Annotated in this window: 50 protein-coding genes and 2 tRNA genes (1 of these 52 cut by a window edge); 36 read left to right on the top strand and 16 right to left on the bottom strand. The window is 70.3% G+C overall.

The genetic code is table 11. The features are described 5' to 3' along the window. The 9 genes from J7E87_RS00260 to J7E87_RS00220 all read left to right on the top strand — a co-directional run. Positions 1–1,224, top strand: the 3' portion of a protein-coding gene (locus J7E87_RS00260; protein WP_215088857.1) for a biotin carboxylase N-terminal domain-containing protein. 723 nt of this gene lie to the left of the window's left edge; the window shows 1,224 of its 1,947 coding nt (coding positions 724–1,947); its start codon lies beyond the left edge, outside the window; it ends in the stop codon at positions 1,222–1,224. Continuing rightward, the gene (locus tag J7E87_RS00255; protein ID WP_251016763.1) at positions 1,221–2,162 is read left to right on the top strand and encodes a hydroxymethylglutaryl-CoA lyase; all 942 of its coding nucleotides are present in this window, start codon (positions 1,221–1,223) and stop codon (positions 2,160–2,162) included. Before J7E87_RS00260 ends, J7E87_RS00255 begins: the two co-directional genes overlap by 4 nt. Before the next feature lie 2 nt (positions 2,163–2,164). Continuing rightward, positions 2,165–3,325, top strand: coding sequence for an acyl-CoA dehydrogenase family protein (locus J7E87_RS00250; RefSeq protein ID WP_215088856.1), 1,161 nt, complete (start codon positions 2,165–2,167; stop codon positions 3,323–3,325). A 200-nt stretch (positions 3,326–3,525) separates the two neighbouring features. Continuing rightward, positions 3,526–4,554 carry an ABC transporter substrate-binding protein gene (locus J7E87_RS00245; protein ID WP_215088855.1) on the top strand — a complete coding sequence of 343 codons (1,029 nt, stop codon included), beginning with the start codon at positions 3,526–3,528 and terminating at the stop codon, positions 4,552–4,554. Between the two features lie 2 nt (positions 4,555–4,556). Beyond that, complete coding sequence (locus J7E87_RS00240) at positions 4,557–5,435, top strand: siderophore-interacting protein (RefSeq protein ID WP_215088854.1); 879 nt, start codon at positions 4,557–4,559, stop codon at positions 5,433–5,435. 197 nt (positions 5,436–5,632) lie between these two features. Next, positions 5,633–7,135, top strand: coding sequence for an aspartate aminotransferase family protein (locus tag J7E87_RS00235; protein WP_215088853.1), 1,503 nt, complete (start codon positions 5,633–5,635; stop codon positions 7,133–7,135). Continuing rightward, complete coding sequence (locus tag J7E87_RS00230; RefSeq protein ID WP_215088852.1) at positions 7,119–8,384, top strand: lysine N(6)-hydroxylase/L-ornithine N(5)-oxygenase family protein; 1,266 nt, start codon at positions 7,119–7,121, stop codon at positions 8,382–8,384. Before J7E87_RS00235 ends, J7E87_RS00230 begins: the two co-directional genes overlap by 17 nt. Next, positions 8,381–8,938: a GNAT family N-acetyltransferase gene (locus tag J7E87_RS00225; protein ID WP_215088851.1), complete on the top strand. Its 558-nt coding sequence runs from the start codon at positions 8,381–8,383 to the stop codon at positions 8,936–8,938. The genes J7E87_RS00230 and J7E87_RS00225 overlap by 4 nt, the downstream gene beginning before the upstream one ends. Continuing rightward, positions 8,935–10,716: an IucA/IucC family siderophore biosynthesis protein gene (locus J7E87_RS00220; RefSeq protein WP_215088850.1), complete on the top strand. Its 1,782-nt coding sequence runs from the start codon at positions 8,935–8,937 to the stop codon at positions 10,714–10,716. Before J7E87_RS00225 ends, J7E87_RS00220 begins: the two co-directional genes overlap by 4 nt. Positions 10,717–10,980: 264 nt before the next feature. Here the strand turns inward: J7E87_RS00220 and J7E87_RS00215 are convergent, their stop codons facing one another. Further along, on the bottom strand, positions 10,981–12,585 hold the full coding sequence (locus tag J7E87_RS00215) for a beta-N-acetylhexosaminidase (protein ID WP_215088849.1): 1,605 nt from the start codon (positions 12,583–12,585) through the stop codon (positions 10,981–10,983). 205 nt (positions 12,586–12,790) lie between these two features. On the opposite strand from J7E87_RS00215, the gene J7E87_RS00210 reads away from it, so the two are divergent. From J7E87_RS00210 to glmS, 3 genes are all read left to right on the top strand, one after another. Then, positions 12,791–13,750, top strand: a complete 960-nt coding sequence (locus J7E87_RS00210) for a DUF4429 domain-containing protein (RefSeq protein WP_215088848.1) — start codon at positions 12,791–12,793, stop codon at positions 13,748–13,750. Between the two features lie 66 nt (positions 13,751–13,816). After that, positions 13,817–14,095 (top strand): hypothetical protein, encoded by a 279-nt coding sequence (locus J7E87_RS00205; protein ID WP_215088939.1) that lies wholly within the window; start codon positions 13,817–13,819, stop codon positions 14,093–14,095. A 90-nt stretch (positions 14,096–14,185) separates the two neighbouring features. Further along, a complete protein-coding gene (gene glmS / locus J7E87_RS00200; protein WP_215088847.1) occupies positions 14,186–16,003 on the top strand; it encodes a glutamine--fructose-6-phosphate transaminase (isomerizing) in 1,818 nt (605 codons plus the stop codon). 129 nt (positions 16,004–16,132) lie between these two features. On the opposite strand, the gene J7E87_RS00195 is transcribed toward glmS, so the two are convergent. Beyond that, positions 16,133–16,708 (bottom strand): acetate uptake transporter, encoded by a 576-nt coding sequence (locus J7E87_RS00195; protein ID WP_215088846.1) that lies wholly within the window; start codon positions 16,706–16,708, stop codon positions 16,133–16,135. A 227-nt stretch (positions 16,709–16,935) separates the two neighbouring features. Further along, positions 16,936–17,457: a universal stress protein gene (locus J7E87_RS00190; protein WP_215088845.1), complete on the bottom strand. Its 522-nt coding sequence runs from the start codon at positions 17,455–17,457 to the stop codon at positions 16,936–16,938. Positions 17,458–17,831: 374 nt separating this feature from the next. Between J7E87_RS00190 and J7E87_RS00185 the strand changes: the two genes are divergently transcribed. The 4 genes from J7E87_RS00185 (at position 17,832) to J7E87_RS00170 (ending at position 20,582) form a co-directional block, all read left to right on the top strand. Next, positions 17,832–18,200, top strand: coding sequence for a hypothetical protein (locus J7E87_RS00185; protein ID WP_374195104.1), 369 nt, complete (start codon positions 17,832–17,834; stop codon positions 18,198–18,200). Positions 18,201–18,586: 386 nt separating this feature from the next. After that, positions 18,587–19,804 (top strand): GlxA family transcriptional regulator, encoded by a 1,218-nt coding sequence (locus tag J7E87_RS00180; protein WP_215088844.1) that lies wholly within the window; start codon positions 18,587–18,589, stop codon positions 19,802–19,804. Positions 19,805–19,814: 10 nt separating this feature from the next. Then, on the top strand, positions 19,815–20,417 hold the full coding sequence (gene orn / locus J7E87_RS00175; RefSeq protein WP_215088843.1) for an oligoribonuclease: 603 nt from the start codon (positions 19,815–19,817) through the stop codon (positions 20,415–20,417). Between the two features lie 92 nt (positions 20,418–20,509). Then, positions 20,510–20,582: transfer RNA gene (locus J7E87_RS00170), tRNA-His, on the top strand. Between the two features lie 71 nt (positions 20,583–20,653). Here J7E87_RS00170 and J7E87_RS00165 read toward each other — a convergent pair. Further along, complete coding sequence (locus tag J7E87_RS00165; protein ID WP_215088842.1) at positions 20,654–21,703, bottom strand: LacI family DNA-binding transcriptional regulator; 1,050 nt, start codon at positions 21,701–21,703, stop codon at positions 20,654–20,656. A 225-nt stretch (positions 21,704–21,928) separates the two neighbouring features. On the opposite strand from J7E87_RS00165, the gene J7E87_RS00160 reads away from it, so the two are divergent. From J7E87_RS00160 to J7E87_RS00145, 4 genes are all read left to right on the top strand, one after another. Continuing rightward, positions 21,929–23,242, top strand: coding sequence for an extracellular solute-binding protein (locus J7E87_RS00160; RefSeq protein ID WP_215088841.1), 1,314 nt, complete (start codon positions 21,929–21,931; stop codon positions 23,240–23,242). Positions 23,243–23,247: 5 nt separating this feature from the next. Then, positions 23,248–24,252 carry a carbohydrate ABC transporter permease gene (locus tag J7E87_RS00155; protein ID WP_215088840.1) on the top strand — a complete coding sequence of 335 codons (1,005 nt, stop codon included), beginning with the start codon at positions 23,248–23,250 and terminating at the stop codon, positions 24,250–24,252. 9 nt (positions 24,253–24,261) lie between these two features. Then, positions 24,262–25,107 carry a carbohydrate ABC transporter permease gene (locus tag J7E87_RS00150; RefSeq protein ID WP_215088839.1) on the top strand — a complete coding sequence of 282 codons (846 nt, stop codon included), beginning with the start codon at positions 24,262–24,264 and terminating at the stop codon, positions 25,105–25,107. A gap of 61 nt (positions 25,108–25,168) precedes the next feature. Next, entirely contained in the window at positions 25,169–26,581 is a 1,413-nt protein-coding gene (locus J7E87_RS00145) for a GH1 family beta-glucosidase (RefSeq protein WP_215088838.1), read from the top strand. 98 nt (positions 26,582–26,679) lie between these two features. Here J7E87_RS00145 and J7E87_RS00140 read toward each other — a convergent pair whose 3' ends face one another. The 3 genes from J7E87_RS00140 to J7E87_RS00130 form a co-directional block, all read right to left on the bottom strand. Next, positions 26,680–28,164, bottom strand: a complete 1,485-nt coding sequence (locus J7E87_RS00140; RefSeq protein ID WP_215088837.1) for a cellulose binding domain-containing protein — start codon at positions 28,162–28,164, stop codon at positions 26,680–26,682. Positions 28,165–28,345: 181 nt separating this feature from the next. Beyond that, positions 28,346–29,746 (bottom strand): HAMP domain-containing sensor histidine kinase, encoded by a 1,401-nt coding sequence (locus J7E87_RS00135; RefSeq protein WP_215088836.1) that lies wholly within the window; start codon positions 29,744–29,746, stop codon positions 28,346–28,348. A 64-nt stretch (positions 29,747–29,810) separates the two neighbouring features. Further along, a complete protein-coding gene (locus J7E87_RS00130) occupies positions 29,811–30,509 on the bottom strand; it encodes a response regulator transcription factor (protein ID WP_215088835.1) in 699 nt (232 codons plus the stop codon). 69 nt (positions 30,510–30,578) lie between these two features. Between J7E87_RS00130 and J7E87_RS00125 the strand changes: the two genes are divergently transcribed. Next, a complete protein-coding gene (locus tag J7E87_RS00125) occupies positions 30,579–31,124 on the top strand; it encodes a hypothetical protein (RefSeq protein ID WP_215088834.1) in 546 nt (181 codons plus the stop codon). Positions 31,125–31,181: 57 nt separating this feature from the next. On the opposite strand, the gene J7E87_RS00120 is transcribed toward J7E87_RS00125, so the two are convergent. Continuing rightward, complete coding sequence (locus J7E87_RS00120; RefSeq protein WP_215088833.1) at positions 31,182–32,057, bottom strand: spermidine synthase; 876 nt, start codon at positions 32,055–32,057, stop codon at positions 31,182–31,184. A 47-nt stretch (positions 32,058–32,104) separates the two neighbouring features. Further along, positions 32,105–32,581, bottom strand: coding sequence for a hypothetical protein (locus J7E87_RS00115; RefSeq protein ID WP_215088937.1), 477 nt, complete (start codon positions 32,579–32,581; stop codon positions 32,105–32,107). A gap of 240 nt (positions 32,582–32,821) precedes the next feature. On the opposite strand from J7E87_RS00115, the gene J7E87_RS00110 reads away from it, so the two are divergent. Next, a complete protein-coding gene (locus tag J7E87_RS00110; protein WP_215088832.1) occupies positions 32,822–34,219 on the top strand; it encodes a tetratricopeptide repeat protein in 1,398 nt (465 codons plus the stop codon). A 315-nt stretch (positions 34,220–34,534) separates the two neighbouring features. Here J7E87_RS00110 and J7E87_RS00105 read toward each other — a convergent pair whose 3' ends face one another. After that, positions 34,535–35,131 carry a histidine phosphatase family protein gene (locus J7E87_RS00105; protein ID WP_215088831.1) on the bottom strand — a complete coding sequence of 199 codons (597 nt, stop codon included), beginning with the start codon at positions 35,129–35,131 and terminating at the stop codon, positions 34,535–34,537. Positions 35,132–35,316: 185 nt separating this feature from the next. Here J7E87_RS00105 and J7E87_RS00100 point away from each other — a divergent pair, with 185 nt between their 5' ends. The 7 genes from J7E87_RS00100 (at position 35,317) to J7E87_RS00070 (ending at position 41,853) form a co-directional block, all read left to right on the top strand. Continuing rightward, positions 35,317–36,195, top strand: a complete 879-nt coding sequence (locus J7E87_RS00100) for a phosphatase PAP2 family protein (protein WP_215088830.1) — start codon at positions 35,317–35,319, stop codon at positions 36,193–36,195. Beyond that, complete coding sequence (locus J7E87_RS00095; RefSeq protein WP_215088829.1) at positions 36,125–37,258, top strand: hypothetical protein; 1,134 nt, start codon at positions 36,125–36,127, stop codon at positions 37,256–37,258. Before J7E87_RS00100 ends, J7E87_RS00095 begins: the two co-directional genes overlap by 71 nt. Further along, positions 37,249–38,862: a hypothetical protein gene (locus tag J7E87_RS00090; protein WP_215088828.1), complete on the top strand. Its 1,614-nt coding sequence runs from the start codon at positions 37,249–37,251 to the stop codon at positions 38,860–38,862. Before J7E87_RS00095 ends, J7E87_RS00090 begins: the two co-directional genes overlap by 10 nt. Before the next feature lie 130 nt (positions 38,863–38,992). Continuing rightward, the gene (locus J7E87_RS00085; protein ID WP_215088827.1) at positions 38,993–40,330 is read left to right on the top strand and encodes an AAA family ATPase; all 1,338 of its coding nucleotides are present in this window, start codon (positions 38,993–38,995) and stop codon (positions 40,328–40,330) included. A 168-nt stretch (positions 40,331–40,498) separates the two neighbouring features. Further along, a complete protein-coding gene (locus tag J7E87_RS00080; RefSeq protein WP_215088826.1) occupies positions 40,499–40,837 on the top strand; it encodes a hypothetical protein in 339 nt (112 codons plus the stop codon). A 292-nt stretch (positions 40,838–41,129) separates the two neighbouring features. After that, the gene (locus tag J7E87_RS00075; protein ID WP_215088825.1) at positions 41,130–41,789 is read left to right on the top strand and encodes a bifunctional DNA primase/polymerase; all 660 of its coding nucleotides are present in this window, start codon (positions 41,130–41,132) and stop codon (positions 41,787–41,789) included. After that, positions 41,780–41,853: transfer RNA gene (locus tag J7E87_RS00070), tRNA-Lys, on the top strand. The genes J7E87_RS00075 and J7E87_RS00070 overlap by 10 nt, the downstream gene beginning before the upstream one ends. 139 nt (positions 41,854–41,992) lie before the next feature. Here the strand turns inward: J7E87_RS00070 and J7E87_RS00065 are convergent. Further along, a complete protein-coding gene (locus J7E87_RS00065) occupies positions 41,993–43,249 on the bottom strand; it encodes a M6 family metalloprotease domain-containing protein (protein WP_215088936.1) in 1,257 nt (418 codons plus the stop codon). 388 nt (positions 43,250–43,637) lie between these two features. Between J7E87_RS00065 and J7E87_RS00060 the strand changes: the two genes are divergently transcribed. After that, positions 43,638–45,452 (top strand): bifunctional diguanylate cyclase/phosphodiesterase, encoded by a 1,815-nt coding sequence (locus J7E87_RS00060; RefSeq protein ID WP_215088824.1) that lies wholly within the window; start codon positions 43,638–43,640, stop codon positions 45,450–45,452. Between the two features lie 99 nt (positions 45,453–45,551). Here the strand turns inward: J7E87_RS00060 and J7E87_RS00055 are convergent, their stop codons facing one another. The 4 genes from J7E87_RS00055 to J7E87_RS00040 all read right to left on the bottom strand — a co-directional run bounded on the left by J7E87_RS00055 (position 45,552) and on the right by J7E87_RS00040 (position 50,254). Then, positions 45,552–47,258, bottom strand: a complete 1,707-nt coding sequence (locus J7E87_RS00055) for a glycosyl hydrolase family 18 protein (RefSeq protein ID WP_215088823.1) — start codon at positions 47,256–47,258, stop codon at positions 45,552–45,554. A 291-nt stretch (positions 47,259–47,549) separates the two neighbouring features. Further along, entirely contained in the window at positions 47,550–48,623 is a 1,074-nt protein-coding gene (locus J7E87_RS00050) for an LLM class flavin-dependent oxidoreductase (protein WP_308312788.1), read from the bottom strand. Positions 48,624–48,710: 87 nt separating this feature from the next. After that, positions 48,711–49,436, bottom strand: coding sequence for an aspartate/glutamate racemase family protein (locus tag J7E87_RS00045; RefSeq protein ID WP_215088821.1), 726 nt, complete (start codon positions 49,434–49,436; stop codon positions 48,711–48,713). Then, positions 49,433–50,254 (bottom strand): decarboxylase, encoded by an 822-nt coding sequence (locus J7E87_RS00040; protein WP_215088820.1) that lies wholly within the window; start codon positions 50,252–50,254, stop codon positions 49,433–49,435. Before J7E87_RS00040 ends, J7E87_RS00045 begins: the two co-directional genes overlap by 4 nt. 128 nt (positions 50,255–50,382) lie before the next feature. Between J7E87_RS00040 and J7E87_RS00035 the strand changes: the two genes are divergently transcribed. Together J7E87_RS00035 and J7E87_RS00030 are read left to right on the top strand one after the other, a co-directional pair. Beyond that, a complete protein-coding gene (locus tag J7E87_RS00035; RefSeq protein WP_215088819.1) occupies positions 50,383–51,336 on the top strand; it encodes a D-2-hydroxyacid dehydrogenase in 954 nt (317 codons plus the stop codon). Beyond that, positions 51,329–52,735 carry an amidase gene (locus J7E87_RS00030; RefSeq protein ID WP_215088935.1) on the top strand — a complete coding sequence of 469 codons (1,407 nt, stop codon included), beginning with the start codon at positions 51,329–51,331 and terminating at the stop codon, positions 52,733–52,735. The genes J7E87_RS00035 and J7E87_RS00030 overlap by 8 nt, the downstream gene beginning before the upstream one ends. 90 nt (positions 52,736–52,825) lie before the next feature. On the opposite strand, the gene J7E87_RS00025 is transcribed toward J7E87_RS00030, so the two are convergent. Next, positions 52,826–53,329, bottom strand: a complete 504-nt coding sequence (locus J7E87_RS00025) for a DUF3830 family protein (RefSeq protein ID WP_215088818.1) — start codon at positions 53,327–53,329, stop codon at positions 52,826–52,828. A 42-nt stretch (positions 53,330–53,371) separates the two neighbouring features. Here J7E87_RS00025 and ehuB point away from each other — a divergent pair, with 42 nt between their 5' ends. From ehuB to ehuA, 4 genes are read left to right on the top strand one after another with little or no spacing between them, the layout of a single operon-like run. Further along, the gene (gene ehuB / locus J7E87_RS00020; RefSeq protein ID WP_215088817.1) at positions 53,372–54,253 is read left to right on the top strand and encodes an ectoine/hydroxyectoine ABC transporter substrate-binding protein EhuB; all 882 of its coding nucleotides are present in this window, start codon (positions 53,372–53,374) and stop codon (positions 54,251–54,253) included. Further along, positions 54,250–54,990: an ectoine/hydroxyectoine ABC transporter permease subunit EhuC gene (gene ehuC / locus J7E87_RS00015; RefSeq protein WP_215088816.1), complete on the top strand. Its 741-nt coding sequence runs from the start codon at positions 54,250–54,252 to the stop codon at positions 54,988–54,990. Before ehuB ends, ehuC begins: the two co-directional genes overlap by 4 nt. After that, complete coding sequence (ehuD, locus tag J7E87_RS00010; protein WP_215088815.1) at positions 54,987–55,637, top strand: ectoine/hydroxyectoine ABC transporter permease subunit EhuD; 651 nt, start codon at positions 54,987–54,989, stop codon at positions 55,635–55,637. Before ehuC ends, ehuD begins: the two co-directional genes overlap by 4 nt. Then, positions 55,627–56,403 (top strand): ectoine/hydroxyectoine ABC transporter ATP-binding protein EhuA, encoded by a 777-nt coding sequence (gene ehuA, locus J7E87_RS00005; protein ID WP_215088814.1) that lies wholly within the window; start codon positions 55,627–55,629, stop codon positions 56,401–56,403. The genes ehuD and ehuA overlap by 11 nt, the downstream gene beginning before the upstream one ends. Positions 56,404–56,710 lie beyond the last annotated feature (307 nt).

The following is a 56,710-nucleotide window of genomic DNA, read 5'->3' as shown; positions in this document are numbered from 1 at the left end:
GCGCCGAGCGTCCTGCTCGACCCGCAGACCCGTGCCGCGATGGGCGAGGCGGCCGTGCAGGCGGCGCGTTCGTGCGGCTACCGGGGCGCGGGCACGGTGGAGTTCATCGTCCCGGGCAACGACCCCTCCTCGTACTTCTTCATGGAGATGAACACCCGCCTCCAGGTCGAGCACCCGGTGACGGAGCTCGTCACCGGCCTGGACCTGGTGGAGTGGCAGCTCCGGGTCGCGGCCGGCGAACAACTGCCGTTCGCCCAGCGGGACATCACCTTCACCGGCCATGCGATCGAGGCCCGTATCTGCGCGGAGGACCCGTCCCGCGGCTTCCTGCCCTCGGGCGGCACAGTGCTCGCCCTGCACGAGCCGCAGGGCGACGCGGTGCGCACCGACTCCGGCCTCAGCGAGGGCACGGAGGTCGGCAGTCTGTACGACCCGATGCTGTCGAAGGTCATCGCCCACGGCCCGGACCGCGCGACGGCCCTGCGCCGCCTGCGCGCGGCCCTCGCCGACACGGTCACCCTCGGCGTCCCGACGAACGCGGGCTTCCTGCGCCGCCTGCTGGCCCACCCCTCGGTCGTCTCGGGCGACCTGGACACGGGCCTGGTGGAGCGCGAGGCGGACGGGCTGGTCCCGTCCGGAATCCCGGACGAGGTGTACGAGGCCGCGGCCGCGGTCCGGCTCGCCGAGCTGACTCCGCAGCCGGGCACGGGCTGGAGCGACCCCTTCTCCGTGCCGAGCGGCTGGCGCATGGGCGGGCGGCCTGCCCCCATCACCCACTGGTTCCGGGTAGCCGGACTCGAACCCGTGACGTACGAGGTACGGGACCGCAGCAGCCACCGTGTCAAGGCGGAACGGGTGTCGGTCACCCTCGACGGCGTGGTCCACACCTTCTGGCGGGCCGGCGACTGGCTCGGCCGGGACGGTGACTCCTGGCACGTCCAGGACCACGACCCGGTAGCCGCCTCGCTCACCGGCGCCGCGCATGCCGGGGCCGACACACTGGCCGCGCCCATGCCCGGGACGGTCACGGTCGTCAAGGTCGCCGTCGGGGACGAGGTCGCCGCCGGCCAGAGTCTGCTGGTCGTCGAGGCGATGAAGATGGAGCACGTCATCTCCGCCCCGCACGCCGGCACCGTCACCGAGCTCGATGTGACCGCGGGCTCCACCGTCGCCATGGACCAGGTGCTGGCCGTGGTCACCCCGCACGAGGAGGACGAGCGATGACCGGCCGGCTGCCGATGCAGTTCCCGTCGCAGGACCTGCCGCCCCGGGTGCGCATCCACGAAGTGGGCCCGCGCGACGGTCTGCAGAACGAGAAGACGGTCGTACCGACCGAGATCAAGGCCGAGTTCATCCACCGACTGGCCGACGCGGGACTGTCCACCGTCGAGGCGACCAGCTTCGTGCGCCCCGACTGGGTGCCCCAACTGGCCGACGCCGAGCAGCTGTTCCCCCTCCTCGGCGACATCGCGGGCGTCGGCCTGCCCGTCCTCGTGCCGAACGCCCGCGGGCTCGAGCGTGCCGTCGCCCTCGGCGCGCGCCGTATCGCCGTGTTCGGCAGCGCGACCGAGACCTTCGCGAAGCGCAACCTCAACCGCACGATCGACGAGTCGCTCGCCATGTTCGAGCCGGTCGTCGCCAAGGCCCGCGCCGACAAGATCCATGTGCGCGGCTATCTCTCGATGTGCTTCGGCGACCCGTGGGAGGGGCCCGTCCCCGTCCACCAGGTCGTCCAGGTCGCCAAGCGGCTCATGGACCTCGGCTGCGACGAGCTGAGCCTGGGCGACACCATCGGCGTGGCCACGCCCGGCCATGTGCAGAGCCTGCTCGCCGAGCTCAACGAGGAGGGCGTGCCCACCTCCGCGATCGGCGTGCACTTCCACGACACGTACGGGCAGGCCCTCTCCAACACCCTCGCCGCGCTGCAGCACGGTGTGACCACCGTGGACGCCTCGGCGGGCGGCCTCGGCGGCTGCCCGTACGCGAAGAGCGCGACCGGAAATCTCGCCACCGAGGACCTCGTGTGGATGCTCGACGGCCTCGGCATCGAAACCGGGGTCGACCTCGGCCGGCTCACCGCCACCAGCGCCTGGCTGGCCGGACACCTGGGGCGACCGAGCCCCTCCCGCACTGTTCGCGCCCTCTCCCACAAGGAGTCGTAGCAATGTCGCTCGACCACCGGCTCTCCGCCGAACACGAGGAACTCCGCCGCACCGTCGAGGCGTTCGCGCACGACGTCGTGGCCCCCAAGATCGGCGACTTCTACGAGCGCCATGAGTTCCCGTACGAAATCGTCCGCGAGATGGGCCGCATGGGCCTGTTCGGACTGCCCTTCCCCGAGGAGTACGGCGGCATGGGCGGCGACTATCTCGCCCTCGGCATCGCCCTCGAGGAGCTGGCGCGCGTCGACTCGTCCGTCGCCATCACACTCGAGGCCGGCGTCTCGCTCGGCGCGATGCCGGTCTACCGCTTCGGCACGGAGGAGCAGAGGCGGGAGTGGCTGCCGCGGCTCTGCTCGGGCGAGCTGCTCGGCGCGTTCGGGCTGACCGAGCCCGGCGCCGGCTCGGACGCGGGTGGCACGAGGACCACGGCCGTCCGGGACGGCGACGAGTGGGTCATCAACGGCTCCAAGTGCTTCATCACCAACTCCGGCACGGACATCACCGGTCTGGTGACGGTCACGGCGGTCACCGGCCGCACATCCGACGGCAAGCCGCTGATCTCCTCGATCATCGTCCCGTCCGGCACTCCCGGCTTCACGGTCGCCGCGCCCTACTCCAAGGTCGGGTGGAACGCCTCGGACACGCGCGAGCTCTCCTTCGACGGCGTCCGGGTGCCGCTCGCCAATCTGCTCGGCGAAGAGGGCCGCGGATACGCCCAGTTCCTGCGGATCCTCGACGAGGGCCGCATCGCCATCTCGGCGCTGGCGACCGGACTCGCACAGGGCTGTGTGGACGAGTCCGTGAAGTACGCCAAGGAGCGGCACGCCTTCGGCCGGCCGATCGGCGACAACCAGGCGATCCAGTTCAAGATCGCCGACATGGAAATGCGGGCGCACATGGCCCGGGTCGGCTGGCGGGACGCGGCCTCGCGTCTCGTCCAGGGCGAGCCGTTCAAGAAGGAGGCGGCGCTCGCCAAGCTGTACTCGTCGACCGTCGCCGTCGACAACGCCCGCGAAGCCACCCAGATCCATGGCGGCTACGGCTTCATGAACGAGTACCCGGTGGCCAGGATGTGGCGGGACTCCAAGATCCTGGAGATCGGCGAGGGCACGAGTGAGGTTCAACGGATGCTGATCGCACGGGAATTGGGCCTGTCAGGCTGATGCGCGTGTGAGCGGGGGGCGGCCTGGAAAGGGTCGCCCCCCTGTCGGCGTTCGGGCCCGGTTCCGGGCCGGCCGCGCGCCGTCTCCGACCCCGGCGTCCGCTTCGGGCAGGCACCCTCTGGACAGAAGCTAAGGTTAGGCTAACCTACCTTTCGAACTGCCCAGTGGCCGAACCGGCACGGACGAAAGCGGACACCATCATGCCCAACGCCCGCCCTTCCCATCTCACCCGCCGCGGCCTGCTCGCCGCGGGCGGCGCCCTCGGAATCGGCGCCGCGATCGCCGCCTGCGGCAAGAGCGACGACAAGGGCGGCTCGGGCAAGGCCGCCGAGAAGTCCGGCCCGTGGAAGTTCCGGGACGACCGCGGCACGACGGTCGAGCTGAAGTCCCTCCCGAAGAACATCGTCGCCTTCACCGGCACCGCCGCCGCCCTTCATGACTACGGCGTGGAGGTCAAGGGCGTCTTCGGCCCGACCAGGACCAAGGACGGCAAGCCCGACGTCCAGGCCGGCGACCTCGACATCAGCAAGGTCAAGATCGTCGGCAATGTCTACGGCGAGTTCAACATCGAGCAGTACGCGGCCCTCGCCCCCGAGCTGCTGATCACCAACATGTGGGCCAAGGACGACCCCTGGTACGTCCCGCCGCAGTCCAAGGACAAGATCATGAAGCTGGCCCCCAGCGTTCTGCTGTGGGCGGCCGAGACCACGATGGCCAAGGCCCTGCAGCGTCACGCCGAGCTCGCCGAGTCGCTCGGCGGCGACGTCAGGGGCAACAAGAAGAGCGCCGACGCCAAGGCCCGCTTCGAGAAGGCCGCGGCCCGGCTGCGATCGGCCGCCAAGGCCAAGCCGGACATCAAGATCCTGATCGGCTCCGGCAGCCAGGACCTCTTCTACGTCTCCGTTCCGAAGACGTCCGCCGACACCCTGTACTTCCAGGAGCTGGGCGTGAAGTTCGTGGAGCCGAAGCCGAACGCGCAGGGCTTCTTCGAGGAGCTCAGCTGGGAGAACGCGGGCAAGTACGGCGCCGACATCATCATCCTGGACAACCGCACCGGGACCCTGCAGCCCGACTCCCTGACCAAGAAGCCGACCTGGGGCAAGCTGCCCGCCGTCAAGGCCGGACAGGTCATCCCCCGCGTCACCGAGCCGATTTACTCCTACGACAAGTGCACGCCGATCCTCGAGGACCTGGCCAAGGCCATCGAGACCGCGAAGAAGGTCGCCTGACCATGACGACGACGGCCGAGACCGCCCCGTTCCGCTTCTTCGACCTGCAGGTTGTACGGATCAGGCGGCTCGGCCCGTCCATGGTCCGCGTCACTTTCGGGGGCGAGGACCTGAAGGGCTTCGCTTCCGGAGGGCGCGATCAGTCCCTGTCGCTGTTCCTGCCGCACCCCGGCCAGGAGGCACCGGTCGTGCCCGTCGGCGCCGGTGACGGCAGCGCGATATTCGCCGCGTGGCGGGCTCTGCCCGAGGACGTACGGGCCGTAATGCGCTCGTACACCGTGCGGGAGCAGCGCCAACTGCCGGGCGAGGCGGGCGAGGTGGACATCGACTTCGCACTGCACGAGGACGGCGGTCCCGCCTGCCGCTGGGCGGGCGGGGCCGCGCCCGGACACCGCGTGATGGTGCTCGGCCCGGCCGTCGCCGACAACACCGCGGTGCGCTGCCGGCCGCCACAGGACACCGACTGGGTGCTGATCTGGGGCGACGAGACGGCGCTGCCCGCCGCGGCGGCGATCCTTCAGTGGCTGCCGGCCGGAATGAAGGCCCGGGTCTGGCTGGAGGTGCCGCACACCGAGGACCGCCAGGACCTCAAGACCGCGGCGGACGCCCGGATCACGTGGCTGGTACGGGAGGAGGGCGCGCCGTCCTCCCTGGAGGCGGTCAGCGCGGCGGAGTTGCCCGAGGGCACTGGGTACGCCTGGATCGCGGGCGAGTCGAGCAGCGTGAAGGCCCTGCGCCGCCATCTGGTGCGCGAGCGCGAACTCGACCGCAGGCGCGTCACGTTCGTCGGCTACTGGCGGCGCGGGGTGAGCGAGGACGGCCTCCGCGAGCAGGCCGAGTCCGGTGTTGAGGACGAGGCAGTCGACACCGCGGAGGCCTAGGCCGCTGAGGTCACCGCCGCGTGAACAGGACCATGTGCAGGCCCAGCTGAATGGGCAAAAGCAGTCGCGCTCCGAGGGGGCGAGGGACAGCTGGCATTGAAAGTTAGGTTAGGCTAACCTAACTTCACCATCGCTCCCTCGCCCCCTTCTCCTGTCCCGAGGGCCGACCAAGTCCCCATACCCGGGAGGACATTGCCATGCGCTCGCACCTGCTCAATGACGTAACGGCGGAGAGCTACCGGCGCTCCGTGACCGAAGGAGTCGAGCGGGTGGCGAACCGACTCGCCACAACCCGGCGGCCGTTCACCGGCGTGAGCGCCGATGAGCTCGCCCCGGTGATCTCCGCGATCGACCTCGACCAGCCGCTGGGCAACGCCTCCGCCGCCCTCGACGAGCTGGAGAGCGTCTATCTGCGGGACGCCGTCTACTTCCACCACCCCCGCTATCTCGGCCACCTCAACTGCCCGGTCGTCATCCCGGCCGTCCTCGGCGAGGCTGTGCTCTCGGCGGTCAACTCCTCGCTCGACACCTGGGACCAGAGCGCCGGCGGCACCCTCATCGAGCGCCGCCTCATCGACTGGACCGCGCGCCGGATCGGCCTCGGCCCCGCGGCCGACGGTGTCTTCACCAGCGGCGGCACCCAGTCCAACCTGCAGGCGCTGCTGCTCGCCCGCGAGGAGGCCAAGACCGCGGATCTCGCGAAGCTGCGGATCTTCACCTCGGAGTGCAGCCACTTCAGCGTGCAGAAGTCCGCGACGCTGCTGGGTCTTGGCCGCGAAGCCGTCGTCCCGATCCCCGTCGACCGCGACAAGCGGATGCAGACGGTCGCTCTCGCCGCCGAGCTGGCGCGCCGCACCCGTGAGGGCCTGGTCCCCATGGCCGTCGTCGCGACCGCGGGCACCACCGACTTCGGTTCCATCGATCCGCTTCCCGAGATCGCCGAGTTGGCCGGGCAGTACGGAGCCTGGATGCATGTGGACGCGGCGTACGGCTGCGGACTACTGGCCTCCGCCACCCGCCGCCATCTCCTCGACGGCATCGAGCACGCCGACTCGGTCACCGTGGACTATCACAAGTCCTTCTTCCAGCCGGTGAGTTCGTCCGCGGTGCTGGTACGGGACGGGGCCACGCTGAGCCACGCCACGTACCACGCGGACTACCTCAACCCCCGGCCCACCGTCGAGGTGGGAGCGCTCCCCCCGGCTGCACCGGGGGGAGCGCCGCCCGTGCCCGGAGGGCTGAGGTCGAGCATGCCCAACCAGGTCGACAAATCCCTCCAGACCACCCGCCGCTTCGACGCGCTGAAGCTGTGGATGACGCTGCGCGTGATGGGCGCGGACGGCGTAGGCCAGCTCTTCGACGAGGTCTGCGACCTGGCAGCGGCAGGCTGGCAGCTGCTCGCCGCCGACCCGCGCTACGACGTGGTCGTCCAGCCGCAGCTGTCGACGCTGGTCTACCGCTACATCCCCGACGCCGTCACCAGCCCCATCGAGATCGACCGGGCCAACCTCTACGCCCGCAAGGCGCTGTTCGCGTCCGGCGAGGCCGTGGTCGCCGGGACGAAGGTCGGCGGCCGCCAGTACCTGAAGTTCACCCTGCTCAACCCCGAGACGACGACCGATGACATCGCCGCCGTACTCGATCTGATCGCCGGCCACGCAGAGCAGTACCTGGGAGAGAACCTTGTCCACGCGTCCTGAGCCCCTTGATTTCATCGGTATCGGGCTCGGGCCCTTCAATCTCGGCCTCGCCTGCCTGACCGAGCCGATCGACGAGCTGAACGGCCTCTTCCTGGAGTCCAAGCCGGACTTCGAGTGGCACTCGGGAATGTTCCTTGAGGGCGCGCACCTCCAGACGCCGTTCCTGTCGGACCTGGTCACCCTCGCCGACCCCACCTCCCCCTACTCCTTCCTCAACTATCTGAAGGAGTCGGGACGGCTGTACTCCTTCTACATCCGCGAGAACTTCTATCCGCTGCGGACCGAGTACAACGACTACTGCCGCTGGGCCGCCGCCAAACTGACCTCCGTCCGCTTCAGCACCAGGGTGACGCGCGTCGAGTACGAGAGTGAGCTGTACGTCGTCCACACCGCCGGCGGCGAGCGGTTCCGCGCCCGCCGCGTCGTCCTGGGCACCGGCACCCCGCCGTACATACCCGAGTCCTGCCAGGGGCTGGGCGGCGACTTCCTGCACAACTCGCGCTACCTCGAACACAAGGAGGCGCTGCAGCGAAAGGAGTCGATCACCCTCATCGGCAGCGGGCAGAGCGCCGCGGAGATCTACTACGACCTGCTCAGCGAGATCGACGTCCACGGCTACCGGCTCAACTGGGTCACGCGCTCGCCACGGTTCTTCCCGCTGGAGTACACCAAGCTGACGCTGGAGATGACCTCGCCGGAGTACATCGACTACTTCCACGCGCTGCCGGAGGCCACCCGCTGCCGGCTGGAGTCACAGCAGAAAGGCCTGTTCAAGGGCATCGACGGGGATCTCATCAACGAGATCTTCGACCTGCTCTACCAGAAGAACCTCGGGGGCCCCGTCCCGACCAGACTGCTCACCAACTCGGCGCTCGTAGGAGCCAGTCACGAGAACGGCGCCTACACACTCGGACTGCGCCAGGAGGAGCAGGGCAAGGACTTCGAGCTGCGTACGGAGGGCCTGATCCTGGCCACCGGCTACAAGTACGCCGAGCCGCGGTTCCTGAAGCCGGTCGCCGACCGGATCCGCCGGGACGGGCAGGGCCGCTTCGACATCGCCCGCAACTACAGCATCGACACGGCCGGACACGAGATCTTCCTGCAGAACGCGGGCGTGCACACGCACTCGATCACCTCGCCCGATCTGGGCATGGGCGCGTACCGCAACGCCTACATCATCGGCGAGCTGCTGGGGTCCGAGTACTACCCCGTCGAAAAGTCCATCGCGTTCCAGGAGTTCTCGGCATGACATTCACCGTCCGTCCCCTCGACCCTTCCCCTGACTTCCTCGGGGAGACCCTTCTCTCCGACTGCGAGCTGGTGCACGGCTGGGTCACTCACCCCAAGTCCGCCTTCTGGCTGATGCAGGACGCGAAACTGCAGGACGTCGAGCGCGAGTACATGGCGATAGCCGCGCACGAACACCACGACGCCTTCATAGGTCTCAAGGACGACAAGCCCGTCTTCCTGATGGAGCGCTACGACCCGGCGCATGTGGAGTTGGCGGGGCTGTACGAAGCCGAGCCCGGCGATGTCGGCATGCACTTTCTGGTCGCGCCGACCGACACCCCCGTGCACGGTTTCACCCGAGCCGTGATCACCGCGGTGATGGAGACGCTGTTCGCGGACCCGGCCACCCGGCGCGTCGTGGTGGAACCGGACGTACGGAACAAGGCCGTGCACGCGCTCAACGGGACCGTCGGCTTCGAGGTCGTCGAGAGGATCGAGAAGCCGGAGAAAGACGCGTACCTGAGTGTCTGTACGCGGGAACAGTTCATGGCCGCGCGGGGAGCCATCCGATGAGCCTGACCGACGCCGTATCCCATCTGACGCCCGACCGGTGGGAGCAGGCAAACCGGCTCCTCCTGCGCAAGGCGCTCGCGGAGTTCTCCCACGAGCGGCTGCTGGCCCCCGAGTCCCTCGGAGAGGACAGCTACCGCGTCCTGAGCGACGACTCCGCCACCGAGTACCGCTTCACCGCGCGCCGGTTCGCCCTCGACCACTGGCAGGTCTTCGCCGACTCCATCACCCGGCACCGGGACGGCCACGAGCAGCCGCTGGACGCGCTCGACTTCTTCATCGAGCTGCGCGGCTCGCTCGGCCTGAGCGAGACGATCCTGCCGGTCTACCTGGAGGAGATCTCCTCCACCCTCTCCGGCACGGCGTACAAACTCACCAAGAAGCCGGTGACCTCCGCCGAACTGGCCGCGGCCGGCTTCCAGGCCATCGAGACGGGCATGACCGAGGGCCACCCCTGCTTCGTCGCCAACAACGGCCGGCTCGGCTTCGGCGTGCACGAATATCTCTCGTACGCCCCCGAGACGGGCAGCGAGGTCCGTCTGATCTGGCTCGCCGCCCGGCGCGACCGCGCCACCTTCACCGCGGGCGCGGGACTCGACTACGAGTCGCTGGTCCGCGACGAGCTCGGCGAAGCGGCCCTCGCTCGCTTCGGCGGGCAGCTGAACGCCCTCGGCCTCGATCTCGCCGACTACTTCCTGCTGCCCGTCCACCCCTGGCAGTGGTGGAACAAGCTCTCCGTCACCTTCGCCGCCGAGATCGCCCGGCAGCGACTGGTGTGCCTGGGCCCGGGCGACGACGACTATCTCGCGCAGCAGTCGATCCGCACCTTCTTCAATACGAGCGTCCCGGCCAGGCACTACGTCAAAACCGCGCTGTCCGTCCTCAACATGGGCTTCATGCGCGGCCTTTCGGCCGCGTACATGGAGGCGACGCCCGCGATCAACGACTGGCTCGCGGGCCTGATCGACAGCGACGACGTCTTCGAGGCGGCCCGCTTCTCGATCATCCGGGAGCGGGCGGCGATCGGCTACCACCACCGCCAGTACGAGCGGGCGACCGACCGCTACTCGCCGTACCGCAAAATGCTGGCCGCGCTGTGGCGCGAGAGCCCGGTGCCCCAGCTGGCGGACGGCGAGCGGCTGGCCACGATGGCGTCGCTGCTCCATGTGGACCACGACGGCGCGTCGTTCGCGGGCGCGCTGATCGACGAGTCGGGCCTGGCCCCCGCGGAGTGGCTGCGCCGCTATCTGGACGCGTATCTCACCCCCGTACTGCACAGCTTCTACAAGTACGACCTGGTCTTCATGCCGCACGGCGAGAACGTCATCCTGGTCATCGGCGAGGACGGCACGGTCCAGCGGGCGATCTTCAAGGACATCGCCGAGGAGATCGCGGTGATGGACCCGGACGCGGTGCTGCCGCCGGCCGTCGAGCGCATCCGCGCGGATGTGCCCGACGAGATGAAGCTGCTCTCCGTCTTCACGGACGTCTTCGACTGCTTCTTCCGCTTCCTGGCGGCGACGCTGGTCACGGAGGCGCGACTGGACGAGGAGACGTTCTGGCGGACGATCGCGGAGTGCGTCGCGGAGTACCAGGAGTCGGTGCCGCATCTGGCGGACAAGTTCAGCCAGTACGACATGTTCGCGGACGAGTTCGCGCTGTCCTGCCTGAACCGGCTGCAGCTGCGCAACAACGAGCAGATGGTGGACCTGGCGGACCCGTCCGGGGCGCTCCAGCTGATGGGCGCCCTGGAGAACCCGATCGCGCGGTTCGCCCACTGACGGGGCCGGGAGTCTTCCCCTACCCGCCCTCCCCCTACGGCCTGGCGGCCGTGAGAGGTACCCCCATCCCGCACCGGGGCTTCGCCCCGGACCCCGCACGGCCTTCGGCCGTGTCCTCAATCTCCCCCGGACTTCGTCCGGGGGACCCCCAACGGGCTCCAGTGGAGCCCCGCCGCGATTGAGGCGTGGGGGTCCCCCAACGCCCGCCAGGGCGTAGGGGGAGGGTCCGGGGCGCAGCCCCAGCGGACGGCTCCGCCCCGCGCCTCAGCCCGACGGCCAGGGCACCTGCGGCGACCGGTAGTAGTCGATCCCGAGCGCCGACATCCTCGGGCCCTGCGCAGCCAGACGCACCCGGTACTGCTCCCAGTCATGCGTGGACGCCGGCGACCAGCCCAGCTCCGCCACCCCCACCACCCGCGGGAAGGCCATGAACTCGATGTGGTCGCTGGTCGAGATCGTCTCCGACCACAGCGGCGCCTCGACCCCGGCCACGGCCGACGCCGGCGCGCCCGGCAGATACGCCCCCGGGTCCCAGTCGTAGGACCGCCGCACCTCCACATAGCCGGCCCAGGCCAGCCCCAGCGGGGTGTCCTTGTTGTACTTCATATCGAGGTAGATCCGGTCCGCGGGCGACAGAATCAGTCCGGTGCCGTTCTGCGCGGCCTTCGCGACCTGTGCCTTCTCCGCGGCGCTGGTGCCGTCCAGACCCCAGTACTGGGCGAGCGCCCCCTTCGCCGGGGTCGCGCCGGTCAGCTGGTGCCAGCCGACCACCGTCTTCCCGTACTTCGCGACCATCGGCTGCACCTTGTCCATGAACGCCACATAGTCCGCGTGGCTCGTGGAGTGCGCCTCGTCGCCGCCGATGTGGAGGTACTTGCCGGGGGTGAGCGCGGCCAGCTCGCGGATGACGTCGTCCACGAAGTCGTACGTCACGGGCTTCGGCACACACAGGGAGCTGAAACCGACCTCCGTCCCGGTGTAGAGGGGCGGGGCGACGCCGGAGCAGTTCAGCTCGGCGTACGAGGCGAGGGCGGCGTTGGTGTGCCCCGGCATGTCGATCTCGGGGACGACCTCCAGATAGCGCGAGGCCGCGTGGCCGAGGATCTCCTTGTACTGGGCCTTGGTGTAGTGGCCGCCGGGGCCGCCGCCGACCTGGGTCGAGCCGCCGTAGGTCGCCAGGCGTGGCCAGGAGTCGACGGCGATCCGCCAGCCCTGGTCGTCGGAGAGATGCAGATGCAGTTTGTTGATCTTGTAGAGCGCCAACTGATCGATGTAGCGCTTGACTTGTTCGACGGTGAAGAAGTGCCGGGAGACGTCGAGCATCGCGCCCCGGTAGCCGTAGCGCGGGCTGTCGGTGATCGTGCCGCCCGCGACCTTCCACGGGCCGCTCTGCCGGGTGTCCTTCTCCACCGATGCGGGCAGCAGCTGGCGCAGCGTCTGCACGGCGTGGAAGAGCCCGGCGGGCTTGCGGGCGGTGAGGGTGAGCGCGCCACGTGTGGATTCGAGCCGGTAGCCCTCGTCGCCCAGGGAGCGGTCCCCGGAGCTCAGCCGCAGCCGGATGCCGCCGGGGCCGCGGTCGTCGGTGAGGGGCAGGGCGTAGCCGGTCGACGGCCTCAGCAGTTGGGCGAGATAGGTGCCGATCCGGCGGGTCTCGCGGGAGTCGTCGACCCGGATCGGGGTCCATGGGGTGAGGGTGTACGCGGACCCGCCGGGGCTTACGGAAGCGGGCGCGGGGACGATCTGGCCGAGCGGCCGGATCTCGGGGGTGGCGGGGGCGGGGGCCGGGCCGGCGCCGATTCCGGCGAGGCCCGCGGCCGCGACAAGCAGCAGCGAGCCGAACAGACGGGGGAACGTTCTGGGCTGTCTCACAGGCTGGGTCCCTTCGACGGGGCGTCACAACTGTGGTGCTGAGCAACCGAACGGCAGTCATCATGCGTACCGCGAGCCCCAACTCCGGTCAAGGTGTAGACCACTTACCCGCCGTGCAGATGCTGTGCCGTCCCGGATGGCGCAGACCTCGCCAACTTCCCCTGGGCGAGCCCCCGTACGAGGTCGCCGGTGCGAGAATCCAGGCATGGCGGAAATCATCCAGAAGGACGGCACCTGGGCTTTCGACGGGGACACGGTGCGCATCGTGCCCGGCAGTGACAAGAGCGTGAGCCTGCTGCGCCGGACCCTCGGCGAGATCGCCGTACCGCTGGGGGCCCTCGCCGGGATCTCCTTCGAACCGGGCAAGAAGTCCGGACGGCTGCGGCTGCGCCTGCGCGACGGCGCCGACCCGCTCCTGCAGATCACCGGCGGCAAGCTGGAGGACAGCTCCGACCCCTACCGGCTGACCGTGGACAGCGACCGCACCGCCGTCGACGAGTACTTCGTCGACGAGGTGCGCAACGCGCTGCTGCTCGAGCAGGTGGAGACCGGCCCGGTCGACAGCTATCTGCTGCCCGGCCCCGCGCTGCCGATCACCGTGGGCGCCGGCGACGGCACCGCCGGCTTCGACGGAGAGCGGATCCGGCTGGAGTGGAACTGGAAGACCGAGGAGTCCAAGACCTCCGGGGGCACGCGCACTCTCGCGGTCGAGGACGTGGAGTCGGTTGAGTGGCTGCCGTCGGCCGGGCTGGAGAACGGCTACCTCCGCTTCGCCGTGTCCAAGGCCCCGACCAAGGCTCCGCCCAAGTACGACCCGCACGCCGTGGAGCTGTGGGGCTTCCGCAAGGACCCGCTGATGGCGCTGGTCGGGGCCGCTGTGGTGGCCCGTATGCCGCATCCGTACGCCCCCGCTCCCGCCCCCGCCGACCGTCCCGCCCGGATCGAGCCCGCCGGCGCCGCGCCCGTCCCCGTCTCCGCGCCCGTCCCCGCTCCCGCTCCCGCTCCCGCTCCCGCTCCCGCTCCCGCTCCCGCTCCCGCTCCCGGCGCAGACGATCACGACGCGCTGCTGCGCCGACTACGCGAGCTGGGCGAGCTGCATCAGGCCGGGATACTGACGGCCGAGGAGTTCACCACCGCGAAACAGGCTGTACTGAAGCGAATGTGACCATTGGCTGCCCGTGATCGGGCAGGATTCTTGCAATTGCGACAGGTAACCCCGCAATATCTACGGGTGCTCGACCGCCGCCCCTCGTCACACGACGATCTCATCGACCATCTGGTGCGCAGCACCGCGCTCCAGCGCGGTGAGGCGGCCAGGGTGATTCTCGACGTGCTGGCGTACTTCGACGAGAAGACCGACGAATTCGTCCGCCGTCGCCACCGCGAGCTGCAGTCCGGTGGCCTGGCGAACGCGGAGATCTTCGAGCGGATCGCGGCCGAACTGCCGCACCGCGCCGTGGCGCCGCCGGAGCTCTCGCTCCGCCAGCTGCGCCGCATCGTCTACGGCTGACCGGCCGACCGGTTCGATCGGCCAACGGCCAACCGGCCAGGAGGCCAGGCGGGCGAGCACACACCTGATCTATGGAGGGGTAAGAACTCTATGTGTGGAATTGTCGGATACATCGGCAAGCGTGATGTGGCACCGCTGCTGCTCGAAGGCCTGCAGCGGCTGGAGTACCGGGGATACGACTCCGCGGGCATCGTGATCACGAGCCCCAAGGCCGCCGGACTCAAGATGGTCAAGGCCAAGGGCCGCGTCCGTGACCTGGAGGCCCGCGTCCCCAAGCGCTTCGCCGGCACCACCGGCATCGCCCACACCCGCTGGGCCACCCACGGCGCCCCCAGCGACGAGAACGCCCACCCCCACCTCGACCCCGAGAACAAGGTCGCGATCGTCCACAACGGCATCATCGACAACGCCTCGGAACTGCGCGCCAAGCTCGTCGCCGACGGCGTCGTCTTCGCCTCCGAGACGGACACCGAGGTGCTCACCCACCTCATCGCCCGCTCCCAGGCCGAGACCCTGGAGGAGAAGGTCCGCCAGGCGCTGAAGGTGATCGAGGGCACATACGGCATCGCCGTCATGCACGCCGACTTCAACGACCGCATCGTCGTGGCCCGCAACGGCTCCCCGGTCGTCCTCGGCATCGGCGAGAAGGAGATGTTCGTCGCATCCGACGTCGCCGCGCTGGTCGCCCACACCCGTCAGATCGTCACCCTCGACGACGGCGAGATGGCCACCCTCAAGGCCGACGACTTCCGTACGTACACCACCGAGGGTTCGCGCACGACGGCTACGCCGACCACCGTGGAGTGGGAGGCCGAGTCGTACGACATGGGCGGCCACGACACGTACATGCACAAGGAGATCTCCGAGCAGGCCGACGCCGTGGACCGCGTGCTGCGCGGCCGTATCGACGACCGGTTCTCCACCGTGCACCTGGGCGGCCTGAACCTGGACGCCCGCGAGGCGCGCGGCATCCGCCGGGTGAAGATCCTCGGCTGCGGCACCTCGTACCACGCGGGCATGATCGGCGCCGGTCTCATCGAGTCGCTTGCCCGCATCCCCGCGGATGCCGAGCCGGCCTCGGAGTTCCGCTACCGCAATCCGGTCGTGGACCCCGACACCCTCTACATCGCGGTCTCCCAGTCGGGTGAGACCTACGACGTACTCGCCGCCGTCCAGGAGCTCAAGCGCAAGGGCGCGCGCGTCCTCGGCGTGGTGAACGTGGTCGGCTCGGCGATCGCCCGCGAGGCCGACGGCGGCACGTATGTGCACGCGGGCCCCGAGGTCTGCGTCGTCTCCACCAAGTGCTTCACCAACACCGTGGTCGCCTTCGCGCTGCTCGCCCTGCATCTGGGCCGGATCCGCGACCTCTCGGTCTCCGAAGGCAAGCGGATCATCGAGGGCCTGCGCAAGCTGCCCGCGCAGATCACCGAGATCCTCGAGAACGAGGCCGAGATCAAGAAGCTGGCGGAGGAGTACGCGGGCGCCAAGTCGATGATGTTCATCGGCCGGGTACGCGGCTACCCGGTGGCGCTCGAGGCCTCTTTGAAGCTCAAGGAGATCTCCTACATCCACGCGGAGGCCTACCCGGCCTCCGAGCTCAAGCACGGCCCGCTGGCCCTGATCGAGCCGGCGCTGCCGACGGTCGCGATCGTCCCGGACGACGAGCTGCTGGAGAAGAACCGCGCGGCCCTGGAAGAGATCAAGGCCCGCAGCGGCAGGATCCTCGCGGTCGCGCACCGCGAGCAGGAGAAGGCCGACCACACGATCATCGTGCCGAAGAACGAGAACGAGCTGGACCCGATCCTGATGGGCATCCCGCTCCAGCTCTTCGCGTACCACACCGCGCTGGCCATGGGCCGGGACATCGACAAGCCGCGCAACCTGGCGAAGTCCGTCACGGTCGAGTAGTTCGGCCCGTACGGCCTTTACGGCCCGTACAGACAGGGGCGGTCCCCCCGCGCATTGCCACCTTTGCGCGCGCAGGGGGACCGCCCTTTCGTCAGCCGGCGCAGCCCAACACGCCGGCCTGTGGCTGCCTCAGCCGGTGGCCGTCACTCCACGGCCGGCAGCACGTCCGGAGAAGGTCGGCCACTTGGCGAGGGCGGCCGTCGCGCCGTACCAGGCGGCGAGACCCGCGACCGCACCGATCCAGCCGCCCGCCTTGGCGAGGCCGTCGTTCTCGGCGAACGACGCTATGCCGAGCAGCAGCAGCGTGACGAACAGCAGCCCGTACACGCCCTGTCCGAACAGTCCGCTGCCCGCGGACGCCACTGTCAGGGTCAGTGCGAGCAGCGCCCAGAGCAGCAGGAAGAGGCCTGCCGCCTCTCCGGTGACTTCTGCGCCGACGCCGGTTCCCCAGGTGAACCAGAAGGCGCCGAGGCCCGAGAACGCCGTGCCCGTACCGGCGTTGCCCGCGCGGAATTCGAGCAGCCCGGCGATGAACAGTGCGACGCCGCCGACCCAGGTCGCGAGACCGGCAGCGTCTGCCGCATTCACGTTGTCGATCACGCCGGTGTTGCCAACTCCGAACGCCAGCAGGGTCAGTCCGAGTGCGAGGTGGCCGAGAGTCTGTGTAGATGAAGTAACGCTTCCCGCAGAGACTTCGTTGTCCACGGCGGGCTCCCTTCGTGTCCTGTGCAGTTGTGCTGCTTCCCAGCGACCGGTATGTACCCTTCACAAGCGCACAATCCACCTGTACGGACGGGTAGTTTCCCTGCAAATGAAGGGAGTTGACGCTGCCTCACCTGGGCTGACGCCGGGATTGCGGGATGGACACGACAAGGCGTACGACGGGTTATGACGATCAGTGACGAGCGGACTACAGCACGTTACGGGATCACTTACGGGATCACGACGACCGGACGCTGGGCGCGCCGCGCGAGCCGCCCGGCCACCGAGCCGAAGATGCGTCCGACGATGCCGTGCGTCGAGCCGACCACGATCGCGTCGGCCGAATACTCCCGGCCGACCTCTTCCAGCTCATGACAGATGTCGCCGCCGCGCTCGACCAGGATCCAGGGCACCTCGGTGAGATAGTCCGCGCAGGCCAACTCCAGGCCGAGCACCTCAGTACGGTGATCGGGGACGTCCACGAAGACGGGGGGCTCGCAGCCCGCCCAGACCGTGGTCGGCAGCCGGTTGGCGACGTGGACGATGATCAGGCCGGAGCCGGATCGCCTGGCCATGCCGATGGCGTACGCGAGCGCCCGCTCACTGGAGGTGGAGCCGTCGAAGCCGACGACGACTCCGTGCCGGAACGCTGGATCGCAGGAATGACATGTCTCTTCCGCCGCTTGGAGGTCCGACAGGGGGTCGGCTACCTGCTTGCGGTCCGCGGGTTCAGGAATTTCGTGACCGGCCATCGGTGTCTCGGCGAAGAAGGCCCTCTTGCGAGGGATCGTCTCAGGGAGGGTGCGTCGGTTGGCATCGCGGCGGAGTAGTGTCCGGGAATCATCTTCCCTGGCGCATACCCCAAGGGTACGGCGACACTCCTCTCATGCCCAGAGCTGCTGCCCCTACGCGGCTTCCAGGGAGCATGCCCGAGCCCGCCCCGGATGGCAATGCCGCTTGGTGTGTACAGCGGTCTGCGCCTCGGCCGTCCGCCGGCCCTCCAGCAGCAGTCCACCGGCCCTCCAGTGATCCGGCCACCGATCCGCCCGTTGACGTCCGCGCCAGTGACCGGAAGGCTCCGCTCCTCGTTGCACCTCGGTCACCCCGCCGCCTCCAGGGAGCCTTTGTGCCCGCACGCCCGTCCGCCCCGGCCCCCGACCCCTCCCCGGCCCCGCAGCACGGACAGCGCGTCGAGGCCGCCCCGCGCCCCTCGTCCGACTCGGCGAGCGACGTGGTGCGCTGGGCGGCGTTCAGCTGCGTGGTCGTCCCTGTCGTGCTGGTCGTGTACGGGACGTCGGTCGGCGGGGCGGCCGCCGCTGCCCTCGGCCTCGCCGCCGTGACGGCCGCCTGCCGGGTACTGCTGCGCCGGTCCGAGCGCCGTGCGCCTCGCGGCCGGGCCGCCGAGTCGGCGCAGCCCCGCGGCCGTCGCGCGCGGACCGTTCCCGGGGCGCGCCGCGGCGGTCGGCACGGAGCGGGAAGTGCGCCCGGCGACTGACGGGTTCACACACCCGCACCCGTATATTTTCAGCCAACTTCCCGCCACTGGCCCCTCGTTGGCGAAATGGCCTGCCAACCCCCTTGCCACCAGGGAAGAAAGGACCATTCGTGGCGCTCGCACCCTACGTGGACGGGCCATGCGTGCGAGGCGCACTTCCCTGCGGAGCCCCCGAGTGGAACGCTTCGTGATCGAATGCTTCGCGCCAAGTTGCCTTGTCGACATAGCGGGGCATGCCGAACTTGTCACGTCGGCGCCACGGGACACAGTAGATTCGATCATGAGTATCGAAGGCTCGGGACTCGTGCGAAACCGAGGGGAAACGTGCAGGAGCGAAAGGCCCGAAACGAACGGGGAGACGCGAACACCGAGGGGGGCTTAGCGTCATGAGTCAGGACTCCGCCGTACCGGAGGCAGCACGGAAGCTCTCCGGGCGCCGGCGCCGGGAAGTCGTCGCGGTGCTGCTGTTCAGCGGCGGCCCAATCTTTGAAAGTTCCATCCCGCTCTCGGTGTTCGGAATTGACCGTCAGGACGCCGGAGTTCCCCGCTACCGACTGCTCGTCTGCGGTGGCGAGGAAGGCCCGCTGCGGACCACCGGCGGGCTCGAACTGACCACGCCGTACGGCCTGGAGGCCATCGGCAGAGCGGGCACCGTCGTCGTACCGGCCTGGCGGTCGATCACCTCACCGCCACCGCCCGAGGCGCTCGACGCGCTGCGCCGGGCGCATGAGGAGGGGGCCCGGATCGTCGGGCTGTGCACCGGCGCGTTCGTGCTCGCCGCGGCCGGGCTGCTGGACGGCCGCCCGGCCACCACCCACTGGATGTACGCGCCGACTCTGGCCAAGCGGTATCCGTCCGTCCATGTCGATCCGCGCGAGCTGTTCGTCGACGACGGCGATGTGCTCACCTCCGCGGGGACGGCGGCCGGAATCGACCTCTGCCTCCACATCGTGCGCACCGACCACGGCACCGAGGCAGCCGGGGCGCTGGCCCGCAGGCTGGTCGTGCCGCCGCGCCGCAGTGGCGGACAGGAGCGTTATCTGGACAGGTCTTTACCAGAGGAAATCGGGTCGGACCCGCTGGCCGAGGTCGTCTCCTGGGCGCTGGAGCATCTCCATGAACAGTTCGACGTGGAGACGCTGGCGGCCCGGGCGTACATGAGCCGGCGTACCTTCGACCGGCGATTCCGGTCGCTGACCGGCAGCGCGCCGCTGCAGTGGCTGATCACCCAGCGAGTGCTGCAGGCCCAGCGGCTGCTCGAGACCTCCGACTACTCGGTCGACGAGGTCGCGGGCCGCTGCGGCTTCCGCTCGCCGGTGGCGCTGCGTGGCCACTTCCGGCGTCAGCTGGGCTCGTCCCCGGCCGCGTACCGGGCCGCCTACCGGGTCCGTCGGCCACAGAGCGACTCCGCCCCGCCCGCGGTGGTGGAGGCGGTCGTCCCGGCACAGGCCACCGCCCAGGCCAGGCGTGCCGCCGCGGCGGCGGGACCCTCGGGCCCCGCGGCCACCTCGGCCGCGCCACCGGAGTTGGGAAAGCCTCCGTCGGACGCGTACGCGACAGGTCACGGCCGCCCGAGCCTGCCCGGCCAGCGGAGCGCGCCATAAGGTAGGACGCATGAACGATCGCATGGTGTGGATCGACTGCGAGATGACCGGGCTCTCGTTGACGGACGACGCACTAATCGAGGTGGCCGCACTGGTCACCGACTCGGAACTGAACGTGCTCGGCGAAGGGGTGGACATCGTGATCCGCCCGCCGGACGCGGCGCTGGAGACGATGCCCGAGGTGGTGCGGCAGATGCACACCGCCTCGGGCCTCCTCGACGAGCTGGCGGGCGGCACCACGCTCGCCGTCGCCGAGGAGCAGGTTCTGGCGTACGTACGCCAGCACGTGAAGGAGCCCGGCAGGGCCCCGCTGTGCGGAAACTCGGTCGGCACCGACCGCGGCTTCCTCCTGCGCGACATGCCGACGCTGGAGGACTATCTCCACTACCGGATCGTCGATGTCTCCTCGGTCAAGGAACTGGCCCGCCGCTGGTACCCGCGGGCTTACTTCAACAGTCCGGAGAAGAGCGGCAACCACCGGGCACTGGCTGACATCCGTGAATCCATCGCGGAGCTGCGCTACTACCGCGAGGCGGTCTTCGTGCCGCAGCCGGGACCCGACTCCGAGACCGCGAAGGCGATCGCGGCGAAGCACATCCTGCCCGCCCAGTAGCCGCCGCGCCGAGGGGGTTGAAACCCGGGCGCAAGCACCCTCCCCGACCCTGTACACTTTTCCTCGGCCGGTCGGGAGAAGGACCGGTCGTGGTGGGTATAGCTCAGATGGTAGAGCACCTGGTTGTGGTCCAGGATGTCGCGGGTTCGAGTCCCGTTACTCACCCTGACGATCAAGGGCCCCGGTTTTCGGACCGGGGCCCTTGATTCATTTCCGCATTCTTTCCGCCCATCCCCCTACGACGACTCGCGTACGACCAGCTCCGTCGGGAGCACGATCTGCGGCCGCTCGCCCGTGCGCCCCTCAATTTCCTGAAGCAGCACCTCGGCCATCGTGCGGCCCATCTCCTCGATCGGCTGGCGCACGCTGGTCAGCGCGGGGTCCATATGGCGGGCCACCGCCGAGTCGTCGAAGCCGACCAGGGCCACATCGTCCGGGATCCGGCGGCCGGCCTCCCGCAGCACCTGGCGGGCGCCCGCCGCCATCACGTCGGACGCCGCGAAGACCGCGTCCAGCTCCGGGCAGCGCCCGAGCAGCTCCCGCATCGCGCGGCGGCCGCCCTCCTCCGTGAAGTCGGCGGGGGCCGTCAGCCGGGCGTCAGGAGGCAGACCCGCCGCCGCGAGGGCGGCGCGGTAGCCGTCCAGGCGGCACTGGGCGCCGTACACATCCAGGCGTCCGGTGATCGTCGCTATCGCGCGACGGCCGCGGGCCGCGAGATGCGCGACGGCGCTGCGGGCGCCCTCGAAGTTGTCGGAGTCGACCGCGGCGAGTGTCTCGGCGGCCGACCTGCGGCCGCTGATCACAGCCGGTATCGAGAGGTCCTCCAGCATGTCGGGGATCGAGTCGTCGGCATGCACGGAGACCAGCAGCACGCCGTCGACGCGGTGGGCCGCCAGATACTGCCCGAGCCTGCGGCGCTCGCGGTCGCTGCCCGCCAGAGTCAGCAGCAGCTGCATGTCCGTCTCGGCGAGCGCGGCGCCGACACCGCGCACCATGTCGGAGAAGTACGGCTCGGCGAAGAACCGGTCCTCGGGCTCCGGGACGACGAGGGCGATCGCGTCGGTGCGGTTGGCGGCGAGCGCGCGGGCCGCGCGGTTGGGTACGTATCCGAGTTCGGCGACTGCGGCCTCGACGACGGCGCGCGTGCGATCGCTGACCCGCGGCGAACCGTTGATCACGCGGGAGACGGTGCCGCGTCCGACGCCGGCGCGTGCGGCGACCTCTTCGAGGGTGGGTCTGCCCGTGCCCCGCCCTCCGCTGCGCGTACGGATTGTCCGAGACACCATGACCGCCTCCCCAGGCTTACCCGTCCGAGAACATAACCTGCCGGGTGCCTTGACACCCCTTCCGAGAGCCGCGACCCTTCAACACATCACACATGGGAGCGCTCCCACAGCACCTGACTCATACATTACCCGCACGTTCCCCGCCCGAGCCGCAAAGCATCAAGGGCACTGCGCTGCACACCAGTTGGCCGGGGGGGCGGCACGTCAGGGCACAAGGAGGACGCGATGCGCAGGGCAGTAATCCTCGCGGTCGTCGCCGCGCTCGGCGCCGGGCTGCTGGCCGGCTGTGCCGAGGACAGCGGCGAACCCGCCGGCGGTGCGTCGAAGGGCGGCGGTGGGGGCAAGGGCAGGACCACGCTCACGGTTGGAGTCTTCGGCGCCTTCGGTCTGAAAGAGGCCGGCCTCTACGACGAGTACATGAAGCTCCACAAGAACATCGAGATCAAGCAGACCTCGATCGAGCGGAACGAGAACTACTACCCGCAGTTGCTGACGCACCTGGGCAGCGGCAGCGGTCTTGCCGACATCCAGGCCGTCGAGGTCAACAACATCGCCGAGATAACCGCGACGCAGGCGGGCAAACTGGTCGACCTGGGCAAGACCGAGGGGGTCCAGAAGGACGCCTTCCTGCCCTGGAAATGGGCGCAGGCCACCACCAAGGACGGCCGGACGATCGGGCTCGGCACCGACGTCGGCCCGCAGGGCATCTGCTACCGCAAGGACCTCTTCGCCAAGGCCGGGCTGCCCACCGACCGGGAGGCGGTCGGCAAGTTGTGGGCGGGCGACTGGAACAAGTACCTCGACGCGGGCAAGCAGTTCAAGACGAAGGCGCCCAAGGGCACGGCGTTCGTGGACTCCGCGTCCGGAGTGATGGCGGCGATCACCGGCAGTAACGCGAACCGCTTCTACGGCACGGACGGCAAGATCGTCTACAAGACCAACCCGGCCGTGAAGGAAGCCTGGGACATCGCGGCCCGGTTCGCGACGGAGGGTCTGACCGGCAAGCTCCAGCAGTTCACGCCGGCCTGGGACCAGGGCTACGCGAACGGCACCTTCGCCACCGTCTCCTGCCCGGCCTGGATGCTCGGCTACATCCAGGACAAGGGCGGGGCCGAAGGCAAGGACAAGTGGGATGTGGCCGCGGCCCCCAGGCCCAGCAACTGGGGCGGCTCCTTCCTGACCGTCCCCGAGGCGGGCAAGAACAAGGACGAGGCGGCGAAGCTCGCGGCCTGGCTGACCGCGCCCGCGCAGCAGGCGAAGCTCTTCACCGAGCGCGGGAGCTTCCCGAGCGCCAAGGCCGCGTATTCCCTGCCCGAAGTCTCCGGCGCCAAGCACGACTACTTCGCGGGCGCGCCCATCGGGCAGATCTTCTCGAGGGCCGCCGAGGGAGTGCCGGTCCAGATCATCGGGCCGAAGGACCTGATCATCGCGCAGAACCTGGCGGACGTCGGCATGCTCCAGGTCGACCAGAAGGGCCGGTCCTCCCAGCAGGGGTGGGACGCGGCGGTGAAGGCGATCGACAACGCGCTGGACCAGTGACCGGTATGGCAAGTGACGCACCGGCCGCCGCGCCCTCCAAGGGGGAGGAGGGCGCGGCACCGCGCGGCCAGGCCGACGGAGTGGCCGACGGTCGCCGGCGGGCACGGCGCAGCCGCCGCTACCGGCTGGACGTCAAGTGGAGTCCGTACGCCTTTGTGGCGCCGTTCTTCGTGTTCTTCCTGGCCTTTGGGCTCTTTCCGCTGCTCTACACCGGCTGGGCGTCGCTGCACCGGGTGGAGCTGACCGCGCCCACCGACATGGAGTGGGTGGGGCTGCGCAACTTCTCCCGCCTGCTCGAGGACGAGTTCTTCTGGAACGCTCTGAAGAACACCGTCACCATCGGCCTGATCTCCACGGTGCCGCAGTTGCTCATCGCGCTGGGCATCGCGCATCTGCTGAACTACCGGCTGCGCGGCTCGATGTTTTTCCGGGTGGTCGCGCTGACTCCGTACGCCACCTCGGTGGCCGCCGCGACCCTCGTCTTCGTGCTCCTCTTCGGTCGCGACTACGGAATGATCAACTGGGCGCTCGGACTGGCCGGCATCGACAACATCGACTGGCAGAACGGCGAATGGACCTCGCAGCTGGCGGTCTCCACGATCGTGATCTGGCGGTGGACGGGGTACAACGCGCTCATCTATCTGGCCGCTATGCAGGCCATCCCGCACGATCTGTACGAGTCGGCCGCGCTCGACGGGGCCTCGCGCCTGCAGCAGTTCATCCATGTCACCGTCCCTTCGCTGCGGCCCACGATCCTGTTCACCTGTGTGGTCTCGACGATCGGCGCGACCCAACTGTTCGGCGAGCCACTGCTGTTCAACGGCGGCGCGGGCGCGACCGGCGGCGCCGACCATCAGTTCCAGACGCTCGGGCTCTATCTGTACGAGCAGGGCTGGGTGAACCTCCACCTCGGGCGGGCGTCGGCGATCGCCTGGGCGATGTTCCTGATCCTGCTGGTGATCGGCGCGGTGAACTGGCTACTCGCCCGCCGGCTGAGCAAGAGCGCATAGGGGGATGACATGTTGAGCGCCAAACGTGCCGGACGTCAGCTGCACGGCGGCCGGATCACCTATGCCGTACTGATCGTGTTCACGGCCGGTTCCCTCTTTCCGCTGGTGTGGACGGCAGTCGCCGCCTCCCGCAACAGCTCCCGGCTCGCGCAGACTCCCCCGCCCTTCTGGTTCGGCAGCAATCTCTTCAAGAATCTCGAGATCGCCTGGACCGACGCCAATATGGGCACCGCCCTGCTCAACACCACGATCGTCGCCGGGTCGATCGCGGCCGGGACGGTGCTCTTCTCGACGCTCGCCGGCTTCGCCTTCGCCAAACTCCGCTTCCGCTTCAAGAACCTCCTGCTCCTGCTGGTGATCGGCACGATGATGGTGCCGCCGCAGCTCAGCGTCGTACCGCTGTACATGCTGATCGCCGAGCTGTCCTGGACCGACCAGCTGCAGTCCGTCATCCTGCCCACCCTGGTCAGCGCCTTCGGGGTGTTCTTCATGCGGCAGTACCTGATCGAGGCACTGCCCACCGAGCTGATCGAGGCGGCGCGGGTGGACGGCGGGAGCAGCTGGCGCGTGGTGTGGCACGTCGTCTTCCCCGCGGCGCGGCCCGCGATGGCGGTGCTGGGGATGCTGACCTTCGTGCTGGCGTGGAACGACTTCTTCTGGCCGATCATCGCGCTGACCCAGAACGGCAACCCCACCGTGCAGGTGGCACTGACCGGGCTCGGCCGCGGCTACATCCCCGACCAGTCGGTGATCATGGCGGGCGCGCTGCTCGGCACCCTGCCGCTGCTGATCGCCTTTGTCGTCTTCGGCAGGCACATCGTCGGCGGCATCATGCAGGGCGCGGTCAAGGGCTGACGCCTCCTCATGTTCCTGTAACCGACGCATATGTTCCTACGCACTTGTTGGGAGCTCACCCATGTCCATGACCTTTCCGCCGGCCTTCCTGTGGGGCACCGCGACCGCCGCGTACCAGATCGAGGGAGCGGTACGGGAGGGCGGCCGCACACCGTCGATCTGGGACACCTTCAGCCATACGCCCGGCAAGGTGGAGGGCGGTGACACCGGTGACACGGCGGTCGACCACTTCCACCGCCGCGCCGAGGACGTCGCGCTGATGGCGGGCCTCGGCGTCGGTGCGTACCGCTTTTCCGTCTCCTGGTCCCGGGTGCAGCCCACCGGCCGCGGCCCCGCCGTCCAGCGCGGCCTCGACTTCTACCGCGGCCTCGTCGACGATCTGCTCGACCACGGCATCCGTCCGGTGCTCACCCTCTATCACTGGGATCTGCCCCAGGAGCTGGAGACGGCGGGCGGCTGGCCCGAGCGGGACACCGCGCACCGCTTCGCCGACTACGCCCGTATCGTCGCCGAGGCGCTGGGCGACCGCGTGGATATGTGGACCACCCTCAACGAGCCCTGGTGCAGCGCCTTTCTCGGGTACGGCTCCGGAGTCCACGCGCCCGGCCGCACCGACCCGGTCGCCGCGCTGCGCGCCGCCCACCACCTCAACCTCGGCCACGGCCTGGCCGCCCAGGCGCTGCGCTCCGCTCTCCCCGCGGGCGCCCAGCTCTCCGTCAGCCTCAACCCGAGTGTGGTCAGAGCGAGCAGCCAGAGCCCCGCGGACCTGGACGCGCGCCGCCGTATCGACGCGCTCGCGAACCGCATCTTCGCGGACCCGATGCTCAAGGGCACATATCCGCGAGACCTCTTCGCGGACACCGGGGCCCTGACCGACTGGTCGTTCGTCCACGGCGACGATCTGGCCGTCATCAAACACCCCCTGGACTGGCTCGGACTGAATTACTACGCACCTTCAGTTGTATCGGCCTCCACTGACAATCGCCCCGAGCGCAACGACGGCCACGGCGCGAGCGAGCACTCGCCCTGGCCGGGCGCGGACTCGGTCTCCTTCCACCAGCCGCCGGGCGAGCGCACCGAGATGGGCTGGTCCGTCGACCCGACCGGTCTTCACAACCTGCTGCTGCACTACACCCGCGAGGCCCCCGGCCTGCCGCTGATGATCACCGAGAACGGCGCGGCGTACGTCGACAAGCCCGCGGCAGACGGTTCGGTCCACGACCCCGACCGCATCCGCTATCTGCACGGCCATCTCTCGGCCGTTCACCGGGCGATCGCCGACGGCGCCGATGTGCGCGGGTACTTCCTCTGGTCCCTGATGGACAACTTCGAGTGGTCCTACGGCAACGGCAAGCGTTTCGGCGCGGTGTACGTGGACTACGAGACGCTGGCCCGTACGCCCAAGTCGAGTGCGCACTGGTACGCGGCGCTGGCCCGGTCCGGGACGCTCCCGGAGCCGTCCCTCCCTCAGTGAATCATCCGCAGGTTACTCATCCGCAGAAAAGCGCGTCCCGGCCGGGTGGGGGGCAGTCCGGCCGGGACGCGCCGCGGGAGGTGGCGGCCTGGTGAGAGCTACTTGTAGGCGGCGAACGCCTTCGTGAAGGCCAGCGGCTCCTGGAGGATGGAGCTGCACGTGGCGTCGGCGGCCGGCTTCTCGCCGCCCGGGCACTGCTTGTCGCGCGTCGAGGACCACATGGCCAGCCAGCCCAGGTTCTTGGACTTGGCGAAGTCGACCAGCTGCGTGGCGTCGTCGACCTTGAAGATCTCGGTCACGACGTCGTTGACGCCGATCATCGGGGTGACCGCGACGGCCTTCCAGGCGGCCGCGTCGGACAGCCCGAGCACGCCCTTGATCTGGGCCTGGGTGGCGGTCGCCGCCTGAATGGCGTACTGGCCCATGTCACCGCTGTAGGCCGGTCCGTAGTCCATCGCCATGATGTTGACCGCGGCGACCTTCACGCCGTTCTTCTTGGCGTCGGCGATCAGATCCACGCCGGGCTGGGTCAGCCCCTCGGGCATGACGGGCAGCGTGAAGGAGACGTCGAGGCCCGGGTGGGACTTCTGGAGCTGCGCGATCGCCTGCGAGCGGCGGGAGTTGGCGGCGGTGTCCGGCAGGGCCGCGCCCTCGATGTCGAAGTCGACCTTGGTGAGCTTGTACTCGTCGATGACCTTGCCGTACGCCTTCGCGAGGTCGTCGGCGGAGGAACAGTTCAGCGCCAGCTCGTGGCCGGCCGCGCCGCCGAAGGAGACCCGGACGTCGCCGCCCTTGGCGCGCAGCGCGCCTATCTGGGCCGCCACCTTGTCGCTGCCGAGGTCGGTGACGCCGCCCCAGAGCGGGGCGCAGCTGCCGCCGGAGGTGATGAAGGCGAGGTTGAACTCCTTGACCCCGGTCCTGGTTGCGGTGTCCAGCAGGTCGTATGCCGGGTAGAGCGAGGTGTCGATGTACGGCGCGAAGCCCGCGCCGGCGCCCGTACCGCCGCCCGGCGTCTCGGTGGGGGTGGGCGCCGGGGTCGGCTTCTGCGTGGGCGTGGCGCTCGGCGTCTTGGTCGGCGCGGGGCCCGGGGTCTTGGTGGGGGTGGGCTGCTCGGTGGGGCGACCGCTCGGCTGCGGCGTCGCGCCCTCGTCGACGGAGCACTTGGCCGTGTTGATGAGACAGGAGGTCGGGTCGCCGGCCCTGCCGCCGGCGGAGGTGACGAAGCCGACGGTCACCGACTTGCCGGGGGCGAGCACCTTGTTCCAGCTCGCGGGCTTCACGGTGACGTGCTGCCCCTTCGCGGTGTGCTCGCCGTTCCACAGCGAGCCGATCGTGGTCCCCTCGGGCAGATCGAACTCGAGCGTCCAGTCCGACTGCGCCTTGTCGGTGGAATTGGTGATGACGTACTGGCCGGTGTAACCACCCGTCCAGGAACTCGTCTTGGTGTACGCGGCGCCTACGGACGCGGCCTGCGCGGTGCCCGTGAGGGCGAACGCCGCGCCGCCGATGACGGCGGCGGCGACGACCGCGCCGACCGCCTTGGTCTTCGCGCTCGCCCTGCGCCGGTGCGTACTGCTGCCCATTGCGTGCCTGCCTCTGCGTTACGGGGGGTGGGGGTGTGGCAGCACGCTAGCGGCCCGGAACCGGACAAATAACCGGTTCCGGGCGGGGGTTGAGCATTTTATGACGCCCTTAAGGAGGGCATCGGAACGGATTAATGGTCGAGACCAGCAGACGGACTCGCCGGCCACCGGAGGCCCCCGGTCACCTCACCAGGCGGAGGCCCCTGCGGCGTCTGTCCGTCCCGCGGTGGCCGCGCCGCCGCTCCTCCCGCACGCCCTCGCGCGAGTCGAGCCCGATCCAGATGCGTACCTCGGTGCCGCCGAGCACCGAGCTGCCGATCCGCACGTCCCCGCCCGTCGACTCCGCCACCCGGCGCACTATGTCCAGGCCGAGACCCGTCGAGCCGTCCCTGCCGCCGCTGTTGCCACGCGCCATGGCCGCCTCCGGGTCGGTGATCCCGGGGCCGGCGTCAGAGACCAGCACGATGACCGCGTCCTCGCTGTTGTGGACGTCGACCGAGAAGGCCGTGCCCTCCGGGGTGTGCCGGAAGACATTGCCGAGCAACGCGTCGAGCGCGGCGGCCAGTTCGGGGCGCGCGACCGGGATGCGTACGGGACGGCCGACGCCCGCGACCCGCACCTTGCGGCCCTCGTCCTCCGCCAGTGCCGACCAGAAGTCCATCCGCTCCCGGACGACCTCGGAGGCGTCGCATCCCGCGCCGGGGCCTGTCGCCGCGGTCTGCGGCTTGGCCTCGCGCGCCGTGCGGATGATCGTGTCGACCTCGCACTCCAGCTGCTCGACCGCGGCCCTGGTCTGGTCGGCGGCGGGTCCCTCGCCGAGCGAGGCGGCGTTGAGGCGCAGCACCGTGAGCGGCGTACGCAGCCGGTGCGACAGGTCGGCGGCCAGCTCGCGCTCATTGGCGAGGAGCTGGACCACCTGGTCGGCCATGGAGTTGAAGGCGATCGCGGCGGACCTCAGTTCGGGCGGCCCCTCCTCGGGGACGCGCGCCCCGAGCCTGCCCTCGCCCAGGTCGTGCGCGGCGCCCGCGAGGCGCTGGGCGGGCTGCACCATGCGGATGCCGAGCCGGTCGGCGACCGCGACCGAGCCGACGATCAGCGCGATGCCGACACCGGCGAGCACCAGCCAGGCGGTGTCCACGCCGTTGGAGACCTCGCCCTCCGGCACAAACACCTCGACGACGGCGATCTGTCCGGTGCTGATCGCGGTGGGCTGGAGCAGCGCGGAGCCGCCGGTCACCTCGGTGATGGAGGCGCGGCCGAGCCGCTGCGTGGTCACCAGGTCCTTCTGGGTGGCCCGGCGGGTGCCGATGTCCACCGGCGCTACGCCCGGCTCGCCGGAGGCGGGTATGTGCACGGCCATCCGACCGGCCGCTCCGGCCTGGGTGGACAGCACCGCCCGCTCCAGCGAATCGCGGTCGGCGGTGATGGAGAGGGTGGGGCCGATGGCGGCGGCCTGCCGCTCGGCGTTGGAGAAGGCCCGGTCCCTGGCCATCTCCTTGATGACAAGCCCGAGGGGGATCGCGAAGGCGATCACGACCATGGCGGTGACCGCCAGCGAGACCTTGACCAGCGCCCATCTCATGGCATGAGTCCGTTCATGGCATGTGTCGATTCATGGTCCATGTCCGTTCATCACCCGTGTCCGTTCATCGCATGTGTCCGTTCGGCGGCTCCAGCTTCACGCCGACGCCGCGGAGGGTGTGCAGATAGCGGGGCCTGGCCGCCGTTTCGCCCAACTTCCGTCGCAGCCAGGACAGATGGACGTCGATGGTCTGGTCGTCGCCGTAACTGAGCTGCCAGACCTCGGCGAGCAGCTCCTTGCGCGGTACGACAACGCCGGGGCGCCCGGCCAGGAACGCCAGCAGGTCGAACTCCCGCCGGGTCAGGTCGAGTGCCGCCCCGTCCAGCTCGGCCTGGCGGCGCAACGGATCGATGGAGAGCCCGCCGACCTGGAGGACGCCCGAGGGCGGGGCGTCCCCGGCGGCGCGCGAGCGGCGCAGCACGGCCGCCATCCGCGCGGACAGGTGCTCCACCGAGAAGGGCTTGATGAGGTAGTCGTCGGCGCCGTCGTTGAGCAGCCTTACGATCTCCGCCTCGTCGTCCCGCGCGGTCGCGATGATCACTGGTACGTCGGTGATTCCGCGCAGCATCTTCAGCGCCTCGGCCCCGTCCAGATCGGGGAGGCCGAGATCCAGGATGACCAAGTCGAAACGGAAATGAGCCACTTCGCGCAGCGCCTCGAGGGCTGTGCCGACGCTCCGTACGGTGTGGGAGGCCTCGGTCAAGTGCCGTATGAGGGCGGAGCGTACGAACTGGTCGTCCTCGACCACGAGCACACTTGCCATGGGCGGCACCGTACGCCATACGCGGGACGCCGGTCCCCGTAGGGACAGTTGTGGGGCGCGTGGTGCAGTATGGCCCGGATGCATCGAGGACTGGTACATGCCATGGCATGGTCGCTGTCCACCGGCGCCGCGGTCACGCTGTCCTGGTGGGGCGTCCACACTGTCATGTCCGGGACCGCCTACGACCGGCCCCGCGCGCTGCCCATCACCGCGGGCGGCGCCACCACGCAGGGTGCGAAGCCGCAGGCATCATCCACGCAGCGGGCGCCGAGCCCGACGCCGTCGAAGCCGGCCGCTTCCGGCAAGAGCGGTGCGCCGTCGGCCACTCCACCTGCCGGAAAGCCGAGCAAGACCGAGCCGCCGGCGCCGCCCGCCCCGGCGGAGCCGACGCCCGGGAACGTGAAGGGCTACACGGTCGACGGTGGCCGGGTCGTCTTCGACATCGGCGAGTCGTCGGCGGAGCTGGCCTCGGCGACGCCGCACGCCGGCTGGCAGATGCAGGTCTGGAAGCAGCCCACGTGGATCCGGGTGACCTTCACCAAGGACGGCCGTGAGGTCTCGGTCTTCTGCACCTGGAACGGCCACCCTCCGATGGTCGAGTTCGACGAGCGCTGACGATCAGGACCGTCCGGAGCGGCGACAGACCCGCCGTCGGCAGGATCCGCCATCGCGCTAACGGAACGTCGCGGACGGCGGTACGGGTGAGGGCTTCGCGCTCGCGTCGGTGACCACGGCCGCGCCGCCCGTGAAGTCGGTGAGCGCCCTGCCGTGTTCGACCCGGCCGGGGTGCGGGTCGCTCGCGACGCGGCGGGTCAGCTCGGCGACGGGCAGCGGAACGTCGGACGCGACCAGCACCGCATTGCCGAAGCGGCGTCCGCGCAGCACCGTCGGGTCGGCGGCGAGCGCGAGTTCGGGGAAGACCGCGGCGGCGGTGGCGACCTGGGCGCGCAGATGGGCGAGCGGGGGGCCGTCGGCGAGGTTCGCGGCGTACAGCCCACCCGGCCTCAGGACCCTGCGCACCTCGGCGAGGAATTCTGTGCTGGTCAGATGCGCGGGGGTGCGGGCTCCGCTGAAGACGTCGGCGATCAGGAGGTCCGCCCAGCCGTCCGGGACCTTGCCGAGCCCGGCGCGGGCGTCGGCAGACCGGACGCGTATCCGGGCTCCGGGGTCCAACGGGAGCTGCTTACGGACCAGTTGGACCAGCATGGCGTCCAACTCGACGATCTGCTGGGTGGAACGGGGGCGGGTGGCCGCGATGTAGCGGGCGAGAGTGAAGGCCCCGCCGCCGAGATGCACGACCTGGAGGGGGCGGCCCGGCGGGGCGGCGAGATCGGCGACATGGCCGAGGCGTCGCTGGTACTCGAAGGAGAGATGGACCGGATCGTCGAGGTCGACATGGGACTGCGGGGCGCCGTCGAGGAGCAGCGTCCAGCCGCGCGGGCGCTCGCGGTCGGGTATCAGCTCGGCGAGCCCGCCGTCGACCTGCTCGACGACGGGTTCGGGACTGCCTGCCCCGCCGGTACGGCTGCGCCGCTTGCTCTTTGCCACGAGCCCATTATCGGCTCGGTGAGGACGGGCGGCTCAGCGACCCGGTCTCAGCAACAGTTGTCGGCGGCCTCGATGAGGCGGGCCGCCTCGCCGAGCGCCTCGCGCAGCACCACCGGGTCGGTGACCGGGTCGGCGTCGCCCGGCGGCAGCAGCCAGCCGGTGCGGCTGCCGGTGCCGACGCCGGTGCCGGTGCCACTGCCGGTGAGCGGGGGTTCGGCAGGGATCCGCAGACCGCGTCCCGACGTCTGCGTACAGGCGCTTCCCGGCACGTCCCAGCCGTCCGCGGTGCCGGGCGGCACCAGGAAGCCGAGGGTGTCGCGGGCGCCGTCGTGGAGCACCGGGCCGACGGCCGGTGCGGCGCCACGGCGCAGGATGTCGACGGCCTCGAGCCCCTGCCGGGCGGGGACGGTCACCAGGTCGCACGGCTCGGCGTCGTCACCGGGCGGTGCGCTGCTGTCCGGAGTTGGCCTGTGCTGAGCAGTCGTCGCAGTCGTACGTGAACCGCCGTTGGCGCTGGCCTCCATGCCGGTCTCCAACAAGGGGATCCCCTCCTCGCTCGAGTGGAGACACGTATCGCGCCTCCGGATGGTTCAACGCCCGTTCGCGTCAAGGGCTACGGCGGCACGCCGCCGCAAAGGATGGCAGTTCATGGCAGATCGAGGGGGAGATATCCCTTTTGTAGCTAAACCCTGCGTGTGCGACCCATCACAGCAGGTACGTTCTTGCTCCGCCGGAACACGGCTGCACCAAGAGAGGGCTCGGCCATGGCGTCATCGTCACAGGCATCGCGGGCAGTTCCCAACCGGGCGGTTCCCAACCTCGCCTTCCGCCGCCTGCGGGGGCCGCGCTCGCCGGGGGAGTTCGCGGCGAGTGTGCGCAAGGCGGCTCGGGAGATCGGCGAGCAGGTCTCGTGCGACGCCCGCTACATCGGGCGCGTCGAGGCCGGCGAGATCCGCTGTCCGAACTACGCGTACGAGCGGGTGTTCCTGCACATGTTCCCCGGTCTGACGCTGGCGGACCTGGGGTTCGCGGCGAGGGAACAGGTGCGGGGCGGCGGCCGGGGACGGCCGCCCGAACCTTTCGGCCCCCGAGAGACCCGCGAACTTTTCGACAGCGACAGCAACAGTCACAGCGACATCGACGAGGAGAGCGACGTGCTGCGTCGCGCATTCATGACGAGCGGCTCCGCCACGGTGGCGGCCGCGTCCCTCGGGCTCGGTCCCGGTCCCGGTCCCGGTCGTGTGCCCGCACAGCGACGCGTCGGCGAGACGGAGGTGAACGCCGTCGAGGACGCGGTACGGCGGATCCGGCTGCTCGACGACCGGCACGGCGCGGACGGGCTCTACCGGCGGGCCGCGCAGCCGCTACGGGCGGCGTACGCACTGCTCGACGCGAGCACCGCCGCGCGCCGCTCCACGGCGGACCGGCTCCACGCGGGCGCGGGCGAACTGGCCATCTCGGTGGGCTGGCTGGCGCACGACTCGGGCCGGTTCGACGACGCCCGGTCGCACTACGCGGAGGCGCTGGCGACCGCTCGGGTGGGGGGCGATCCGGCGCTGGAGGCGCACGCGTTCTGCAACACGTCCTTCCTGGCGCGGGACGCCGGCCGCCACCGGGAGGCGGTCCGCTCGGCCCAGGCGGGCCAGCGCGCGGCGCGGCATGTGGCCTCGCCACGCCTGCTGTCCCTGCTCTCGCTCCGGGAGGCGGGCGGCTGGGCGGGGCTCGGGGACCGTACGGGCTGCGAGAAGTCCCTGGCACGGGCGTACGCGTACTTCGACCGGGGCCCGGCGGACACGGATCCGGAGTGGATGTCCTTCTTCGGCGAACCGGAATTGGAAGCGCTGCAGGCGCAGTGCTGGGCGGCCCTCGGCGAGTGGCCCCGAGCCGCCCGCCACGCCCGCCGTGCGGCGACCCTCCAGGACACCCGCTTCACCCGCAACCTGGCTCTGTACCGGGCGGAACTGGCGGCGGACCTGGCCCGCGCCGGAGCCCCGGAAGAGGCGGCGGAGGCGGGCCACCAGGTGCTGGACCTGGCAGAGGTCCAGTCGTCACGCATCCAGTCGATACTGTCGGACACGGCGAGGGTGCTGCTGCCGAGGCGGAGGACAGGGGCGGTGGGGACGTTCCTGGAGCGGCACCAGGAATCTCTGCGGAGGGCGTGAGGGCGGGCGCCGCGCGGGATCCACGGCGCGGGTCCTTCGGCACACGGGGCCGCGGCCTTCGGCGAGCGGGTGCGGGTCGTTGCCGCGGGCGCCGGTCTTTGGCGCACGGGGCGCGGGTCCTTCGGCGCACGGGTGCCGGGTCGTTGCCGCGCGGGGTGCAGGTCGTTGCCGCGCGGGCGCCGGTCAAGGCGCACGGGGCGCCCGGTCTTCGGCGCAGGGGGCGCGGATCTTTGGCGCAGGGGAGAATCTTTGGCGCACGGTCGCGGGTCGCGGGTCGCCGGTCAACCGGCTCGCGGCGCGTACCCGGCGGGAAACTCAGCCCTCCAGATGGGCCGTGTCGTTCCACCGCTCCATCGCCGGCGCCCCGTACGCCCACCCGAGCACCGACAGACTCGTCGGATCCAGCTTGATCCGCGCCGCGAACGCCGGGTCCAGGCCCAGCCACCGCGCCCCCAGCACCCGCAGAATGTGGCCGTGCGCGAAGACCAGCACGTCGCGGTCGGCCGAGCGCGCCCACTCCACCACCTCGTCCGCCCGCGCGCCCAGTTCCGCCAGGGTCTCGCCGTCCGGGACGCCGTCGCGCCAGATGAACCAGTCCGCGCGCTCCGCGTGGATGTCCGCCGGAGCCAGGCCCTCGTACGCCCCGTAGTCCCACTCCATCAGCGCGTCCCACTCGGTCGCCCGCTCCCCGAACCCGGCCAGCGCGCAGGTCTCCACCGCCCGCGCCAACGGGCTCGTCCGGACCTCGACGCCCTCCAGGCCCGACCACGGCGCCCGGTGCAGCCGCTCCCCGAGCAGTTTCGCCCCGCGTCTGCCCTCATCGAGCAGCGGGATGTCCGTCCTGCCGGTGTGCTTGCCGAGCAGTGACCATTCCGTCTGGCCGTGCCGGGCGAGCAGGATGCGCGGTGCCATGCGGGGTCTCCCTCAGGTTCACATCGGGTGGCCTTCCATCATCTCGCACCTGAACGCGAGGCAACCTCCAAGTCGGTCTCAGCGTCCTGCTACAGGCGGGACACGCCGACGGGGCGTCGCCCTATACACCGTACGGTCGAGCGGTGGCCGATGGCCGCCTGAACACAAACGGGAGAAACGTTCGGATGCCGTACCCCGCGCCCCGCCATCGGCCCCGCTGGTGGACCGAACTGACCCTGATAGCAGTGGTGTACGCCGCCTACTCGGCGGGCCGGCTGCTCGCCCGGGGCGATGTGACAACCGCGGTCGACCACGGAATGGCGATACTCCGGGCCGAGAAGGCCCTCCTCCTGAACGCCGAGCACCCGCTCAACCGCCTCTTCACCCAGACCCCCGCCCTCGGCATCCCCGCCGACTTCGCGTACGCGTCGCTGCACTATCTGGTCACCCCCGCCATCCTCGTCTGGCTCTTCCGGCGCCGCCCCGCCCGCTACCACGCCGCCCGCACCTGGCTGATGCTCTCCACACTGCTCGGCCTCGTCGGCTTCACGCTGCTGCCGACCTGCCCGCCGCGGCTGCTCGACGCCGGCCAGGGGTTCGTCGACACGATGGCGCAGTACAGCTCGTACGGCTGGTGGGGCGGCGAGGCGAGTGCGCCGCGCGGCTTGGGCGCGATGACCAACCAGTACGCCGCGATGCCGAGTCTGCACGTCGGCTGGGCGCTGTGGTGCGGCGTGATGCTGTGGCGTCACGGGCGCACACCGCTGATGAAGGTCCTCGGCGTCGCCTACCCGCTGCTCACCACGCTCGTGGTCATGGGCACGGCGAACCACTACTTCCTGGACGCGGTCGCAGGCGCCGCCGTGATGGGCGTCGGCGCGCTGCTGACGCGGCCCGCGATGCGCCTCGCCGACCGGGTGCGCACACGCGTCCGGGCCGCTCCTTCCGGCTCGAAGTCCCCGATTGTCAGTGCCGGATGCGAGACTTCCGCGGGTGAGCGAATCCCTGGACAGCGGACCTCCTCCGCAGGCGCCGACGACAGCACTCCGGCAGCGGCTCGCTGAGCTGCGCGGCCCCGCCGCCCAGCCGCATCCGCTCGACGCCCGCGCGCTGGCCGCCCTCGCGGCGAACCCCGGCTGCAAGCGGCGCGCGCTGCTGGACGGCGCCGGGGTGGACAAGGCGGCGCTCGCCTCCGCGCTGGGATCCCCGGCGGCGTTCGGCCAGTCGCAGTTCGCGTTCATGCGCGGCAATGCCTTCGAGGCCAAGGTCAAGGCCGACGGCGGTACGGAAATGATGCGGCTGCTGGGCGTGGACGCCCCGGCCGAGGTCCGGGTGCCCGATCTGTCGGCGGCCGGTCCCGAGGGCCGGGCAGCGCGTACGGCGCTGGCACTGCGCGAGGCGACCGCGGCCGGCGTCGGGGACGGGGCCTGGACGCTGCTCGACCACCCCCTGCTGGCGCTGGAGGTCGCGGGCTCGCCCGCCTATCTGGAACCTGACGCGGTGGTCGTCCACCCCGACGGGCGGTGGACGGTCGTCGAGATCAAGTCCTTCCCGATGATCGACGCGTCGGCGGACGCGGCGAAGGTCGGCGCGGCCGCACGCCAGGCCGCGGTGTATGTGCTGGCGCTGGAGCGGGTCGCCGCGCTGACGGACGGCGCGAAGGTCGCGCACTCGGTGCTGCTGGTCTGCCCCAAGGACTTCTCCAATCTGCCGACCGGCTCCGTCGTCGACGTACGCAAGCAGTTGTCGGTCACCCGCCGCCAGCTGGCCCGGCTGACCCGGATCGAGGACATCGCCGCGGCGCTGCCCGAGGGCACGACTTTCGACCTGGAGCGGCCGGCACAGGAGCTGACGGCGGCGGTCGAGTCGGTTTCCGCGGCGTACGCCCCCGAGTGCCTGGCCGCGTGCGAGCTGGCCTTCCACTGCCGTGACCGGGCCCGCGAGTCGGGCGCGGTCGAGGCGCTGGGCCCTGGGATGCGCGGCGAGCTGGGCGGGCTGACGACGATCGGCGACGTCCTGGCGGCGGCGCGGGGGTCCGCGGGCGATCCGAACGACCCGGCGGTGGCCGCCCTGCGCAGGGCGGCGGCGCTGCGGGCCGAGGCGCTGGAGGAGGCCGGATGTCGCTGATCTCCACGCTCGCCCGGCTGGAGGCCGTGGAGTCCGGGCGGGCCCGGCCACTGGCGACGGTGCGGCACCGGCATCTGTCCGAGAGGCCGCTGGTCTTCGTGCCGCTCACCACGGCGGGTGAGGCGGGGGCGCCGCTGGGCGCGCTGGTCGGCACCGATCCGCAGGAGCCGCGGCTGCTCGTCGTGGCGCAGCCCCGCGACCGGGATCTGCGCTTCGCGTTCCTCGCGGAGCTGGCCGACGCGCTGCTGCCGCATCTGGATGCCTACACCGACGACGTCGAGCCCGCCGAGCGTGGGGGCACCTCCCGGCCGAAGGCTGGGGGAGATGTGGACCCCGAGACCGGCAAGAGGGTCAAGGTCGAGGTCGAACTGTGCGCGGACGCACCGCAGTTGATCGTGCCGGCCCGGGCCGGCATCGACTTCGTACGGCTGCTCGGCCGGTCGATGCGGTTCCGGCGTACGGCGGAGGAGGACCCCGACGCGCCCTACCCCGCGCCGCCGCGCGTGCCGCTGCTCGGCCGCTGGCTCACGCACTACGGCGAACGGGCCCGGGTGCCCGGCTCCTCGCTGCTCCTCGCCGCGACCGATCTGCTGAACCGGCACTGGGCGAGCGGCCAGTCCAGCCTGGAGGACCAGCATCTGGGCGCGCTGCTCGCCTGGATCGATCCAGGCGAGGGGGAATCGGGGGCCCAGGCGGCGCTGCGGGCCGAGCTGACGCGGGACCGGGACGGGCAGCTGCTCTGCCCGCCTGCCGGGCCGGCCACCGATCCGGCCTTCGACAACAGGCTGCTGGCCCCGGCCGTGGAGCGCTACGACCGGGCACGGCAGGCGCTCGGCGCGGCGGAGGAAGGCGTGATGGCGGATGCCCGGCTGGGTGAACTGACCGTCGCCGAGCGGGAGATCCGCCGGCTGGTACTGACCCAGCTGCAGCCCACGTGGCACGCGGTGTGGCGCGGCCTGGAGCTGTTGCGTGAGCTGCCGGAGGGCTCCAGGGCGGCGGACCGCTGGACCCGGGACCGCTGGTCGTTCACCGCTCACCGCGATCGCGTACGAGCGGGCGAGCCGCCGCAGCCACGCCGCGACGACGCGGTGACGGCCGCTCAGAAGCTCGCCTCCCGCGAGACGGCACAGGCGCAGCTGGAGGCCCAGGAGGCGCTGGACGACCCACTCGTGCTCGCGGGACGCAGGCTGGCGGGCGAGGCTTTCCTGAGCGAGGTGACGGAGGTCGTGATGGCCTGGTCGGACTCGAAGCGCCCGAGCCCGCGTCCGCTCCTCACGGTCCGCACGGACGACCGCCCGCAGCTGGCCGAGCGGGCGAAGGTGTACCGCTCGCTGGAGGGCAAGCCGCAGACGGCGGAGTTCGTACGGTACGACGCGGAGGGGACGCTGGTGCTGCGGCTGACGGACCGCATGGGCCGCGCCAAGGACCCGGCCGAGGGCTCGGTCCCGCAGAAGGGCGACCGGATCGCCTGGACCCTGTTCGAACACGACCAGCGGGGCGGCCCGAAGCTCCCGGCCCGGGAGGAAACCCCGTGGACCCACGGCGGGCCCCCCGGCACGTCGGCTCAGAGCCCGGACCCTGTGACCCCGGAGGACGTGCTGTGACCCGGCCCGAGCAGGGCCGCGTGGGGCTTTCCCACTCGCCCGCCGTCGAAAGCGGGGGCGCGGGACGACCCGACACCCCCGCGGGACGCGGCTTCCTCGCGTCGCGCCCCTTCGCCCGGGGAGGCGTGCTGTGAGCCGGCCCGGATTCGAGCCGTCCGTCGAGGCCGCCCGGGCCACGGACGCGATCCTCGACGACACGCTGCACGGCTCCCACCGCGGTGTCGTCGTGGACTCGCCGCCCGGGGCCGGGAAGTCCACGCTCGTGGTGCACGCCGCGCGGGAACTGGCCGCCGCCGGGCGGCCGTTGATGGTCATCGCGCAGACCAACGCCCAGGTCGACGACCTCGTCGTCCGGCTCGCCGAGAAAGAGCCCGAGCTGGCCGTCGGGCGGCTGCACAGCAATGAGCCCGATCCGTACGACAAGGCCCTCGACGAACTGGACAACGTCCGCAAGTCCGCCAAGGCCGGTGACCTCGCCGGGCTGGAGATCGTCATATCGACCGCCGCGAAATGGGGCCACGTCCAGGGCATCGAGCCCTGGCGGCACGCCATCGTCGACGAGGCCTACCAGATGCGTTCCGACGCGCTGCTCGCCGTCGCCGGGCTCTTCGAGCGTGCGCTGTTCGTGGGTGACCCCGGTCAGCTGGACCCGTTCTCGATCGTCGGCGCGGACCAGTGGGCCGGGCTGTCGTACGACCCCTCCGCGAGCGCCGTCTCCACGCTGCTGGCCCACAATCCGGACCTGCCGCAGCACCGGCTGCCCGTCTCATGGCGGCTGCCGGCCTCGGCCGCGCCACTCGTCTCCGACGCGTTCTACCCGTACACCCCCTTCCGCAGCGGTACCGGCCCCGGCGACCGGCGGCTCGCCTTCGGGGTGCCGTCGGACGGCTCGGGCCCCGACCGGGTGCTCGACGAGGCGGCCGAGTCGGGCTGGGGCCTGCTGGAGCTGCCCGCGCGCCACACGCCCCGCACGGACCCCGAGGCGGTACGGGCAGTGGCCCTGGTCGTCCGCCGACTGCTGGACCGCGGAGGCGCGGCGACCAGCGAGCGGTCCCCGGAACCCGTCCCGGTCACCGCCGACCGGATCGCCGTCGGCACGGCCCACCGCGACCAGGCGGCAGCGGTACGGGCGGCGCTCGCGGAGCTGGGCGTCACGGATGTCACCGTGGACACGGCGAACCGCCTGCAGGGCCGCGAGTTCGACGTCACAGTGGTCCTCCACCCGCTCTCCGGCCGCCCGGACGCGACCGCGTTCCACCTGGAGACGGGCCGACTGTGCGTGCTGGCCTCCCGCCATCGGCACGCGTGCATCGTGGTGTGCCGCGCGGGCGTCACCGACCTGCTGGACGAGCACCCGTCCACGGAGCCGGTCCAGCTGGGCGTCACGGTGAAGTTCCCGGACGGCTGGGAGGCCAACCACGCGGTCCTGGCGCACCTGGCGGACCACCGGGTGAGCTGGCAGCCATGAGCCGCGAACACCGGACGGAGCCCGGCACGCAGCCCGAAGCGCCGGCAGCCACAGGCACACTTGCGTAGGCCGCCACAATGGAAGGCGGCGGTGGGAATGGCGATGGACACAAGGTCAACGGAGGGCGGCCCGGGAAGGGGCTCGCACCTGGGCGAGGAGGAGAACCACATGGCGGAACCCGAGCGGAGCGAGCGGAAGCTGCGGCCTGCCCCGCTGCTCTTCGAGCCGTCGGAGGCTGCCGCCGACCCCGAGCACTTCTTCGACCTGGAGTCGATCGAGGACCCGCGGGAGCTGCTGGCACGGTCGACCGAACTGACCCTGGCCTTCCGCGCGGCCACCGACCGCGCCGTCGAGTTCCAGGCGCTCGCGGCCGCCCAGCTCGCCGATCCGCGTCGCTTCGACCGGCTGACCCCCGCGGACATCGCCCAGCGCGCGGAGTGGACCGCGGACTACGCCAAGAAGATGATCGAGTTCGGCCGCGACCTGCTCCGCAATACCACGCCGTAGCCCACCGCGCCCGCCCCCGACGGACCGCGTCCGGCACAGCGGCCGCGAGGTCCCGAGGCCTCAGGCCGGCGGCCCGAGCTCCCGAGGCCCGAGCTCCCAAGGCCCGAGCTCCCAAGGCCCGAGCTCCCAAGGCCCGAGCTCCCGAGGCCCGAGGTCCCGAGGCCCGAGACGCGCTCGCCCAACATCGCGCCTGGCATATGCCGTGGCGCAAGATACGCCTCCCCGCCCCGCCCTGTCCCCATTTCCGCAAACTCTCAGAAACTGGAACGTCACTCCGGGTAGATCTTGTTGCATGAGCGCATGGCTGCAAGACGACTCCCAGCTGATCCCCGGCTCCGGTGAGGACGAGCGCCGGGCCGACAACTTCGCCCTCCTGCGCGACGAGGACAGGCACCATGTCGCCCAGGTCACACCAACCGGCGCGAGCTGGCTCGTCTCCGCCGTCGGCCATTCGCGCTCGTTGCTCTCCCTCTGGGAGACCCACCCGCACGCCCCCGCCGTACTCCCCTGCGGCTCTGTCTTCGACATCGTGAACGTGCCCGCGATCTTCGGCCGCCGCATGCTCGACCAGCTCTGGGAGGAGGGGCCGGGATCCGGCCCCGCCGCCATGCACCGCGGCCGGATGATGCTCTTCACCGCCCCCGGCACCGCGCACCGGCTGCCGTCCCTGCTCGGCTGGGAGGAGTGGGGCGACTCCGTGCCGCCCATGCTCTGCCACGGCACCGGCGACGCGGTCACCGTTCCGCCGCTGGCCCAGCGCCACCCCGCGACGGGCGGCCCGCGCTGGCTGGTGGCCCCCGACACCCGGCACCCGTGGCTGCCGGGGCCCGAGGTGGTGCTCTGGGCGTGCGTGCGGGCGGTCCGCGCGACCTCGTCTCCCAGTGTCCGTATATCGATTTTTCCTGGCGCCGATCAGGGTGCTAAGGTCTACGACGTCAGCAGGCGCCGCTAGCTCAGTTGGTTAGAGCAGCTGACTCTTAATCAGCGGGTCCGGGGTTCGAGTCCCTGGCGGCGCACAGACGGAAAAGGCCCCTCGCGAGAGCGAGGGGCCTTTTCGTGCGTCCGTACACCGACGCCCGGACGACCGGGCCCCGCGGACCGACAGGCCCGCCCGCCACGAACGTCCGGACTCCGGGCCCGCCGTCCTCGGCCCCCCTACGCCGTGCTGATCTTGACCGTCCACGCGCCCGAGCGCGTACGGTCCGCCACCTCCACCCTCGTCCGCCCCCCAGGCGTCCCCGGCATCGTGAACGTCTCACCGACCCCGAGCGGCGCGTCCGCCAGCGGCGGGTACACCGACCTGCCCCGGCACGCCACGCTGCCCGGGTGGGTGTCGACGACCTCCGCCGGGCCGCCGCCCGAAGCCGTCTCGGCCTGCACGCGGTACAGCAGCACCCCCTCCCTGCAGGTCGACTCGTCGTTGCCCGTCGCGCCGCGCGCCTCGATCGCGAGCGCCGTGTCCGTGCCGGTCCGGACGACCGCGAGCCGCGTGCCGAGGCTCCCGCCCGGGGCCGGCGCGGCCCCGATCGGCTCCAGCGTGACCCACTCGGCCTTCGTCACACACCGCACGGCGCGCCTGTCCAGCCAGCCCAGCTTCCACTTGTGCCAGCCGAAGAGATCCGGAGCAAGGCCGAACTGGCTGCCCATCACATCCCAGTCGCCGACGTATGTGTCCCAGTCGCCCTTGCCGTCCCTCGGCCGGTGATAGAGGTCGGGCAGGTCGAAGACATGGCCGGTCTCGTGGGCCAGCACATTGCGGTCCGGCGGGTGGCGCTCGAAGACGGTGACGACCCGGTCGACGTCGGTGCCGTCGGCGTGCAGCGGCTCGTCGAAGTTCACGACCTTCGTCGCGTCGGAGTCGACGCCGGGCGCGTTCGGGTCCGCGACCAGATAGACGATGTCGTAGCGGGAGAAGTCGACCGTCGGGTCGGCCGCGGTGATCGCGTCGCGCAGATATGTGGCGCGCTGCCCGGACTCCCAGTCACGCTTTATCCCGTACGCCGTCGATGCCTTGGGCATCGCCACCCACCTGCGCTGCGAATGCGGGCGCAGCACGAACTTCCCGTACGAGGCTCGCGCGAAGAATCTGCTGGTGGCCGGGAAGTGGTCGGCCACGAGCTCGCGCGGCGCGTTCAGCGGCACGGAGTCCGGGAACGACAGGAAGATCATCACCGCGTCCAGTTGCCGGACCGGGCGCGGGTACTCGTCGTTCCAGGTGTCCACACCCAGGGAGTGGTGCGCGGCCGTTCGAGGCAACGCGCAGGGTCCCCCCGCCGTGATGGCCACCGCGGGGCCCGCCACGAGCGACGTGGCGGCGAGCGCCATGAGGGATGTGAGAGCGGCAGCGGCGCTCCGCAGGCGCACGGGTTCCACTCCCCCGGGTGTTCCCTCGGACGACTGCTGACCCTCCACGTGGACCTCCGGCTGCGGAATGGGCGACGCCTCAACCACCTTGTGATGGTTTGTGGTGGTACGCCCTGTTCCGCTGCCCCACCCGGGTGACCGACCCGACACCGGTCCGACACCGGTCCGAGACCCGACGACACTCCGATGGCTCACGGAACGTCACATTCGGTCAATGCGGAATCGTCCCCGGATCAGACCTGTGCAGAAACGATCGGCCGAAGGCCGTGAATGCGCTGCCTCGCGGCGGCGTAGCTGGAACGGCCCATGGGCCAGCCTCTATGATCGGCAGACTTTCCCGGCCTCTACTGGACTTGCCGCCGGGCATCTTGCCGGACATCTTGCTGATCACATCAGTACGACCCTGTACGACACGACTGCACTGCGGGAGCGAGCGGTGAGCGGAACCTCCGAAGGAACAGGGCCCGCGGGAGTCGCAGTCCCCGGCAAAATCCGGCCAATTATCACGGAGCGTAATCGCTTCGGCCGGACCACCGCCGAGCTGCGTGACTACCGGGCCGCGTTCAACGCGGCGCACCTCGCGATGGCGGTCGTCGACGACGAGGGCCTCGTCGTCACCGCCAACGCGGCCCTCGCCGCGCTGCTGGGCACCGAACCCGCTACCCTGCGGGAGCAGTTCGCGGCGGACCTCGTCGACCTCGCGTCGGACCGCCGCACCTGGCACGCGTACCGCGAAGTGCTGCGCGGCCGCCGGTCCCGGTTCCGCTGTGCGCGTCGGCTCAAGCACCCCGACGGGCGCGCGCTGTGGGCGGAGGTGACCGTCGCGCCGGTGCCCGACAGCAGCAATGTGCTGCTGTCCATCGCGGACATCAGCGACCGGCGCGAGCTGCACGCCCGGCTGCGCCATCTCCAGATGCACGACCCGGTGACCCGGCTGCCCAACCGCACGCTGTTCTTCGAGCGGCTCTCGGCGGCGCTCGAGTCATCGGCGTACGACCATGGCTCGACCGGCCGGATCGGCCTCTGCTATCTCGACCTCGACGGTTTCAAGGCGGTCAACGACACGCTCGGACACCGGGTCGGCGACCGGCTGCTGGCCGCGGTCGCCTCACGGCTCACCGATTGCGCGGACACCTACGGATACACATGCAGCGGCGGGCACCTGGTGGCGCGGCTCGGCGGCGACGAGTTCGCGATCCTGGTCGAGGACTCCACCGGTACGGAGCAGCTCGCCGATCTCGCCGCGTCCGTACTGGCCGCGCTGCAGCAGCCGTTCGACCTGGCCGGGCAGCGTCTTTCGGTCTCGGCCTCGATCGGAGTGGTGGAGCGGACGGTGTCCGGGACGAACGCCACCGGGCTGATGCAGGCCGCGGACACGACCCTGTACTGGGCGAAGGCGGACGGCAAGGCCCGCTGGACGCTTTTCGACCCCGAGCGCAACGCCCACCGGATGACCCGTCAGGCGCTGTCCTCCACGCTCCGCCCGGCCGTGGAGCGCGGGGAGTTCACGCTGGAGTACCAGCCGCTGGTGGGGATGGCGGACGGGGTGACGCGGGGCGTGGAGGCGCTGGTGCGCTGGAACCACCCGCAGTTCGGCACGCTCGCGCCGAATCGGTTCGTCGGCATCGCGGAGGAGGACGGCTCGATCGTCCAGCTCGGGCGCTGGGTGCTGCGTACGGCGTGCCGCCAGGCCCGCCAGTGGCAGAAGGACCATCCGGACGCGCAGCCGCTGTTCGTGAGCGTCAATGTCGCCGTACGCCAGGTCTGGGACTCCGACCTGGTGGCGGACGTGGCTGGGATTCTGGCGGAGACGGGACTCGAGCCGCATCTGCTGCAGCTGGAGCTGACGGAGTCGGCGGTGATGGGCTCGGCGGGCCGCCCGCTCCAGGCGCTGCAGGCGCTCAGCGACATGGGCGTGCAGATCGCGATCGACGACTTCGGGACGGGGTACTCCAACCTGGCGTATCTGAGCCGGCTGCCGGTATCCGTACTGAAGCTCGACGGATCGTTTGTCCGCGGCTTCCAGGACGAGGCGCATCCGAACCCGGCGGACGAGACGATCGTCGAGGCGATGGTGCAGCTGGCGCACCGGCTGGGCCTGACGGTCACGGCGGAGTGCGTGGAAACGGCCGGCCAGGCGTCGCGACTGCGGCGGATCGGCTGTGACACGGGCCAGGGCTGGCTCTACTCACGGGCGGTGGCGCCGGAGCTGATCGCGGAACTGATCGGCGTCGGCGCACTGTCGGTCTGACCGACGGATCCCGGCGACCGGCGGGACGCCGACCGCCCCCGGCCGGGAGGACATTCCGGGCGGGGGCGGCGGCCTGTGGGGGGCTCGGAAATCAGCGGGTCAGCAGGCGCCCAGGTCCTGCCAGACGCCCCATTCGCCCGTCGTGCCCGGCTCTTCGCCCTGGGTCCACCACTTCGCCTTCCAGAGGCGGCCCTTGTGGGAGACCTGCGCGCCACCGGTGTACGCCGGGGTGCTGGACCAGGCCGCGGCCGTGCAGCCAGTCGGCGGGTCGGTCGGGGTCGGCGTCGGGGTCGGGGTCGGGCTTGAGGGTGACGGGGTCGGGTCCGAAGGAGACGGGTCCGGGTTCGGGGAGCCGCCGACCGCCGTCACGATGTCGTTGAACAGCGTCGCGTTCGCGTCCAGGCCGAGCAGCGAGTACATCATCGCGCCCGCCAGGCCCCGGCTGTGCCCGTAGTCCGCCCGCGCCTGGATCGCGCGCTTGTCGAGGCCGGTGAAGAACTCCCCGTCCTTGTAGAAGTACGCCGCCTTGGCCTCGTCGTCCCAGAACGTCGTCGCCGCGTTGTCGACGATCCCGCCGAGCTCCTTGTAGTGCGCGATGCCCGGCTGCTGGCTCACCGGCCGGGCGGCCGACGCTCCGGTCGCGGACTGTGCGAGACCGTTTCTGGCGCCGGCCGGGACGCCCTTCCAGCCGCGGTAGTAGAACTCGTACCCCAGCGTCAGTTTGTTCGCCGGGAAGCCGCCGGCGATGCCGTACGCCGCGTTTCCGTCGAGCCAGGAGTCGATGGCGTTGTCGATCGAGTACTTCTGTGTGCCGGGGGCGATGGGGTCCGTCGGGTCGGAGGCCGGCGAGTGCAGCGGCGACTGGTGGTAGGCCGGGCCGTCCGCGTCCCAGGCGCCGTGCATGTCGTACGTCATGATGTTCGCGTAGTCGAGGTACGCGCCGATCTTGTCCGTCTCGATGTGCTTGATCTTGTCCTGGCCGGCCGGGAGCGCCGCCGTCAGCAGGTACTTCTTTCCGCCGTGCGCCGCGCCGTACTCGTCCAGCTGCTTGCGGAACTCCGCCAGCAGGAGCGTGTAGTTGGTCTTGTCCTCGGGTCCGTAGTGGTTGCCGAGATGGCCGCCCTCCGAGCCCGGGTACTCCCAGTCGATGTCGATGCCGTCGAAGATCCCGGCGGCGGCGCCGGGGCCGCCGTAGCCGCCCTCGACCGGCAGGTCGCCCTGGATGTACTGCTTGACGCAGGATGCCACCAGCTTCCTGCGACTGGCGTCCGTCTTCGCCGCGTCATGGAAGTACTTGGAGTACGTCCAGCCGCCCAGCGAAATATTGATCTTCAGATGCGGGTGCTTCGCCTTCAGCTCCTTGAACTGGTTGAAGACGCCCACGATCGGCTGGTTCCAGGTGTCGGCGACACCGTCGACGCTGTCAGCAGCGCCGAACGACTTCTGGTAGTCGGCGTACGAATCGCCCGCACCGTCACCGGCGTTGGGATTGGCGTCGTCGCCGGCCGCCTTGTTCGCCTCGAAACAGGTCAGCTCGGTCGGGTGGATGTTGCCGAACGAGTAGTTGACGACGTCGAGCTTGGCCGCGATGCCCCGGGTGTCCAGGTGCTTGGGGTAGAAGGCGTTGCCGTACACGCTCCACTGGTCGTAGTACGCGATCTTCACCCCGCCGACGGAAGCGGCGGCGGTCGTGATTTCCTCGCCGGCCCCCTCGTCGGCGGTGCCTGGGCCTGCGAAACCGGCCAGGACGCCTGCGGCGAGGGCCGCGGTCGTCAGAGCCGCGAGCAAGGGTCTGCGGGAGCGCACGTACAGCCTCCGGGGTAGGGCGGAACGGGACCTGGAAACAGGAAGTGGGAACGCGAGTTGGAGAAGAGATAGCGATCCGGCCACTGCCGCGTCAATGGTCTGGTCCAAATTGAGGACTAGACCAATCGGGGCGGGAAACCGCTTGTCAGGGACGCGCACCGCACACACAAAGCCGCTCGCCACCAACGGTGACGAGCGGTTTAAGTCCCCATTAAGGCCCTGGGGGCGGGTAGTTCAGCAGAGAACCACTCCGCCCGTGAAACCCAGGATTTACTTCGCTCCCGGCAAGTCCTAGGCCAAGTCGTAGGCGTCCGCGATCAGTTCGTAGGAGCGCAGCCGCGCGTCCTCGCTGTGCGCGTTCGCCGTGATCATCAACTCGTCCGCGCCGGTGCGCTTCTGGAGGTCGTCCAGACCTGTCCGCACCGCGTCCGCGGTGCCGTGGACGACGTTCGACAGCCAGCTGTCCACGAACTCCCGCTCCATGGGGCTGAATTCGTACGCGGCCGCCTCATCGGGCGTGGGGATCAGCCCGGGACGGCCGGTGCGCAGCCGGACCATCGACAGCGCGCCGGTCAGGACCTGGCGGCGGGCCTCCTTCTCGTCGTCCGAGGCGAGGGCCGAGACGCCGATCAGCGCGTACGGGGCGTCCAGCACCGCGGACGGCCGGAAGGACTCGCGGTACAGGTCGAGCGCCGGGACGGTGTTCTGCGCCGAGAAGTGGTGGGCGAAGGCGAAGGGCAGTCCGAGCACGCCGGCCAGCCGGGCGCTGAAGCCGGAGGAGCCGAGCAGCCAGATCGGCGGACGGGCGGAAGGGCCCTGGACCGGTCCGGGCACCGCGTGGATGCGGGCGTAGGGATGCCCGTCCGGGAAGTCGTCGTCCAGGAAGCGGGTCAGTTCGGCGAGTTGTTGAGGGAAATCGTCGGCGCCCTCCCCCGGCCGGTCCGTGCGTCGCAGGGCAGCGGCGGTCGCGCCGTCAGTGCCGGGCGCCCGCCCGAGTCCGAGGTCGACCCGGCCCGGGGCGAGCGCCTCCAGCGTGCCGAACTGCTCGGCGATGACGAGCGGCGCATGGTTCGGGAGCATCACACCGCCCGAGCCGAGGCGGATGCGCTCGGTGTGCGCGGCGAGATGGGCGAGGATCACGGCCGGGGACGAGGAGGCGACGCCCGGCATCGAGTGGTGCTCGGCGACCCAGTGGCGGTGAAAGCCGCGGCTCTCGGCGAGCCGCGCGATGGCCACGCTGGTGCGCAGGGCATCGGTCGCGGTGCGGCCGCTGCCGACCGTCACCAGATCAAGTACGGACAGGGGCACCGGCGCCGTTCCGATCGCCGTGCCTCGTATCGCGTCACCCTGAATCTCGTCGCCCACCGCTACAGCCCTCCTGCGCATGAAAATACGTACAGAAGCAGCTAACGGGAGGGTCTCTCCGCTTATTCCCGCCCGGTCACTCCCGACTCACTCCGGCTTCGCGAACAGCGCGCCGAGCTTCGGCCCGAACACCCACGCCCTGCGCTCCGCCAGCCGCAGCCCCTCCCACACCGTCACCTGGTTCGCCGTGAGGACCGGCTTGCCGAGCAGCTTCTCCAGGTCGGGGAGGTACGCCGCGGTATGCAGGGCCGTGTCCGGCAGCAGCACCACCTCGGCGTCGGGGTGGTCGCCCGCGCGCGCCAGTTCCAGCACCTCGGCCCGGCCCCAGGCGCCGACCTCGGCCGCGGTGACGATCCCGCTCGCCCGGTCGGCGACCACCTCGACCCCGGACGCCTTGAGGAAGGCGGTGAACAGAGCAGTGACGTCCTGCGGGTAGGTCGCGGCGACCGCGACGCGCGTGGCGCCCAGCTCCCGTACCGCATGCGCGAAGGCGAACGACGTGCTCGACGCCGGCATCCCGGCGGCCAGCGCCAGCGAGCGGATCTGCTCGCGCGCGCCCTCCCAGCCGTACACAAAGCTTCCGCTGGTGCACGCCCACACCACCGATTCCGCGCCCTCCAGCCGGAGCTGTTCCACACCCGCGGCGAGCCGCTCCGGCGAGCCCATCCGCAGCAGCGCGTCGACACGGTGGGCGTCCTCGCCGATGTCGGTGTGGACGACGGGCAGTCTGATGTCGGTGTCGAGCAGCATCTCGAACCGGGGGTAGTCGTCCTCGGCTGAGTGCCCAGGGTAGAGAAGTCCTACCGTCGTCATGTCCAGCCTTCCTGTTCTTCGGGCTCGGTCGTCGGCGCGGTGGTCTGCTCGGCCGTCGGCGCGGTGGTCTGCTCGGCCGTCGGCCCGGGATCCAGCAGGAGCGCCTGGTAGGGACCGACCGCGTGCACTCCGATCCTGCGCAGCGCGGCCCACATCGTCACCTGGTTCGCGGAGAGCACCGGCATCCTCAGTTCGGCCTCCAACTGCGGGATCGCGTCGTACGTCGGCAGGTTGGTGCAGCTGATGAAGAGCGCGTCCGCCGCACCCACCACCGCCTGCCGCGCCATGTCCACCACCGACCGGTACGGCACCTTCCAGATGTGCCGGGTCAGCCCCAGAAAGGCGCGGCCCGTGACCGTTACCCCAGCTTCCGCCAGATACACCTCCAGTGCCTGGGTCACCGACTCCGTATAGGGCGTGACCAGGGCGATACGACCGGCGCCCAGCTCGCCGAGTGCTTCGAGCAGGGCGCCGGAGGTGGTCAGCGAGTCCACTTCCCCCGCTGAGCTCATCGCCTCGCACATGGCTCGCTCCCCGGCGAGACCGCCGACGAAACTGCCCGACGTGCAGGCGTAGGCGACCACCTCGGGCTCGGACACGCTCAGCGCCTGGACCGCCTCGCGCAGCGTCTCGTGCTCGCTCACCAGGCGGGCGAGGTCGAGGGAGACCTCGACGGGCACGTACGGCGTACGGGTCACGCGCAGCGATACGTCGTCGGGGACCCAGCGCCACAGCTCACGGTCCAGTGCGAAGTCGAACGGTGCGACGACCCCGACCCCGCGCTGGGGTTGTGGTCCGCCGAGGAAGGAGACATCCATCGCAGGCCCCCTGACGTGTTGTTGACGACGGTAGGTTCGGGTGCGAGCGTGGTCAATCCGTACATTCAGACTCCCCCGTATGCCCTCCTGGGCAGGGGAGGTGCCCCCATCGAAACGGCTTCCGCCTGATGTCCGAACCCACGCTTCTCGTGCTGGCAGCAGACCCCCCGCCCCGCCTCGGGCGGCTGGCCGGACGGGTCCATGTCCAGTACGCCGACGAGCAGACGCTCGCCGCCCGACTTCCGTACGCAGACGTCCTGCTGGTGTGGGACTTCACCTCCGAGGCGGTGCGTGCCGCCTGGCCGGGCGAGGGGCCGCGCCCGCGCTGGGTGCACACCCCGAGCGCGGGGGTCGACCGGCTGCTCTGCCCGGAGCTGATCGCTTCCGACACGGTGGTCACCAATGCCCGGGGGGTCTTCGAGGAACCGATCGCCGAGTACGTCGCCGGTCTGGTCCTTGCCATGGCGAAGGACCTGCCCGGCACCCTGGAGCTCCAGCGGCAGCGGCGCTGGCGGCACCGCGAGGGACTGCGGGTGACGGGCACCCGGGCGGCTGTGGTGGGCGCGGGCCCGATCGGCCGGGCCGTGGCCGGCACGCTGGAGGCCCTCGGCGTCACCGCGGCGGTCGTGGGCCGCACCGAGCGGCCCGGCGTCCACGGCGCGCAGGACCTCGATCCGCTGCTCGCGCGCGCCGACTGGGTGGTGTGCGCCGCGCCGCTCACCGATGCGACGCGCGGGATGTTCGACGCCCGGCGCTTCGGTCTGATGCAGCCCTCGGCCCGGTTCATCAATGTGGGACGCGGCCCGCTGGTCGTCGAGGACGATCTCGTCGCCGCGCTCAACAAACGGTGGATCGCGGGCGCGGCCCTCGATGTCTTCAGCTCCGAGCCGCTCACGCCCGACAGCCCGCTGTGGGACGTGCCTGGGCTGATCGTCTCCCCGCACATGAGCGGCGACACGGTCGGCTGGCGCGACCGGCTCGGCGAGCAGTTCGTCGACTTGTACGAACTATGGGAAGCCGGAAAGCCATTCCCGAACGTGGTCGACAAGAAACGTGGGTACGTCCCCATGCATGATGTCTGAGCTGACTGACCTCACCGCACGCCAACTGCTCACCGGCTACGAGAAGGGCGACTTCTCCCCCGTCGAGGCAACCCGCGCCGCGCTGGAGAGGATCGAGGTGGTGCAGCCCCTGGTGAACGCCTTCGTCCGGGTGGATGCCGAGCAGGCACTGGCCCAGGCCGAGTCGTCCGCCGAGCGGTGGCGCAAAGGAGAGCCACAGGGGCTGCTCGACGGGGTGCCGGTCACCGTGAAGGACCTGCTGCTGCAGCGCAGCGGCCCGACCCTGCGCGGCTCCATGTCCGTTTCGGTGGAGGGGAGTTGGGACGAGGACGCGCCGTCCGTGGAGCGGCTGCGCGCGCACGGCGCGGTCTTCCTCGGCAAGACGACGACCCCCGAGTTCGGCTGGAAGGGCGTCACCGACTCCCCGCGGCACGGGGTGACGCGCAATCCGTACGACATCACTCGCACAGCGGGCGGCTCCAGCGGCGGCAGCGCGGTGGCGGTGGCGCTCGGCGCGGGACCGCTGTCGATCGGCACGGACGGCGGCGGCTCGGTCCGCATCCCCGCGTCCTTCTGCGGGATCTTCGCGATGAAGCCGACCTACGGACGCGTGCCGCTGTATCCCTCCAGCCCGTTCGGGACGCTCTCGCACGCGGGCCCGATGACGAGGGACGCCGCGGACGCCGCGCTGATGCTCGACGTGGTCAGCGGCGAGGACTGGCGGGACTGGTCGCACCTGGGACCCGCGGACAGTGTCCGGGGCACCCTGGCGGACGGGGTGAAGGGGCTGCGGATCGCCTATTCGCCGTCCTTCGGCGGCCAGGTGGCGGTGCGCCCGGCGGTCGCGGCCGCGGTACGGCGGGCGGTGGGGGCGCTGGCGGGCCTCGGGGCGTTCGTCGAGGAGTCCGATCCGGACATCGCCGACCCGGTGGAGGCCTTCCACACCCTGTGGTTCAGCGGCGCGGCCCGGCTGCTGCAGCACTTCGGACCCCGGCAGCGGGAGGCCCTGGACCCGGGGCTGCGGGAGGTCGCCGGGACCGGGGCGCGGCACAGTGCGCTGGAGTATCTGGCGGCCGTGGACGTCCGGATGGATCTCGGCCGGCGGATGGCCCGGTTCCACACGTCGTACGACCTGCTGGTCACCCCGACCCTGCCGATCACCGCGTTCGAGGCGGGGGCGGAGGTCCCGGCGCACTCGGGGCACCGCCGCTGGACGGGGTGGACGCCGTTCACCTACCCCTTCAACATGACCCAGCAGCCCGCCGCGACGGTGCCGTGCGGGGTGGACGAGGACGGGCTGCCGGTGGGTGTCCAGCTGATCGGCGCGCGCCACGCGGACGCGCTGGTGCTGCGCGCCGCGCATGCGCTGTACGAGTCGGGCGCGGCGACCATCCCGCCTCCTGTGCCCGCGGCCCGGTAACTGGGGGCTCCGCCCCCAGACCCCCGAACGCGCTTCTGGGGGTCCAGGGGCGGAGCCCATGGTTCGGGAAGGGGCGGGGTGGGGTGGGGGCTACTCAACTCGCCGGAAACTGAGCGTCTCCCCCAGCGCGCCCGCCCGCCACAGGTCCTGGCAGGCCTCGGCCATCCGGTCGAGGCCGTCGACCACGGTGCCCCAGACGATGCCGGGGACCCAGCCGGTGTCGCCGTTCAGCAGCAGGTTGTTGCGTTCGTAGAAGAGCGCGAGGTCGACGACGGTGGGGCGGCCTTGGTGGGCGGCCCGCTCGCCGTATCCGTACGACGCCGTGCCCAACTGCACGTCAGAGAAGGTGAAATAGCACAGATCGCCCGGAATGGGGGTCACTGTCGGGTTCTCCAGCGGCGGTTCCTGCTCGGCGAACGCCGGAAACAGTGCATAGATCTCATTACGGGCATACTTCGCGTGGTAGACGTCGCCTGCGAGCGGCAGCGCGTCCCATACGGCCGCGCAGGTCAGCGGGGCCTTGTCGGTGAGGAGTTTCGCGGTGCACCGCACACCGCGCTTGTCCAGGGCTACGGTCATGTATCGGTCGGCCATTTGGTACGCATACCCCGCGCGGACGCGGGTAGCCGCGCGGCCATGGCTCGAACACCACTGACAGGATCAATTCGCAGACGCACAGTGCTGCTCGGTACCGCTGCCGCCGGCGCACTCGGCGCCACGGCGGCGGCCGGCTGCAGCCGGGTGCCGTCGGGTGATGCCCTGGCCCGGCTCAAGTCCCAGCGCACGGTGCGCCTGGGCATCGCGGGCGAGGTGCCCTACGGCTATGTGGACAACCAGGGCGAGTTCACCGGGGAGGCTCCAGAACTGGCCCGAGTGATCTTCAAGCGGCTGGGGATCGACAGTGTCCAGCCGGTCGCCACCGACTTCGCCTCGCTCATACCCGGGCTGAACTCCGAGCAGTTCGATGTCGTCTCGGCCGGGATGTACATCAACAAGGAGCGATGCGAGCAGGTCATCTTCGCCGACCCCGAGTACCAGATGCTGGACTCTTTCATCGTACGCAAGGGCAATCCGAAGAACCTGCACAGCTATGAGGACGTGGTGAAGGCGAAGGCGAAGTTCGCCACCGGCACCGGCTATGCGGAGATCGAGTACGCCGTCGCCGCCGGCTTCCCGGAGAAGGACATCGTCATCCTCCAGGACCAGGTGGCGGGGCTGAACGCGGTCGAGTCGGGCCGGGTCGACGTCTTCGCGGGCACCGCGCTGACCGCCCGTGAGGTGGTCAAGAAGAGCCGCAAGGCCGAGGCGACGGAGCCGTTCGCGGCCGTCGTCGACGGCGAGAAGAAGATCGACGGCGGCGGCTTCGCCTTCCGCCCCACCGACACCGAACTGCGTGACGCGTTCAACGTCGAGATCCACAAGATGAAGAAGAGCGGCGAACTCTTCCGCATACTGCGGCCGTTCGGTTTCACCCAGAACGAGATGACCACGCTCACTGCCAAGGAGCTGTGCCGATGACAGCCGGACTCTGGCAGAACTGGGTACTACCGGGCATCTGGATAACCGTCCAACTGCTGGTGTACAGCGCGGCGCTGGCCGGCGTCGTAGCCTTCGCCGTCGGTATGGCCCGCACCCACCGCTCGGGCCTGGTCCGCTTCCTCGCGGGCTTCTACACCGAGATCTTCCGCGGTACGTCCGCGCTGATCCTGATGTTCTGGCTGTTCTTCGTGCTGCCGCCGCTGCTGGGCTGGCAGCTGGTCCCGATGTGGGCGGCGGTGCTGGCGCTGGGCCTGTCCTACGGTGCGTACGGCGCGGAAATCGTGCGCGGCGCGCTGAACTCCGTGGCTCCGGCGCAGCGTGAGGCGGGCATCGCGCTGAGCCTCACGCCCTGGCAGCGGATGCGGCTGATCCTGCTGCCGCAGGCCGTGCCGGAGATGATCCCGCCGTTCTGCAATCTGCTCATCGAGCTGCTCAAGGGCACCGCTCTGGTGTCACTGCTCGGCGTCGGCGACGTCTCCTTCGCCGCCTATCTGGTGCGGCTAGCGACACAGGAGAGCGCGCAGGTCTACACCATCAGCCTGGTGATCTACTTCGTGCTCGCGTTCGTCCTGACCCGCTCCATGAAGGTCCTGGAGCGCAAGACCAAGCGCAATGTCGGCATCGAGCCCGAGCCGGGCGTACTCGGCGGCATGTTCGCCAAGCGCGCCGAGGCCAAGGCGGCCGGCAGCACGGTTTCAGGGGGTGTCTCGAAGTGAACTGGGACTGGTCCGCGGTCGCGGACTTCATGCCGCGCTTCTGGGACGGCGTGCTCATCACGCTGCAGATCCTTGTGCTCGGCTCGCTGATCTCCTTCACGCTCGGCCTCGTCTGGGCGATCGGATTCAGGGCGCCGACCCGTTTCGTACGGTGGCCGGTGAACGCCGTCACGGAGTTCATCCGCACCACCCCGCTGCTGGTGCAGCTCTTCTTCCTCTACTTCGTGCTGCCGGAGTGGGGCGTGCAGTTCTCGGCCCTGACCACCGGCACGATCGCGATCGGGCTGCACTACTCGACGTACACCGCGCAGGTCTACCGGGCCGGCATCGAAGCCGTGCCGCCCGGTCAGTGGGAGGCGGCGAAGGCGCTGAGCCTGCCCGCCCACCGCACCTGGTTCGCGGTGATCCTGCCGCAGGCGATCCGGCGCATCACACCTGCGCTGGGCAACTACGTCATCGCGATGCTCAAGGACACACCGCTTCTCGCCGCGATCGGCGTACTGGAGATGCTGCAGCAGTCGCGGCTTGAGAGCGCGTCGACGTTCCAGTACACCGAGCCGCTGACCGTGATCGGCATCGCCTTCATCCTCATCGCCTACCCGGCTTCTCTTCTCGTACGAACCCTGGAGCGCCGCCTTGTCCGCTGACATACGCCTCGACACCCCGCCCGACACGTCCAAGGAACTCATCCGCTTCGAGAATGTGACGAAGCGCTTCGGCGACAACACCGTCCTGGACAACCTCTGTTTCTCGGTACAGCCCGGAAAGCATGTGACGCTGATCGGCCCGTCCGGCTCCGGCAAGACCACGATCCTGCGGCTGCTGATGACTCTGGAATCGCCCGAAGAGGGCACGATCCAGGTGAATGGGGACCGGCTGTTTCCGGCCCCCGAGAAGGAGCGCCGCGCGGCGCGCAAACAAATCGGCATGGTCTTCCAGCAGTTCAACCTGTTCCCGAACATGACCGCCCTGCGCAACATCACCGAGGCGCCGGTGCGGGTGCTCGGAATGTCCAAGGACGAGGCGGAGGAGCGCGCGAAGGAGCTCCTCGACCTGGTGGGTCTCGGCGACCGCTGCGACGCGAAGCCGACCCAGCTGTCGGGCGGCCAGCAGCAGCGGGTGGCGATCGCGCGTGCGCTGGCGATGCGTCCGCAGGTGCTGCTCCTCGACGAGGTCACATCGGCACTCGACCCCGAGCTGGTCGCGGGGGTGCTGGACGTGCTGCGGGACATCGCCCGCTCCACCGACATCACCATGCTGTGCGTGACGCACGAGATGAATTTCGCGCGGGACATCTCGGACGAGGTGCTGATGTTCGACGCCGGAAAGGTCATCGAGTCCGGATCACCGGAAAAAATCTTCTCGGAGCCGGAGCACGAACGTACCCGCGAGTTTCTCGGCGCGGTCCTCTGACCTTTCACTCCGAGGAATAGGTGTGACCCTGGCATATGCCAGGGAACTGCGCCCCAGCCCATGAGGCTGGGGCGCAGTATGAAACTCGCCAACAGCCGCCCCCGAAACGGCTCTTGGCCGCTATCGTGGTACGAAAGCTTGCGGTCACAACCTGCTAGGGCCTGTATCGAAAGTGGATCTTGGATGTGAGATGATCTTGATTCGTGGCGCGTGGAGATCTGACGGACGAGCAATGGGCCGTGCTGGAGCTGCTGTTACCAAAGGGCAAGAAGCCCGGCCGGCCACCGATATGGACCCGGCGGCAGCG

This window comes from Streptomyces sp. ISL-1 (assembly GCF_018614585.1).
GTDB classification, from domain to species: domain Bacteria; phylum Actinomycetota; class Actinomycetes; order Streptomycetales; family Streptomycetaceae; genus Streptomyces; species Streptomyces maoxianensis.
Note: the sequence above shows the minus strand (reverse complement) of the source record. Positions and strands in the feature narration are given on the sequence as shown.

Bases quoted from the DNA above. Each gene is read 5' to 3' on its own strand.
- J7E87_RS00255 (WP_251016763.1), top strand. From the start codon at position 1,221: ATGACCGGCCGGCTGCCGATGCAGTTCCCGTCGCAGGACCTGCCGCCC.
- J7E87_RS00250 (WP_215088856.1), top strand. From the start codon at position 2,165: ATGTCGCTCGACCACCGGCTCTCCGCCGAACACGAGGAACTCCGCCGC.
- J7E87_RS00245 (WP_215088855.1), top strand. From the start codon at position 3,526: ATGCCCAACGCCCGCCCTTCCCATCTCACCCGCCGCGGCCTGCTCGCC.
- J7E87_RS00240 (WP_215088854.1), top strand. From the start codon at position 4,557: ATGACGACGACGGCCGAGACCGCCCCGTTCCGCTTCTTCGACCTGCAG.
- J7E87_RS00235 (WP_215088853.1), top strand. From the start codon at position 5,633: ATGCGCTCGCACCTGCTCAATGACGTAACGGCGGAGAGCTACCGGCGC.
- J7E87_RS00225 (WP_215088851.1), top strand. From the start codon at position 8,381: ATGACATTCACCGTCCGTCCCCTCGACCCTTCCCCTGACTTCCTCGGG.
- J7E87_RS00220 (WP_215088850.1), top strand. From the start codon at position 8,935: ATGAGCCTGACCGACGCCGTATCCCATCTGACGCCCGACCGGTGGGAG.
- J7E87_RS00210 (WP_215088848.1), top strand. From the start codon at position 12,791: ATGGCGGAAATCATCCAGAAGGACGGCACCTGGGCTTTCGACGGGGAC.
- glmS (WP_215088847.1), top strand. From the start codon at position 14,186: ATGTGTGGAATTGTCGGATACATCGGCAAGCGTGATGTGGCACCGCTG.
- J7E87_RS00190 (WP_215088845.1), bottom strand. From the start codon at position 17,457: ATGGCCGGTCACGAAATTCCTGAACCCGCGGACCGCAAGCAGGTAGCC.
- J7E87_RS00180 (WP_215088844.1), top strand. From the start codon at position 18,587: ATGAGTCAGGACTCCGCCGTACCGGAGGCAGCACGGAAGCTCTCCGGG.
- orn (WP_215088843.1), top strand. From the start codon at position 19,815: ATGAACGATCGCATGGTGTGGATCGACTGCGAGATGACCGGGCTCTCG.
- J7E87_RS00165 (WP_215088842.1), bottom strand. From the start codon at position 21,703: ATGGTGTCTCGGACAATCCGTACGCGCAGCGGAGGGCGGGGCACGGGC.
- J7E87_RS00160 (WP_215088841.1), top strand. From the start codon at position 21,929: ATGCGCAGGGCAGTAATCCTCGCGGTCGTCGCCGCGCTCGGCGCCGGG.
- J7E87_RS00155 (WP_215088840.1), top strand. From the start codon at position 23,248: ATGGCAAGTGACGCACCGGCCGCCGCGCCCTCCAAGGGGGAGGAGGGC.
- J7E87_RS00150 (WP_215088839.1), top strand. From the start codon at position 24,262: ATGTTGAGCGCCAAACGTGCCGGACGTCAGCTGCACGGCGGCCGGATC.
- J7E87_RS00145 (WP_215088838.1), top strand. From the start codon at position 25,169: ATGTCCATGACCTTTCCGCCGGCCTTCCTGTGGGGCACCGCGACCGCC.
- J7E87_RS00140 (WP_215088837.1), bottom strand. From the start codon at position 28,164: ATGGGCAGCAGTACGCACCGGCGCAGGGCGAGCGCGAAGACCAAGGCG.
- J7E87_RS00135 (WP_215088836.1), bottom strand. From the start codon at position 29,746: ATGAGATGGGCGCTGGTCAAGGTCTCGCTGGCGGTCACCGCCATGGTC.
- J7E87_RS00130 (WP_215088835.1), bottom strand. From the start codon at position 30,509: ATGGCAAGTGTGCTCGTGGTCGAGGACGACCAGTTCGTACGCTCCGCC.
- J7E87_RS00125 (WP_215088834.1), top strand. From the start codon at position 30,579: ATGGCCCGGATGCATCGAGGACTGGTACATGCCATGGCATGGTCGCTG.
- J7E87_RS00115 (WP_215088937.1), bottom strand. From the start codon at position 32,581: ATGGAGGCCAGCGCCAACGGCGGTTCACGTACGACTGCGACGACTGCT.
- J7E87_RS00110 (WP_215088832.1), top strand. From the start codon at position 32,822: ATGGCGTCATCGTCACAGGCATCGCGGGCAGTTCCCAACCGGGCGGTT.
- J7E87_RS00105 (WP_215088831.1), bottom strand. From the start codon at position 35,131: ATGGCACCGCGCATCCTGCTCGCCCGGCACGGCCAGACGGAATGGTCA.
- J7E87_RS00100 (WP_215088830.1), top strand. From the start codon at position 35,317: ATGCCGTACCCCGCGCCCCGCCATCGGCCCCGCTGGTGGACCGAACTG.
- J7E87_RS00090 (WP_215088828.1), top strand. From the start codon at position 37,249: ATGTCGCTGATCTCCACGCTCGCCCGGCTGGAGGCCGTGGAGTCCGGG.
- J7E87_RS00080 (WP_215088826.1), top strand. From the start codon at position 40,499: ATGGCGGAACCCGAGCGGAGCGAGCGGAAGCTGCGGCCTGCCCCGCTG.
- J7E87_RS00075 (WP_215088825.1), top strand. From the start codon at position 41,130: ATGAGCGCATGGCTGCAAGACGACTCCCAGCTGATCCCCGGCTCCGGT.
- J7E87_RS00045 (WP_215088821.1), bottom strand. From the start codon at position 49,436: ATGACGACGGTAGGACTTCTCTACCCTGGGCACTCAGCCGAGGACGAC.
- J7E87_RS00040 (WP_215088820.1), bottom strand. From the start codon at position 50,254: ATGGATGTCTCCTTCCTCGGCGGACCACAACCCCAGCGCGGGGTCGGG.
- J7E87_RS00035 (WP_215088819.1), top strand. From the start codon at position 50,383: ATGTCCGAACCCACGCTTCTCGTGCTGGCAGCAGACCCCCCGCCCCGC.
- J7E87_RS00030 (WP_215088935.1), top strand. From the start codon at position 51,329: ATGTCTGAGCTGACTGACCTCACCGCACGCCAACTGCTCACCGGCTAC.
- J7E87_RS00025 (WP_215088818.1), bottom strand. From the start codon at position 53,329: ATGGCCGACCGATACATGACCGTAGCCCTGGACAAGCGCGGTGTGCGG.
- ehuB (WP_215088817.1), top strand. From the start codon at position 53,372: ATGGCTCGAACACCACTGACAGGATCAATTCGCAGACGCACAGTGCTG.
- ehuC (WP_215088816.1), top strand. From the start codon at position 54,250: ATGACAGCCGGACTCTGGCAGAACTGGGTACTACCGGGCATCTGGATA.